The sequence below is a fragment of the Azospirillum canadense genome (assembly GCF_025961225.1).
GTDB classification, from domain to species: Bacteria; Pseudomonadota; Alphaproteobacteria; order Azospirillales; family Azospirillaceae; genus Azospirillum; species Azospirillum canadense.
In genome coordinates, this window is sequence record NZ_JAOQNG010000007.1 from 377,002 (window position 1) to 434,672 (window position 57,671).

General features: G+C 68.2%; 36 protein-coding genes and 2 pseudogenes (2 of these 38 only partly in view). 16 read left to right on the forward strand and 22 right to left on the reverse strand.

The window, feature by feature from the left end; genetic code table 11:
• On the forward strand, positions 1–784 hold the 3' portion of the coding sequence (locus M2351_RS29530) for a quinoprotein dehydrogenase-associated SoxYZ-like carrier (RefSeq protein ID WP_264659602.1). The gene continues 38 nt to the left of window position 1, outside the view; 784 of the gene's 822 nt are visible here — the last part of the coding sequence; the start codon falls outside the window, past its left edge; it ends in the stop codon at positions 782–784.
• A gap of 27 nt (positions 785–811) precedes the next feature.
• Here M2351_RS29530 and M2351_RS29535 read toward each other — a convergent pair whose 3' ends face one another.
• Positions 812–1,153, reverse strand: a complete 342-nt coding sequence (locus tag M2351_RS29535) for a hypothetical protein (protein ID WP_264659603.1) — start codon at positions 1,151–1,153, stop codon at positions 812–814.
• 445 nt (positions 1,154–1,598) lie between these two features.
• On the opposite strand from M2351_RS29535, the gene pqqA reads away from it, so the two are divergent.
• The 3 genes from pqqA (at position 1,599) to M2351_RS29550 (ending at position 4,209) form a co-directional block, all read left to right on the forward strand.
• Positions 1,599–1,712: a pyrroloquinoline quinone precursor peptide PqqA gene (gene pqqA / locus M2351_RS29540; protein ID WP_264659604.1), complete on the forward strand. Its 114-nt coding sequence runs from the start codon at positions 1,599–1,601 to the stop codon at positions 1,710–1,712.
• Between the two features lie 128 nt (positions 1,713–1,840).
• On the forward strand, positions 1,841–2,926 hold the full coding sequence (pqqE, locus tag M2351_RS29545) for a pyrroloquinoline quinone biosynthesis protein PqqE (protein ID WP_264659605.1): 1,086 nt from the start codon (positions 1,841–1,843) through the stop codon (positions 2,924–2,926).
• Positions 2,927–3,021: 95 nt separating this feature from the next.
• Complete coding sequence (locus M2351_RS29550; protein ID WP_264659606.1) at positions 3,022–4,209, forward strand: ABC transporter substrate-binding protein; 1,188 nt, start codon at positions 3,022–3,024, stop codon at positions 4,207–4,209.
• Between the two features lie 15 nt (positions 4,210–4,224).
• Here M2351_RS29550 and M2351_RS29555 read toward each other — a convergent pair whose 3' ends face one another.
• Together M2351_RS29555 and M2351_RS29560 are read right to left on the reverse strand one after the other, a co-directional pair.
• Positions 4,225–5,013 (reverse strand): RibD family protein, encoded by a 789-nt coding sequence (locus M2351_RS29555; RefSeq protein ID WP_264659607.1) that lies wholly within the window; start codon positions 5,011–5,013, stop codon positions 4,225–4,227.
• Between the two features lie 257 nt (positions 5,014–5,270).
• On the reverse strand, positions 5,271–7,451 hold the full coding sequence (locus tag M2351_RS29560) for an Ig-like domain-containing protein (protein WP_264659608.1): 2,181 nt from the start codon (positions 7,449–7,451) through the stop codon (positions 5,271–5,273).
• A gap of 134 nt (positions 7,452–7,585) precedes the next feature.
• Between M2351_RS29560 and M2351_RS29565 the strand changes: the two genes are divergently transcribed.
• Positions 7,586–8,482 (forward strand): hypothetical protein, encoded by an 897-nt coding sequence (locus tag M2351_RS29565; protein WP_264659609.1) that lies wholly within the window; start codon positions 7,586–7,588, stop codon positions 8,480–8,482.
• Between the two features lie 46 nt (positions 8,483–8,528).
• On the opposite strand, the gene M2351_RS29570 is transcribed toward M2351_RS29565, so the two are convergent.
• Together M2351_RS29570 and M2351_RS29575 are read right to left on the reverse strand one after the other, a co-directional pair.
• Positions 8,529–9,203 carry a GntR family transcriptional regulator gene (locus tag M2351_RS29570; protein WP_264659610.1) on the reverse strand — a complete coding sequence of 225 codons (675 nt, stop codon included), beginning with the start codon at positions 9,201–9,203 and terminating at the stop codon, positions 8,529–8,531.
• Entirely contained in the window at positions 9,200–12,142 is a 2,943-nt protein-coding gene (locus M2351_RS29575) for an FAD-binding and (Fe-S)-binding domain-containing protein (RefSeq protein WP_264659611.1), read from the reverse strand. Before M2351_RS29575 ends, M2351_RS29570 begins: the two co-directional genes overlap by 4 nt.
• 292 nt (positions 12,143–12,434) lie before the next feature.
• On the opposite strand from M2351_RS29575, the gene M2351_RS29580 reads away from it, so the two are divergent.
• The 8 genes from M2351_RS29580 (at position 12,435) to M2351_RS29615 (ending at position 20,954) form a co-directional block, all read left to right on the forward strand.
• Positions 12,435–13,628, forward strand: coding sequence for a pyridoxal-phosphate-dependent aminotransferase family protein (locus tag M2351_RS29580; protein ID WP_264659612.1), 1,194 nt, complete (start codon positions 12,435–12,437; stop codon positions 13,626–13,628).
• 73 nt (positions 13,629–13,701) lie between these two features.
• Positions 13,702–14,697, forward strand: a complete 996-nt coding sequence (locus M2351_RS29585) for a TRAP transporter substrate-binding protein (RefSeq protein WP_264659613.1) — start codon at positions 13,702–13,704, stop codon at positions 14,695–14,697.
• Between the two features lie 78 nt (positions 14,698–14,775).
• Positions 14,776–16,074, forward strand: coding sequence for an IS701 family transposase (locus tag M2351_RS29590; protein ID WP_264655659.1), 1,299 nt, complete (start codon positions 14,776–14,778; stop codon positions 16,072–16,074).
• A 166-nt stretch (positions 16,075–16,240) separates the two neighbouring features.
• Positions 16,241–16,822, forward strand: a complete 582-nt coding sequence (locus tag M2351_RS29595) for a TRAP transporter small permease (RefSeq protein ID WP_264659614.1) — start codon at positions 16,241–16,243, stop codon at positions 16,820–16,822.
• Complete coding sequence (locus tag M2351_RS29600; RefSeq protein WP_264659615.1) at positions 16,819–18,099, forward strand: TRAP transporter large permease; 1,281 nt, start codon at positions 16,819–16,821, stop codon at positions 18,097–18,099. The genes M2351_RS29595 and M2351_RS29600 overlap by 4 nt, the downstream gene beginning before the upstream one ends.
• A 53-nt stretch (positions 18,100–18,152) precedes the next feature.
• A complete protein-coding gene (locus M2351_RS29605) occupies positions 18,153–19,370 on the forward strand; it encodes a CaiB/BaiF CoA transferase family protein (RefSeq protein ID WP_264659616.1) in 1,218 nt (405 codons plus the stop codon).
• Positions 19,367–20,185, forward strand: coding sequence for an enoyl-CoA hydratase/isomerase family protein (locus M2351_RS29610; protein WP_264659617.1), 819 nt, complete (start codon positions 19,367–19,369; stop codon positions 20,183–20,185). The genes M2351_RS29605 and M2351_RS29610 overlap by 4 nt, the downstream gene beginning before the upstream one ends.
• 514 nt (positions 20,186–20,699) lie before the next feature.
• Positions 20,700–20,954, forward strand: a complete 255-nt coding sequence (locus M2351_RS29615) for a DUF4167 domain-containing protein (protein WP_264659618.1) — start codon at positions 20,700–20,702, stop codon at positions 20,952–20,954.
• A gap of 445 nt (positions 20,955–21,399) precedes the next feature.
• On the opposite strand, the pseudogene M2351_RS29620 reads toward M2351_RS29615, so the two are convergent.
• Positions 21,400–21,633: pseudogene (locus M2351_RS29620) on the reverse strand (IS701 family transposase); the annotation flags it as partial.
• 229 nt (positions 21,634–21,862) lie between these two features.
• Here M2351_RS29620 and M2351_RS29625 point away from each other — a divergent pair.
• A complete protein-coding gene (locus tag M2351_RS29625) occupies positions 21,863–23,992 on the forward strand; it encodes a recombinase family protein (RefSeq protein WP_264659619.1) in 2,130 nt (709 codons plus the stop codon).
• A gap of 20 nt (positions 23,993–24,012) precedes the next feature.
• Here M2351_RS29625 and M2351_RS29630 read toward each other — a convergent pair.
• The 3 genes and pseudogenes from M2351_RS29630 to M2351_RS29640 all read right to left on the reverse strand — a co-directional run.
• Positions 24,013–25,110 (reverse strand): annotated as a pseudogene (locus M2351_RS29630) (IS701 family transposase); the annotation flags it as partial.
• A 77-nt stretch (positions 25,111–25,187) separates the two neighbouring features.
• Positions 25,188–26,084: a DMT family transporter gene (locus M2351_RS29635; RefSeq protein WP_264659620.1), complete on the reverse strand. Its 897-nt coding sequence runs from the start codon at positions 26,082–26,084 to the stop codon at positions 25,188–25,190.
• 70 nt (positions 26,085–26,154) lie between these two features.
• Positions 26,155–26,979, reverse strand: coding sequence for an IS5 family transposase (locus tag M2351_RS29640; protein ID WP_264659621.1), 825 nt, complete (start codon positions 26,977–26,979; stop codon positions 26,155–26,157).
• A gap of 459 nt (positions 26,980–27,438) precedes the next feature.
• Between M2351_RS29640 and M2351_RS29645 the strand changes: the two genes are divergently transcribed.
• Entirely contained in the window at positions 27,439–28,701 is a 1,263-nt protein-coding gene (locus M2351_RS29645; RefSeq protein WP_264659622.1) for an IS701 family transposase, read from the forward strand.
• 247 nt (positions 28,702–28,948) lie between these two features.
• Here M2351_RS29645 and M2351_RS29650 read toward each other — a convergent pair whose 3' ends face one another.
• The 4 genes from M2351_RS29650 to M2351_RS29665 all read right to left on the reverse strand — a co-directional run bounded on the left by M2351_RS29650 (position 28,949) and on the right by M2351_RS29665 (position 32,800).
• Positions 28,949–29,479 carry an Lrp/AsnC family transcriptional regulator gene (locus M2351_RS29650; RefSeq protein ID WP_264659623.1) on the reverse strand — a complete coding sequence of 177 codons (531 nt, stop codon included), beginning with the start codon at positions 29,477–29,479 and terminating at the stop codon, positions 28,949–28,951.
• A 32-nt stretch (positions 29,480–29,511) separates the two neighbouring features.
• Entirely contained in the window at positions 29,512–30,825 is a 1,314-nt protein-coding gene (locus M2351_RS29655) for an NAD(P)/FAD-dependent oxidoreductase (RefSeq protein WP_264659624.1), read from the reverse strand.
• A gap of 89 nt (positions 30,826–30,914) precedes the next feature.
• The gene (locus M2351_RS29660) at positions 30,915–31,754 is read right to left on the reverse strand and encodes a transporter substrate-binding domain-containing protein (protein ID WP_264659625.1); all 840 of its coding nucleotides are present in this window, start codon (positions 31,752–31,754) and stop codon (positions 30,915–30,917) included.
• A gap of 74 nt (positions 31,755–31,828) precedes the next feature.
• Complete coding sequence (locus M2351_RS29665) at positions 31,829–32,800, reverse strand: amino acid ABC transporter permease (RefSeq protein ID WP_264659626.1); 972 nt, start codon at positions 32,798–32,800, stop codon at positions 31,829–31,831.
• 627 nt (positions 32,801–33,427) lie between these two features.
• On the opposite strand from M2351_RS29665, the gene M2351_RS29670 reads away from it, so the two are divergent.
• Positions 33,428–33,742 (forward strand): hypothetical protein, encoded by a 315-nt coding sequence (locus M2351_RS29670; protein WP_264659627.1) that lies wholly within the window; start codon positions 33,428–33,430, stop codon positions 33,740–33,742.
• Between the two features lie 27 nt (positions 33,743–33,769).
• Here the strand turns inward: M2351_RS29670 and M2351_RS29675 are convergent, their stop codons facing one another.
• The 9 genes from M2351_RS29675 to lipA form a co-directional block, all read right to left on the reverse strand.
• Entirely contained in the window at positions 33,770–34,168 is a 399-nt protein-coding gene (locus M2351_RS29675; protein ID WP_264659628.1) for a hypothetical protein, read from the reverse strand.
• Positions 34,169–34,236: 68 nt separating this feature from the next.
• Positions 34,237–34,431 (reverse strand): hypothetical protein, encoded by a 195-nt coding sequence (locus tag M2351_RS29680; protein ID WP_264659629.1) that lies wholly within the window; start codon positions 34,429–34,431, stop codon positions 34,237–34,239.
• Entirely contained in the window at positions 34,428–34,844 is a 417-nt protein-coding gene (locus M2351_RS29685) for a hypothetical protein (protein ID WP_264659630.1), read from the reverse strand. Before M2351_RS29685 ends, M2351_RS29680 begins: the two co-directional genes overlap by 4 nt.
• A gap of 54 nt (positions 34,845–34,898) precedes the next feature.
• A complete protein-coding gene (locus tag M2351_RS29690; protein WP_264659631.1) occupies positions 34,899–35,645 on the reverse strand; it encodes a CsgG/HfaB family protein in 747 nt (248 codons plus the stop codon).
• Between the two features lie 74 nt (positions 35,646–35,719).
• Positions 35,720–36,124, reverse strand: coding sequence for a hypothetical protein (locus tag M2351_RS29695; RefSeq protein ID WP_264659632.1), 405 nt, complete (start codon positions 36,122–36,124; stop codon positions 35,720–35,722).
• A 641-nt stretch (positions 36,125–36,765) separates the two neighbouring features.
• Positions 36,766–37,491, reverse strand: coding sequence for a SapC family protein (locus M2351_RS29700; protein ID WP_264659633.1), 726 nt, complete (start codon positions 37,489–37,491; stop codon positions 36,766–36,768).
• 76 nt (positions 37,492–37,567) lie between these two features.
• Positions 37,568–54,823 (reverse strand): filamentous hemagglutinin N-terminal domain-containing protein, encoded by a 17,256-nt coding sequence (locus M2351_RS29705; RefSeq protein WP_264659634.1) that lies wholly within the window; start codon positions 54,821–54,823, stop codon positions 37,568–37,570.
• A 21-nt stretch (positions 54,824–54,844) separates the two neighbouring features.
• On the reverse strand, positions 54,845–56,593 hold the full coding sequence (locus M2351_RS29710; protein WP_264659635.1) for a ShlB/FhaC/HecB family hemolysin secretion/activation protein: 1,749 nt from the start codon (positions 56,591–56,593) through the stop codon (positions 54,845–54,847).
• Between the two features lie 403 nt (positions 56,594–56,996).
• A protein-coding gene (gene lipA / locus M2351_RS29715; protein ID WP_264659636.1) for a lipoyl synthase crosses the window boundary here: on the reverse strand, positions 56,997–57,671 show its 3' portion. It continues 297 nt past the right edge of the window; only the last 675 of its 972 coding nucleotides appear in the window; the start codon falls outside the window, past its right edge; it ends in the stop codon at positions 56,997–56,999.

A 57,671-nucleotide genomic window follows, 5' to 3' on the forward strand; every position in this document is an offset into this window, starting at 1 on the left:
CACGGCGCTGGCGGCATGGCTGTGCCTCAGCGCCGGAACGGCGTCGGCGGCCCCTCAGGACGAGCGCTGGGACATGCTGCGCGACATGTATTTCTCCGGACGGGCGGTCGAGGATGCCGGACCGCTCCTCAGCCTGGAGGCGCCGACGCGCGCCAACGACGCGGCGATCGTGCCGATCCGGATCGCGACGGCTCCCGAGTCAGGAGTCCAGGTGAACGCGGTCCACCTGATCGTCGATCAGAATCCGGTGCCACTGGCCGCCACTTTCCGGTTCGCCCAGGGGGGCAGCCCGCAGGCGATCGAAACCCGCGTGCGCGTCAACGCCTACACCAACGTCACCGCCGTCGCCGAAACCAGCGACGGGCGGCTGCTCCGCACCACGCAGTTCGTCAAGGCGTCCGGGGGCTGTTCGGCGCCGGCCCTGAAAAACGCGCAGCTTACCGTCGCCCGCATGGGCAAGATGAAGCTGAACCTGCCCGACGGCATCGTCGCGGGCAGGCCGGTGACCGCACAGCTGCTGATCAGCCATCCCAACTACACGGGGATGCAGTACGACCAGCTCAACTATTATTTCATTCCAGCCCACTACGTGAAAACGATCAACGTCCGCTACAATGGGGCGTCTGTGCTCTCCGTACAGTCGGACATCTCGTTGAGCGAGGATCCCAGCGTCCACTTCTCCCTGGTTCCGGAGGAGCAGGGCACGCTGGAGGTCACGGCCGAGGATTCGAACGGGCGCATCTTCAAGGACAGCTGGCCGATCAAGGCCCTTCCGGGATCGTAGGCGGACAGCCCTGCAAAGACGGGATGCTCAGAAGCACTTCAGGTCGGCGGCGACCTGGACCTGCCGGAACTCGTCCAGCAAATCCTTGACCCACCCCACGCCGCGCATCAAGGAGGCACGCTCTCCGGGCATGTCCTGCAGCGTCCGCGCGGTCTCCACCGCCACATAGCTGTCGTAGGGGAAATGCGCGGCGATCTCGTCAATGCTGCAGGAGCATTTGCGCACGACGTCCGGCCCCTGGCCGTTGGACATCATGCAGCCGAGCACGTAATCGACGCGGGCGTAGGTGGGATAACCATCGTCGGCGCGCGCCGTGCCGACACCAGCGAGAAGCGCAACCAGCGCAACCGGAACGGCAAGTCTCGTCATGGGCCTCGTCATGGAATGAGTCCACGCTGTTCTGCCAATGGGCGTCCGGTCATGGTGTGGCGATCCCGCGTTTCGCCTCAAGCACGCATTCGGAGACGCGCGTTCGGAGACGGCCGCAGGACTACGCTCCGCCGGCGCGTTCCCAAGGAGGAGGAGCAAAGCCCGCGATTCCAAACCCATTTTGCGCTGGACCGTCACCGCCGAAATCGTCGACGATGAACGAAGCACAAGACTAAAACAATCGCTGCATTCGCCCTTGATTCGATATCCATGCCAAATCAACGCCGTGTTTTTTTAATTTTTCCAATTACAAACCCGTGAACGCGCTGTTTTTATTTTTGCATTGCAGCAATTATATCCGTATTTTCCACGCCACTCTCCATAAGTATCATGGTCGCGTCCTGGGCGTGCCGATAGGCTTTCCTCAAGAGGGCCGACACCCCAGATGGTCCTCGCCATCCATCGGAGGGAACGCACCATGAAGACCTGGCGCAAACCGAAAATCCGCGAGATCGCCGTCGGCACCGAAATCAACGCCTACGCCTGCGCCCAGCTGTAACGGCTTTTACGCAAGGACGCACAGGGCGGCGGCGGGATCGAACCGGCCCGCTGCCGCCGCATGCGCCACGCCACGTGCGCCATGCCCCAAGCGTCATGCCACAAGCGTCATGGAGGATCCCAGACGTCATGACGGCGCCTGAACCGCCCTACGCCGTTCTGGCCGAACTGACCCACCGCTGTCCCTTGGCCTGTCCCTACTGCTCCAACCCGCTGGCGCTGGAGGCCAAAGCCGGTGAACTCGACACCGACAGCTGGAAACGGGTGCTGACTGAGGCCGCCGACATCGGGGTCCTGCAAATCCATTTCTCCGGCGGAGAGCCCTGCGCGCGCACCGACCTGGAAGCGCTGGTGGAACACGCCACGCAGGCCGGGCTCTACAGCAACCTCATCACGTCGGCCGTCACGCTCGACCGCCGCCGGCTGGATCGGCTGAAGGCGGCGGGCCTCCAGCATGTGCAGATCAGCTTCCAGGACACGCGACCGGAGGGGAACGACCGCGTCGCCGGCTTCCCCGGCGCTCATGAGCGCAAGCGCCGCGCCGCCCGCGACGTGGTCGCGGCGGGCTTGGCTCTGACGGTGAACGCCGTGGTGCACCGGCACAACATCGACCATGCGGACGAGTTCTTCGACCTCGCCCTCGACCTGGGCGCCGGCCGCATCGAGGTGGCCAACGTGCAGTATTACGGCTGGGGGCTGCTGAACCGCGCGGCGCTCATGCCGACACGCGACCAGCTGCTGCGCATGGATGCCGTGGTCCGCGACCGGATCCCCGGGCTCAAGGGACGGCTGGTCGTCGACTACGTCGTTCCCGACTATTACGCCCACCGGCCCAAGGCCTGCATGGGTGGGTGGGGGCGGCGCTTCATCAACATCACGCCGTCCGGCAAGGTCCTGCCCTGCCACGCCGCCGAGACGATCCCCGGCCTGACGTTCGAGACGGTGCGCGACCGCCCGCTCGGCGCCATCTGGCGGGATTCGCCGGCCTTCGAGCGGTTCCGCGGGACGGGCTGGATGCCGCCGCCCTGCCGGGACTGCGACCGCCGGGAAATCGACTGGGGCGGCTGCCGCTGCCAGGCGCTCGCCCTGTCCGGGGACGCGGCCGCCACCGATCCCGTGTGCGAACTGGCGCCGGACCACGCGCAGGTCGCGGCGCTTGCGGAGCGCGAGGCGGCACAAGGCGACGAGCCTTTTGTGTATCGGCGCCATTCGTAGCGATTCCAAATTCGCTAGGCCAAGATCGCCGCAAGAAAACCGTCGCCGTTTTGGCGTATCATCGCGTCACACCCGGAACGAAGAGGGCGACCGCGATGATCACGCCGACGATGATGAAAGCCGCCGCCCTCGCGCTCGCCTTGTCCGTTTCGGCGGTCGCGCCGGCAACGGCCGATGTGGTCAAGGTCGGGATCATCGGCCCCTTCTCCGGCCCCTACGCACTGTTCGGCCGGAGCTTCCAAGTGGGCATCGGTGCCTACACGGCGGCGCACGGCGACCGCGCCGGCCAACACGAGGTGAAGTTCATCTACCGCGACCTCGACGCGCCCAACCCGGCGCGGGCGAAGGCCATCGCGCAGGAGCTGATCGTCAAGGACGATGTCCGGTATCTGGGTGGTGTGTATTTCACGCCGGACGCCCTGGCCATCGCCCCCCTGCTGGACGAGGCGAAGGTGCCGCTCGTCGTGTTCAACGCCGCGGCGTCGGCGATCACCGAGAAAAGCCCCCACATCGTCCGCACCTCCTTCACGATCTGGCAGAACACGGTGCCGGCCGCGCAGGCCGCCGCCCGGACGCTCGGCGCGCGGAAGGTGGCGATCGTGGTCAGCGACTACGCGCCGGGCCTCGACGCGGAGAAGGCCTTCAAGACCACCTTCGAATCGCTGGGCGGCACGATCGCCGACAGCGTCCGGGTGCCGCTGAGCGCCACCGATTTCGCCCCGGTGATGCAGAGGATCCGCGACTCCGGCGCCGACACGACCTTCGCCTTCCTGCCGAGCGGCCCCGCGACCTTCGCCTTCGTGAAGGCCTTTCACGAGACCGGGCTGAAGGCGCGCGGCGTCAAGTTGCTGACCACGGGCGACGTGGTGCCCGAACCGGACCTGCCGGCGCTGGGCGACGCCAGTCTCGGCGTCTACTCCACCTACCACTACGCCTCGTCGCACGAGTCGGCGGAGAACAAGGATTTCCTGGCGAGCGTCGAGAAGGCCGGCGGGCGGATCGAGGAGGTCACCATGGCCACGGTCGGCGCCTACGACGGGGCACGCCTGATCTACGCCATGATCGAACGCAACGGCGCCACCCACGATCCCGAACAGGCGCTGGCCGCGGTCAAGGGCGCCAGCTGGATCAGCCCGCGCGGTCCGGTCAGCATCGATCCCCAGTCCCGGCACATCCGCCAGACCGTCTATCTGCGGGTCGTCACCAAGGACGGTTCGCGGTACGTCAACAAGGAGCTGGACGCCTATCCGGACCAGCCCGACTACGGCTACGGCCTGCGCTGAGGTTGGGCGCTGAGGTCAGGCGGGCTGCCGCGGCTCGAACCGGGCGAACCACTGGCCCGTGCCGTCCGGCGCGGCGGCGTCGTAATGGAGCGACGACAGGCGCAGGCGGCCGGCATTTCCCAACCCCGGCCCCACCGTCATGGTGTGGAAGCTCTCGCCGCCCAGCAGGCGATGCGCAACGGTGAGGTAGAGCCGCGACAGCACTCCGTCCCGCAGCATGGTCGACAGCATGCGGGGGCCGGCCAGCAGGTACAGGCTGCGAAAGCCGAGGGCGCCAAGCTCCCGGACCAGAGGCGCACCTTCCACCCACGCGCCGTCACCGGCGATGATGACCGGGTAACCGCGCGCCCGCAGCGCCTCGACCCGCTCGGGCGGCGCCTGCCGGCCCGTCGCGATCAGGACCCGCTGCGACGCCCGCGCCAAGGAGTCCGGGATCGGGAAGTCGAGGCTTGCGCTGGCGATCACCACGGCGGGCTGGGGGGCCAGGCCGTTCTCCGCCCGCCAACGCCCCAGGCCGCGGCCCGCGTCCTGTGTCCCGATGTGCAGGACGTCGTCGAGCCGGCCCGCCGCCAGATCGCGCAGGTAACCGCCGTGGGTGATCAGGCAATCGGCCTGCGCCTGCAATTCGAGGAAGAGACGAAAATCGGCCTCGCTGGTGATCTCGACCGGCAGGCTGCTGGTCCCGGACTGCGGATCCCGCAAGGCGATGCGCCCGTCCAGGCTGCCGACGAAGCTTGCGTACACGAAGGGCGCGGCCGGGCTGCCCAGCCTGTGCACGGCGTCCGCCAGGCACAGGCCCGTCAACGCGACCTCTTCCGGCGGTCCGGGGAAGAGCCTCAACACGCTTGCGGCCATCCCCGATGATAACACCGCCGCCCTGGCCACGAAGAGCGCGAAAGGAGCGTGGGGCCTTCCAAAGGACGCGCTAAAGCGGATTGCCATCCGCTTTGGATCGCGCCTGCGGTCCCGGCCAGCAGGCGAGGCCATTTGAATCGAAAGCGAACGGAAGTTCGCTTTAACGGGAAGCGGAACGCTGGTCACGGCGGATGGCCCGCTCCACGTCAGGCAAACCAGCGAGAGACATCGCCGGCCTGACCAACGCCGGCCTGACCAACGCCGGCCTGACCAACGATGGTGACGCTCGCGCCCGGACGCAGATCGATCACGGTGTTGCCGTTTACGACGCGCGCCGAGGCGATCACGCTCTTGAGGTCGAGCGTGGGATCGAACAGCGCCAGCCGGTCGGTGCCGGCGATAAAATCCATCACCATCGCACCACCGGACGAGCCGCCCAGCGCGAAGGTGTCCGCCCCCGCGCCGCCCCACACCGTGTCGGCCCCCTGGTCGAGGAACAGCAGGTCGTCCCCAGCCCCGCCGGACATCACGTCGTCCCCGACGCCGCCGAAGAGCGTGTCGTTGCCGTCCTCGCCGAACAGCGCTTCGTGCCCGGCACCGCCGAACAGGCTGTCGCTGCCGGTCCCGCCAAACAGCGCGTCATCGCCGCCCTCGCCGATCAGGACATCGTTGCCGGCCCCGCCGCCCATGGTGTCCCGGCCGGCGCCGCCGCCCATCAGGTCATTGTCGGCGCCGCCGTCCATCAGGTCGTCGCCGTCACCGCCGTTCATCAGGTCGTCGCCGGCGTCGCCGTACAGCGTGTCGTTGCCGAGCGTGCTGGCCACCGTGTCGTTGCCGCCGCCCGACAACAGGTCGTCGCGGGGGCCCGACAACAGGTCGTCGCCGGGGCCCGACAACAGGTCGTCGCCGGGGCCGAGGATGAGCGACTGGCTGCTGGAGTCGCCATAGACCACGTTGTTGCCCTCGCCGCCGGTCAGCGTCGCCGAACCGATCACCGCGGCGAACTCCACCCGGTCGAGCTGGATGGTCAGCGGCCCGGTGGCGCCGGTGGTGTCCATGACCAGGGCCGTCGGGGTGGTGGTCGCCTGCGTGGCGCCGGTGACGCGGACCGCCGCCCCCGGCGTGCCGGGCGCGGTGAAGGCGAGCGTGCGCAGCAGCAGGGAAGCCTGCTGCGGCAGGGCGTTCAGGAAGCTGGCGCCACCCCCTTCCAGATCGGTGCGCGACGCTGATCCGGCCGCCGTGTGCGCCTCGATCTCACGGATCAGGTCGGCCAGCGTCGGGGACGGCGCCTCGCGGTTCGTCGGGCCGCTCGCCGTCACGCCGACGCCGGTCGGCAGGCCGACCTGCAGCGTGGTCGTCACCACCGGCAGGCCGCTGGTCGGATCGGTCACCGTTTCCTGAAGCAACGGCACATCGGCCAGTCCGGCGTTCGGGGTGCCGGGATCCTCCGCGCGGCCGTCGGTGGTCGCCTGGACCATCACCGTGCTGACGGACTTTCCGTTGGCCTGCCCGGCGGATGTCTGGACCTGGGCACCGTCCACCAGCGTGCCTGCGGCCTTCGTCACGGTCGCCGCCCCGACCGCCGAGGCGTTGCCCGCCGCATCGGTCAGCGTGACCGACAGGGACAGGGTGCCGTCAGCCAAGGCCGAGACGTTGATCCCGCCGACCGTGTCGCTCGCGTTGCCGACCGTTCCCGTCCCCGAAAGAGGGCTGCCGCCGCCCGAGGAGGCGAGCGTCCAGCGGTAGGTCGTCCCGACCTCCGCGCTGGAGAGGACGAAGCCGACGCTGGTCTGCTTGGCGCGGTCGATGGTGCCGCCGGTGAAGGCGACCGACGGCGTCGACGGGGCAACGGTGTCGACGACGACCGACAGGGCGGTGGACACCGAACCGGTGTTGCCCGCCGCGTCGGCCGCCCGCGCGGTGAAGGCGTGGGTGCCGTCCACCAGAGGCGCCGCGCTGAGGTCCACGACCCAGGCCCTCCGGGCGTCGGCGGTGACGGTCGCCACTTCGGTTCCGCCATCGGACAGGACGACGCGGCTGTTGGCCTCGGCGTTGCCGCGGACGTACAGCCGGTTACGGTCGGTGAGCGTCACCGGAAGCGTGCCGGCGTCGGTGCTGGCCGCGGTGATCGTCGGGCTGCCCGGTAGCGTGGTGTCCACCATCGGCAGCGTCAGCGTGCCGGTCGCCGGCGTGGTGGCGCCGTCGCTCACCGTCACCGCGATCGTCGCCGTTGAGGAGGTGCCGCCGGTGATCCGCAAGTTGGCCAGGGTTGCGTTCACGTTGCCGACCGAGCCGGTGATGGTCACGGTGCCGTCGATGGCCGTCGCGACGGTCGCTTGCCCCGCCGCCGTGGTCCCCAGGGCCGCCTGGGTCGGGGCCAGCGTCACCGTCAGCGTGCCGCTGTCGGGATCGGCGCAACCCGACGGCGCGCTTCAACCTGTCGCTGGCGCTGCTCAAAGCGGGGCGGCTGAGCGAGGCCTGGGCCTATTACGAGGCACGTTGGCAGATCGGCGAGTTCCCCGTGCCCAAGGCCCCGGGCCCGCTGTGGAACGGCGAACCGCTGGAGGGCCGCAGCATCCTGCTGCACGCCGAGCAGGGAAACGGCGACGTGCTGCACTTCGTGCGCTACGCTCCCCTGGTGGCGCAGCGCGGCGGCCAAGTCCGCCTGGCCGTGCACAGCGGCTTGCGCCGGTTGATGGAGCGCATTCCCGGATTGCTGTCGGTGCACAACCTGCACGACCCGTTGCCCGTCACCGACCTGCATTGCCCGCTGCTCAGCCTGCCGCGCGCCTTCCGCACGGGGCTCGACAGCATCCCGGCGCACATGCCGTACCTGACCGCCGATCCCGCCGACGTCGAGCGCTGGCGCACCCGGCTGCCCGCCGACGGACGGCTCAGGGTCGGGCTGGTGTGGTCGGGCGATCCACGGCCGCACAGCCCCAAGGCCAACGCGGTCGACCGGCGCCGCAGCCTGACGCTGGACGATTTCGCGCCGCTGGGCGCGATCGACGGGGCTGCCGAGCGCATCGCCTTCGACAGCCTGCAAAAAGGCTCCGCCGCCCAGGCCGAAGACCCGCCAAACGGATTGGCGCTGATTGACCGGATGGACGAGATCGGCGATTTCGCCGACACCGCGGCGCTGATCACCGGGCTCGATTTGGTCACCACGGTGGACACATCCGTCGCGCATCTGGCCGGCGGGTTGGGCAAGCCGGTGTGGGTGCTGTCGCGTTTCGGAGGCTGTTGGCGCTGGCTGACCAATCGCGACGACAGCCCCTGGTACCCGACGCTTCGCCTCTTCCACCAGCCCGAACCCGGCAGCTGGGCGCCCGTGGTTGCGTCCGTGGCAAGGGAGTTGGAGGCGCTGGCGGCCGGGCTGAAGGGCCGTTGCGCTCCGTCGTCCAACGGATCGGCTTGAACCTCCGCGTTCCCGGTTGCACCGCGCCGCAACCGGCGTCGAACGCTCAGGCCGCCGTCGACGTCTCCGGGACATCGTCCGCGGAGCGGGCCATCAGGTCGATCTTTCGCTCCAGATGCTGCCGCAGCAGCACGGCGATGGCCGCCCCATCGCGCCGGGTCAAGGCATCCAGAATCCGCTCGTGCTCGCGCACGGCCTGATCCCACCAGCCATGCGGCATGTCCGCCACGTAGCGGGCGCGGCGGATGCGCAACGCCAGGCCGGCGTGGGTGGCGATCAGCACCGGGTTTCCCGAGGCCATGAGGATCATGTGGTGGATGCGCTCGTTCAGCCGGTAATAGGCCGGCAGGTCACGCCGGGCGTGCTGGGCCAGCATCTCGTAGTGGAGCGCGCGCAATTCGGCGATCTCCTCGTCGGTGATGCGGGCGCAGGCGAGTTCGCCGGACAGAGCCTCCAGGCAGGCCATCACCTTGAAGGTGTTCTCGATGTCGGCGCGGGTCAGCGTGGCGACGCGGGCGCCGCGGTTGGGCAGCAGGACCACCAGCCCCTCGCTGGCCATGACCTTCAGCGCCTCGCGCAGAGGGGTGCGGGAGACGCCGAACCGCTCGCACAGTTCGCGCTCGTTGACGCGCGCCCCGGGGGCCAGCTCGCCGTCGACGATGGCGGCGCGCAGGCGGGAGACGACCTCCGCGTGCAGGCTGCTGCGGTCGATCGGCGTCATCCGGCGCCTCCCACCAACGCCCGCGCCAGAACGACGGCGACATGCACCGCTTCGCGGCCGGCGCCGTCCCGGATCTGGTGCCGGCAACTCGTCCCGTCGGCCACCAGGATGGTGTCCGCATCGGCGGCCCGCACGGCCGGCAGCAGGTCGAGTTCCCCGATCCTCATCGACACCTCGTGGTGTTCCGCCTGATAGCCGAAGGCGCCGGCCATCCCGCAACAGGTGGATTGTACCACCGACACGTCAAGGTCAGGCACAAGCTTCAGCACGCGCTCCACCGGCGGCATCGCGCCCATGGCCTTCTGGTGGCAATGGCCGTGCACCAGGGCCCGGCGCACCGGCAACGGCTTCAGGCGCAGGTCCAGCCGCCCGGCGGCCCGTTCGCGGTCGATGAACTCCTCGAACAGCAGGGCGTGCCCGGCGATCCGCGCGGCGTCGGGACCGGGCAGCACCGCCGTCGACTCGTCGCGCAGCGTCAGGAGACAGGAAGGCTCCAGCCCGATGATGGGACGCCCGCGCTCCACATGGGGCAGCAGCGCCGCGACGAGCCGCCGCTGTTCGGCACGGGCCTCCTCCACAAGGCCGGCGGCCAGGAAGGTCCGGCCGCAGCACAGCGGACGGCCGCCATCGGCGGCTTGCGCATCGGCCGGGGCCGCGACGTGGACCGCATAGCCCGCCGCCTCCAGCACGCGGACCGCCGCGCGGGCGTTGTCCGCCTCGAACCAGCGGTTGAAGGTGTCGGCGAACAGCACGACCTCCCCCACCCGCCCCGCCGCCTTTCGTCCCGTCTCCCGGAACGGGCGTGCGTGCCAGAGCGGCAAGGGGCGATGCCGGCTGAAGCCCAAAAGCCGTTCCGTCAGCGCGGGCAGTCCGGGGATGCGGCTCTGCAGGTTCAGCAGCGGCCCCAGGCGCGACGCCAGCGGGGCGTAGCGCGGCAGCCACGCGATCAGCCGCTCCCGCAGAGGCAGGGGCATGCGTTTGCGGCGTTGCGCCAGCACCTCGATCTTCATCCGGGCCATGTCCACGCCGGTCGGGCATTCGCGCTTGCAGCCCTTGCAGCCGACGCAGAGGTCCAGCGCCTCCATCACCCCGTCGGAGGTCAGGGCGTCGGGGCCGAGTTGTCCGGTCACCGCCAGCCTCAGCGTGTTGGCGCGCCCGCGGGTGACGTGCTGCTCGTCCTGCGTCGCGCGGAAGGAGGGGCACATCACGCCGGGGTCGGATTTCCGGCAGGCGCCGTTGTTGTTGCACATCTCCACCGCACCAAGGAACCCGTTCCACTCCGACCAGTCGAGGGCGGTGTCGATGGACACGCCGGCGTAGCCGGGCTTGAAACGGAACAGGCTGCGGTCGTCCATGCGCGGCGGATCGACGATCTTGCCGGGGTTGAACAGGCCGGCGGGGTCGAACAGGGTCTTCACCTCGCGGAAGGCGTTCACCAGGCGCGTGCCGTACATGGCCTCGTGGAATTCGGAGCGGACGAGCCCGTCGCCATGCTCGCCGGAATGGGATCCTTTGTATTCCCGCACCAAGGCGAAGGCCTCCTCCGCGATGGCGCGCATCTTCCGGACATCAAGCTCCTGCTTCAGGTTCAGAACGGGGCGGACGTGCAGGCAGCCTTCCGACGCGTGGGCGTACCAGGTGCCGGTGGTGCCGTGCTTGTGGAAGACCGTGGTCAGCCGTTCCGTGTAGTCGGCCAAACGCTCCAGCGGCACAGCGCAGTCCTCGATGAAGGACACCGGCTTGCCCTCGGTCTTCATCGACATCATGATGTTCAGGCCGGCCTTGCGCACCTCCCAGATGGCCGACTGGAAGGCCGGATCGATCGCCTCCACAACCGCGTCCGGCAGGCCCAGGTCGCCCATCAGTTCGACCAGCCGCTTCAGGTTGGCGATCTCCTCCTCGCGATCCTCGCCGGCGAACTCCACCAGCAGCAGGGCGTCCGGCTCACCCTTGATGAAGCGGTCCATGGTCGCGCGGAACAGGGGGATGTCGCGGCCGAGCGCGATCATAGTGCGGTCCACCAGTTCCACCGCAGCGGGTTTCAGCGCGACGATGTCCCTTGCCGACTCCATGGCCTTGCGGAAGGTCGGGAAGTGGCAGACGCCCAGCACCTTGTGCCGGGGCAGCGGCGCCAACGCCAATTCGATTTTCTGGAAGAAGGCCAGCGTGCCTTCCGATCCGACCAGCAGCTTGGCAAGGTTCGGGTGTGCGCCCCCCAGCCGCTCGATGTTGTAGCCGCCGACCTTGCGCTGGACGGCGGGAAAGCGGGCGGCGATCTCGTCGGCCTCGCGGGCGTGCAGCGCCTTCAGCGCGTCCTCAAGCTCCCGATGGCGCCCGGGCGCCGGGGGCGTGGCGTCGAAGCGGACCGGCGTCCCGTCGGGCAGCACCGCCTCGATGGCGCGGACATTGTGCACCATGTTGCCGTAGCGCAGCGAGCGCGTGCCGCAGCTGTTGTTGCCGGTCATGCCGCCGATGGTCGCCTGCGCCGAGGTCGAGACATCGACCGGGAACCACAGGCCGAGCGGCTTCAGCGCCTTGTTCAGGTGGTCCAGCACGATGCCCGGCTCCACCACCGCGGTCCGGGCACCGGCGTCCACTGCCAGGATGCGGTTCAGGTGGCGGGAGCAGTCCAGGGCCAGCGCCTCGTTCACCGTCTGCCCGCATTGCGAGGTGCCGCCGCCGCGCGGCAGGACCGGCACGCCTTCCTCCACCGCGATCGCGACCGCCGCGGCCACATCCTCCGCGTCGCGCGGGATAACCACGCCCACCGGCTCGATCTGGTAGATCGACGCGTCGGTGCTGTAGCGCCCGCGCGAGAAGCGGTCGAACAGCACGTCTCCCTTCAGGGCACGGCGCAATCGCCCGGCCAGGGCGCCATCGCCGACGGGCACGCGCTTGCGGGACGGGGCGGCCGGAGCGGTGCGGTGGTCCAGCGGCATGGGGCGTGTCCTCCGGCTCAAATTGTATTCAAAATTCAGCCTCGGCGTGGAGTGGGCCGTCGTGTTCCATCGAAGCGCCCACTGTTGGCAAATCCACGCAAAATCCTTACGGATCCCGGGCACTCCTGTCGAGAGACGGCGGGGCCATACGCCCTTTGTGGATCGCACCACCCCGAAAGCGCCAACCGTGGTTGTGCAATTGCTGTTTGCGCAAAGCGCATTTTGCATGCAAAACTTGTTTGCCATACGAACAAAACAGCGAACGCCGGAAAGGCGGGAGGGAAACGCCGTCATGGCCCATCGCAGCGGACGCCACTTCCTTCAGATCCCGGGGCCGACCAACGTGCCCGACCGCATCCTGCGGGCCATGGACCGCCCGACCATCGACCACCGCGGGCCGGAGTTCGCCGCGCTGGGACGGGAGGTCCTGGCCGGCATCAAAACCATCTTCCGGACCGAGCAGCCGGTGGTGATCTACCCGGCCTCCGGCACCGGCGCGTGGGAGGCGGCCATCGTCAACACGCTGTCGCCGGGTGACCGGGTCCTGATGTTCGAGACCGGGCACTTCGCGACGCTGTGGCGCAATCTGGCCGACCGCTTCGGCATCCGATGCGACTTCGTGCCCGGCGACTGGCGACACGGCGTCGATCCGGACGCGGTCGAGGCGCGCCTGTCCGAAGACCGGGAACACGCCATCAAAGCGGTCATGGTCGTGCACAACGAGACATCGACCGGAGTCACCAGCCGCATCCCGCTGGTGCGCCGCGCCATCGACCGCGCCGGGCACCCCGCCCTGCTGCTGGTCGACACCATCTCGTCGCTGGCCTCCATCGACTACCGCCACGACGAATGGGGCGTGGACGTCACGGTCAGCGGCTCGCAGAAGGGGCTGATGCTTCCACCGGGGCTGAGCTTCAACGCCGTGTCCGAAAAGGCGCAGGCCGCCAGCCGCGCCAACTGCATGCCCCGCTCCTATTGGGACTGGGCGGAGATGCTGAAGCCCAACCAGGCCGGCTTCTTTCCCTACACGCCCGCCACCAACCTGCTCTACGGCCTGCGCGAAGCCGTCGCGATGCTGCATGAGGAGGGGCTGGCCAACGTCTTCGCGCGCCACGACCGCCACGCGGAGGCCACCCGCCGCGCCGTCGAGGCCTGGGGTCTGGAGCTTCTGGCGCTCGATCCGTCCGAATATTCCAGTGCCCTGACCGCCGTGCTGCTGCCGGACGGGCAGGACGCCGACCGGCTGCGCCGCATCATCCTGGACCGCTTCGACCTATCGCTGGGCGCCGGGCTCGGCAAGGTGGCCGGCACGGTGTTCCGCATCGGGCATCTCGGCGACTTCAACGACCTCACGCTGACCGGCACGCTGACCGGCGTCGAAATGGGACTGGAGCTTGCCGGCGTTCCCCACCGCAAGGGCGGCGTCGACGCCGCGATGCGGTTCCTGCAGACGGCCGCGGCCGGACAGGAGGCCGCCACGGCCTGAGAGCCTATCGTCCGACAACTCCAACGACACAAAAGCGGCCAACAAAAACGGCACGCACGAGGGAGGGACCAAGATGAGCTGCATGATGAGCCACACCAGGGCGCTGGTCGCGTCGGTGCTGTTCGCGGGCTCTTTGCTGGCGTCCGCGGCGCAGGCGCAGACCGAAATCAAGCTGGGCCATGTGGGCGAGCCGGGATCGCTGTTCGAGCAGTCGGCCAAGATCTTCGCCGAGAAGGTCAACGCCAAGCTGGGCGACAAGGCCAAGGTCGTCATCTACGGGTCCAGCCAGCTCGGCGGCGACTCCGACATGCTGAAGAAGCTGAAGCTGGGCACCATCGACCTGTCGCTGCCCTCCACCGTCATGTCGTCGGTGGCGCCGGTCTTCGGCCTGTTCGAGATGCCGTATCTCGTCAAGGACCGCGAGCACATGAAGCGGATCCGCGACGAGATCGTCATGCCCGTCCTCGCCCCCGCGGGCGAGAAGGAGGGCTACCGCATCCTGGCGGTGTGGGAGAATGGCTTCCGCCACATCACCAACAACCGCCAACCCATCGTCAAGCCCGACGACCTCAAGGGCATCAAGCTGCGCGTGCCGCAAGGGACGTGGCGCGTGAAGATGTTCCAGGCCTATGGCGCCAACCCCAGCCCGCTCGCCTTTTCCGAGGTGTTCGTGGCGCTGCAGACCGGCGTCATGGACGGGCAGGAGAACCCGCTGTCGCAGATCTACCCGGCGCGCTTCCAGGAGGTGCAGAAGTACCTGTCGCTGACCGGGCACGTCTACACCCCGGCCTACCTCACCGCCGGCCGCAGCTGGAGCAAGTTCTCGCCCGAAATCCAGAAGGCGCTGACCGAGGCCGCCCGCGAAACCGAACCGGAGGTCTACCGCATCGCCGCGCAGCTCGACGACGACCTGCTGAAGAAGCTGAAGGACGCCGGAATGCAGGTGAACGAGGCGGACAAGGACGCCTTCATCAAGGCCAGCGCCCCGATCTACGACGAGTTCGCCAAGGAAGTTCCCGACGGCAAGGCGCTGATCGACCGCGCGCTGTCGCTGGCAAATAAGTCCTAATACTACAGCGGGGATTATCCGAAGGTGAGTTTGAGCGGCGCCGACTGTTAAGCGTGGATCAGTAGGGAGGGTCCACGGATGACGACCATTGCTGAAGCGGAACGATGGGCGAGCGCGCTGGAGCATCTGGTGGAGCAGCTTGCGCCCCGCTTTCGTCGCCTGGAGGCGCGTCAGCGGGCACTGACGTATTTGCGCGGTCTTCTGGCCCCTCTGGAGCGCAAGAACGGCTGGCATCTGGCGGAAGCCGCCGGCGATCGCACGCCGGACGCCCTGCACGACTTCCTTGGTCGCGCCCGCTGGGACGCCGAGGCGGTGCGCGATGACCTGCAAGCTTATGTGGTTGAGCACCTGGGGGATGCCGACGCTGTCCTGGTGCTCGACGAGACCGGTTTTCTCAAGAAGGGCACCCGCTCGGTCGGCGTCAAACGCCAGTACTGCGGCACCGCCGGGCGTACCGAGAACTGTCAGGTCGCCGTGTTCCTGAGCTATGCCAGCCGCCGCGGCCGGGCGTTGATTGATCGCGCGCTGTACTTGCCGGAGGAGTGGACGGCGGATGCCGAACGCCGGCGTCTGGCCGGGGTGCCGGAGGAGGTGGGCTTTGCCACCAAACCGAAGCAGGGCCGGGCGATGCTGGAGCGCGCCGTTGCGGCGGGGGTGCCCTGCGCCTGGGTGACGGCCGACAGCGTGTACGGCGGCGACTACGCGCTGCGGCTGTGGTTGGAACGGCAACCGATTGGCTATGTCCTGGCGGTCACCAGCAAACAACGGGCGCCGCTCGGTTTTGATACGGTCAAGGAGCGGGCCGTCGCCCGCGTAGGGGCTTGCGACTGGCAGCGACTGAGCGCCGGCGATGGGGCCAAGGGCCCGCGGCTCTACGACTGGGCGTACAAGAGCTATCCGTCACTGCGCGCGGGCTGGAGCCGTGGCCTGCTGGTGCGCCGCTCGATCGCGGAACCGGACAAGCTGACCTACTATTTGACCTTTGCGCCGGAGGGCACGCCGTTGCTGACACTGGTGCGGATCGCGGGCACACGCTGGACGGTGGAGGCGTGTTTCGAAGCCGCCAAGGGCGAGGTGGGGCTGGACCAGTACGAGGTGCGCACCTGGACGGCGTGGCACCGCCACGTCACGCTGGCCATGTTCGCCTTGGCCTTTCTCACCGTCGCCCGAGCGGCGGCTATCGGGGGGCGAGGAGCGCGTCGATCTGTCGGCCGATTTGCTGCCCCTCACCGTGCCGGAAATCCGCCGCCTGCTTGCATCCTGGATCGGCCTGCCGCGGCCCGAACCCACCGTCGTTATCGCTTGGTCCGTCTGGCGGCGCCAACACCAGCAACGCGCACGCCAGTTCCATTGGAGGCGCCGTACCCAAACCGGTAAATCCCCGCTGTAGTACTAAGCAGGATTTCCGAACTCCGCCCACACAGGGGCGGGCTCGCAAATCCTGCAAATCCATAGAGTCCGCAGGTTCGCCCGGGCCGGGCCATTTCTGGCCCGATCCGGGCAAACCTGCTTGGCCCCGGCCCTCCTGCCTGGAACACGCCGCATGGACACCATCCGCACTGGATTCGAACGGCTTTTGGAAGTCGTCGTCGTTCTCCTCGTCGTCGGCCTGTCGCTGATCGTCTGCGCCGGCTTTCTCTTCCGCGCCGCCGGCCAATCGCTCGTCTGGTACGACGAGGTGGCGAGCATCGGCCTGTGCTGGCTTACCTACTACGGCTCCGCGCTGGCGGCCCTGAAGGGCGCGCACATCGGCTGCCCGGAGGTGGTCAACCTGATGCCGCCGCGCTGGCGGGTCGTCGCCACCGTCGTTGCCGAGCTGTGCGTCTTCGCCTTCTTCGGCACCCTCGCCTGGACCGGCATGGAGGTGCTGGCGATCCTGGAGAACGACCGCATGGTCAGCTTGCCCTGGGTCCCGCTGCGCGTCACGCAGTCGGTCATCCCCGTCGGGGCGGCGCTGGTGATCCTGGCCGAGGCGTTGCGGCTGCCCCAGGCCCTTGCCGAGGCCCGCGGGGCCGGCTTTGCCGACGCCGAGACCAAGGAGGCGCAGATGCACGCGGCCAACGCCAACCGCACGGCCACCACCTCAACGGCGCCGGGCGCCCTGGGCGGGAGTGCGCCGCGATGACCATGGGCTTCATGCTCTCCGGGATGCTGGCGCTGGTGCTGCTGAACGTCCCGATCGCCGTGGCGCTGGGCTTGGTGGCGACCGTCACCATCCTGATCGCCCAGGGGCCGGACATGCTGCCCAACGTGGCGCTGGTCATGTTCGAGGGGGCCACCAACTTCCCCCTGCTGGCGGTGCCGCTGTTCATCCTGGCCGGCGCCATCATGAACGCGTCCAGCATCTCGCGCCGGCTGGTGGCCTTCGCCACGGCGCTGGTCGGCTTCGTGCGCGGCGGCCTGTCCATGGTTTCCATCGGCGCCTCGCTGTTCTTCGCCGAAATCTCCGGCTCGGCGGTGGCGGACATCGCGGCGCTGGGCAGCATCCTGATCCCGGCCATGAAGCGGCGCGGCTATTCCAAGGAGTATGCGGCGGCGGTCTGCTCCTCCTCCGCCAGCCTGGCCGTCATCATTCCGCCGTCCATCCCGATGATCCTCTACGCGGTGATGTCCGGCACCTCGGTCGTCAAGCTGTTCGTCGCGGGCATCGTGCCCGGCCTGCTCGGCGCCGTGGGGTTGGCCGGCACCGCCTATTACCTTGCGGTGCGCAACGGCTTCCCGGTGGAGGAGCGCTTCCAGGTGAAGCGCGTGGTCGAAACCTTCAAGGACGCGATCTGGGCGTTCCTGCTGCCGCTGATCATCCTCGGCGGCATCTTCGGCGGCTTCGTCACCGCCACCGAAGGGGCGGCGCTGGCCGTGCTGGCGGCGCTGTTCGTCGGCGTCGTCATCTACCGCGAGCTGAACCTGCGCGAACTGTACCGCGCCTGCATCGAGGGTGGCATCCAGACAGCGGTGGTGATGCTGCTGGTCGCCGCCTCGGCGCTGATCAGCACCTTTTTGACCGAGGCGCAGCTGCCGCAGGCTCTGGCCCACGCCATCACCGGACTGACGACCAACACCTACGCGGTGCTGGCGCTGCTGAACGTGGCCTTCCTGATCCTCGGCATGTTCCTGCACTCGGCCGCGGCGATCATCCTGGTCGTGCCCATCGTCATGCCGCTGGTGGTCCAGTCCGGAATCGACCCGATCCACTTCGGCCTGATCGTCACGCTGAACCTCGCCATTGGCCAGCAGACGCCCCCGGTCGCCAGCGTGCTGATGGCCGCCTGCTCCATCGCCCGGGCGGACATCTGGTCCACGACCCGCGTGAACCTGTGGTTCATCGGCGTCCTGGTGCTGGTCCTTCTGCTGTGCACGTACGTGCCGGCGCTGTCGCTGGGGCTGGTCAACCTGTTCTATTGAGACGCATTCACCGGACCGTCGCCCCCCTTCCGACATCCCAAGGACACGCTTTCATGCTGCACACAGACGGCAAACCGGTGGGCGGACCGCTCGCCGGCATCAAGGTGGTGGAACTGGCGCACATCATGGCCGGGCCGGTCTGCGGGCTGATGCTGGCGGACATGGGAGCCGACGTGGTGAAGGTGGAGAAGATCCCCGGCGGCGACGACAGCCGCCGCATGGTCCCGCCGGCCATCGACGGGGAATCCGCCGCCTACATGATGATGAACCGCAACAAGCGCGGCGTGGCGCTCGACCTGAAGGCCGCGGAGGGCAAGGAGGTGCTGCGGCGCCTGATCGCCGGGGCCGACGTGGTGATCGAGAACTACCGGCGCGGCACCATGGAGAAGCTGGGCTTCGGCTATGAGGCCATGCGCGCCATCAACCCGGGCATCGTGTTCTGCGAAATCTCCGGCTTCGGCCGCAGCGGTCCGCTCGCCGACCAGGGAGGCTTCGACCTGATCGCCCAAGGAATGAGCGGGCTGATGAGCATCACCGGCGAGGGGCCCGGTCGCCCGCCCGTGAAGGTCGGTGCCCCCGTGACCGACATCACCGCCGGCCTGCTGGGCGCCATGGGCGTCATGGCGGCGCTGGTCGAGCGGCAGCGGACCGGCCAGGGGCAGCGGGTGGACACCTCCCTGTTCGAGGCCGGCATCATCCACACCTATTGGCAGTCGGCCATCCGCTTCGCCACCGGCGTCAGCCCGGGGCCGATGGGGTCCGCACACCCGCTGAACGGCCCGTACCAGGCCTTTCCGACCGCCGACGGCTGGATCAACATCGGCGCCGCGAACCAGACCAACTGGCTGCGCCTAACCGAGGCGCTGGAGGCACGCCACCTCCAGGACGACCCGCGCTTCGCCGACAACGCGCACCGCATGAGCCACCTCGGCGAACTGGAAGCCCTGCTGTCCGACATCCTGCGCCACCGCACGACCGCCGACTGGCTGTGCGCGTTGGAGAAGGCCGGCGTCCCCGCCGGCCCCGTGCTGAGCATCGCCGAGATGCACGAGCATCCGCACACCACGGCCCGCGGCATGGTGGTGGAGGTGGAACACAGCCGGGCCGGTCCCGTGCAGGCGATCGGCCTGCCCATCAAGTTCTCCCGCACCCCCGGCGGCGTGCGCAGCGCCGCCCCCACGTTCGGAGAGCACAGCCGCGTCATCCTCGCCGAGTTGGGCTACGACGCGGCCGCCATCGACGCCCTCGCCGACGCCAAGGTGGTGGCATGAACACGACCAGCAATCCAATGGGCGATGAGCTGCTGTTCGAGGTGCGCGACGGCATCGCGCGCGTCACCTTCAACCGGCCGCAGGCGCGCAACGCCCTGACCTTCGCCATGTACGAACGGCTCGCCGACATCTGCGCGGAGGTCGACGCCTCCCCGACGGTTCGGGTGATGCTGCTGACCGGGTCGGGCGACAAGGCCTTTGCCGCCGGCACCGACATTTCCCAGTTCCGTGCCTTCGAAACGCCCGAGGACGCGCTCGCTTACGAGGCGCGCATCGACCGCGTGTTGTCTGCGTTGGAGCGGTGCCGGGTGCCGACCATCGCCGCCATCGCCGGGGCCTGCACCGGCGGTGGGGCCGGCATCGCCGCGGTCTGCGACCTGCGGATCGGGGCGGCGAACGCGAAGTTCGGCTTTCCCATCGCCCGGACGCTCGGCAACTGCCTGTCGATGGCGAACTACGCGCGCCTGTCCGCCTTGATCGGTCCCGCCCGCGTGAAGGACCTGATTTTCACGGCAAGGCTGATCGAGGCCGAGGAGGCCAAGGCCATCGGCCTGCTGGGCGAGGTCGTTCCCGACACCGCCGACCTGCTTCCCCGCGCGGAGGATCTCGCGCGCACGGTGGCCGCCCACGCCCCGCTGACCCTGCGCGCGACCAAGGAAGCCCTGCGCCGCCTGCAGGCCGGGGCCTCCACCGGCAGCGGCGCCGGCGTTGACGCCGGCGAAGACCTCATCCTGATGTGCTACATGAGCGAAGACTTTCGGGAAGGAATGGATGCGTTCCTCAACAAGCGTCTCCCGCATTGGAAAGGAACCTGACGGACGCGTTGATCCGGCTTTACGGTATAATGGAATGGGCGTTTCGGCTTGTCGCGACGGGCGCGACTAGCCACTTTTTCTGACGCGGATTGGTGGAAACCTGATAGGTTGAGCGTGAGTGTGACCGGTAACCGGGTGTTTTGGATGCCGCTGACGGAACGGACCGCCCAAGGCGAGCAATATGTTCTTCCGGGTGCGGAGCGCCGGACTGTGCCCGGACGCCCCTACGCCGCCGAACCTGATGGGCAACTCGCGCTCCACTTTTACGAACCTCCGCGCGCGGACGAACGGGACGGTGGCAAAACGCCTCCCCCGCCCCGTGGTCTACCCCGGCCCACGCCGATTGCCGAGGGTCCGCTTGTCGGTCGGGTTGCGTTCTTCCCGCAGGTCATGAATGATGTGGCCGACGCGTTCCGGGCCTTCTCCGGCGTGACGCGCGAGAGCCAGGATTAGGCCTTCGAGAATGGTTCATTGCTCCTGATCGCGGCCTGCCGACCACCCAAGGACAGCATTCATGCCTTTTGACAACCCGGCAAGCGGTCGAGCCCGTCGGCAGCCGCGATTCGGCAAAGCAGCCCCGCAGCAGGCCGCACATGGAGCCCCGGCGCGAGCCCACCCAAAGGTGAATGGTTCGGCCGAGCAAAAGCACGCGCAATGGCTTGCCCGCGCCGCCGATGCCGAGCGAGCCGGCGATGCCGTCGAAGCCGAAACGTGCCGCCAACACGCCGAACATTGGTTTCGCGTCGCCCATGGCCGCAACGATCCTTAAAGCCGATTGCAATCCACTTTGGACTGCGACCGCAGTCCCGGCCGCCAGCCTTTTGTTCAGACATTGGCGGCCGAAGTCCTGCCTCTCGCGGGAACTTCGTTCCCGCTGGCGGCAGGCGGATGCCACAGGCATCCGCTGAGAGCCGGCAAATGAGGCCATGTGGATCTAAAGCAGATGGAAATCTGCTTTAGCAGTGTGCGGAAAAAGTCTTGTCGGAGGCCAAGAGCCACAATATGCGGTGTTCGCCTTGGCAATCAGGCCGCAACATAAAGGGCCTCTACCTCCTTTGCCCGACTTTTTCCGCAGCCTGTTAGTACTACTGTGTCATAAGCTGCGTTTCTGAAGAGGACAGGTCTGAAGGCAGCACGGGCATCTTGGCAGCCGGCGGGCCAAGCGGACGGCGATCTGGCGCCGGATGGAGGCGATGGAGGTTGGCACGTGGCGTTCAGGACGCACGAGCCCCTCGGGGCTTGTACTCCGCGGGAACGGCAGGTGCCGGGCGCGGCCCGGGCTGGAAGCGGTGCTCAGGGGGGAAAAGACACCGCTCGGTGACCAGAAAGCCGTAGGCGGCGATGCACAGGCTGGCGTGATGATGAAAGCCGCGCCAGCCCCGCCCCTCGAAGTGGCCGAGCCCGACCTCCTGCTTGAGTTCGCGATAATCGCGTTCAACCTGCCACCGCTAATACCTCTGTAAGTTTGACTGCTTCGGAACCGGCGCCCAGAGTGGGCTGCGACGCATTGCTGTCGCTGGCACGATGGTTGGCAGGTCGCCATGAGCGATCAACGGCTGGCGAACCCGGAGATCTGGCCGACCGTTCCAACGGATCGGAAAACCCACCTGATCCGCCTCCTCGCCGGCATGGCCTGCCGCCCTTTGGCGGTGCCCGAACCGTCGACGGAGGCGCCTCATGAGCACGGTCACGGCTGTGGTTGCCGGACGCGACGGCGGCAAGCTGACAGCGGATCACCTGACCCGGTCGGCCGTCGTCTATGTCCGGCAATCGACCCTCCAGCAGGTTGAGCGGCACCAGGAATCCACCCGCCTGCAATACGCACTGGTCGAGCGCGCCGTGGCGCTGGGATGGGCGCGCCGCCAAATCCTCGTGATCGACGACGACCTGGGCCGCTCCGCAAGCTCGGCCGAAGGCCGGCCTGGGTTCCAGCACATGGTGGCCGAGGTTGGCCTGGGCCATGTCGGCATCGTGCTGGGCATCGAGATGTCGCGGCTCGCCCGGTCCTGCCGCGATTGGCACCAGCTGCTTGAGATCTGCGCGATCTTCGGGACGTTGCTCGGCGACACCGAAGGCATTTACGACGCGAAGAACTTCAACGACCGACTCCTTCTGGGCCTAAAGGGCACCATGAGCGAGGCGGAACTGCACATTCTGAAGACGCGCATGCTGCACGGTAAGCAGGCCAAGGCCGACCGGGGCGACCTCCATCTCTGCCTCCCGCGCGGCTATGTCCGACAGCCCGACGGAACTGTCATCCAGGATCCCGACGAGCAGGCGCGCGCCGTTGTCGCCCTGCTCTTCGACCTCTTCGACCGCCACCGGACGCTGAGCGGCGTCCTGCGCTACCTAGTCGAGCACGGGATCGAGCTGCCGGACCGGACCGGGGGCCGGCCCGGCGAGCCGCTCGCCTGGCACCGTCCGAACCGGGCCACGTTGAGCAACCTCTTCCACAACCCGATCTACGCCGGCGCCTACGCCTACGGCCGGCGACCGACCGATCCACGCCGTCAGAAGGCCGGGCGGCCCGGGACCGGCCGCCGGGTGGCCGCTCTGGGCGACTGGGCGGTGCTGCTCAAGGACCGCTTCCCCGCCTACATCACTTGGGAGCACTATGAGGCCAATCTTCGCCAACTCGAGGCCAATATGGCGCAGGCCACGGGGGTGAGCCGCGGCGGGACGGCGCTGCTGTCGGGCTTGGTGGTCTGCGGCCGCTGCGGCCAGCGAATGACCACCCAGTACAAGAGCAACGGCCACGCCGCGCGCTACGTCTGCAACCGGGCGGCATCCAGCTACGCCGCGCCGCTGTGCCAATCCCTGGTCGCCGCGACCGTGGACGAGGCGATCTCAGCCCTGGTGCTGCGCGCGCTGCAACCGGCTGCCCTCGAGGTCAGCCTGCGCGCCGCCGAGGACCTCGCCGCCGAACGCGCCGCACTGCACCGGCACTGGGCGCAGCGGCTGGAGCGGGCTCATTACGAGGCCCAGCGCGCGTTCCGGCAGTACAACGCGGTCGAGCCGGAGAACCGCTTGGTCGCCCGCACGCTGGAACAGCAATGGGAGGCGACGCTGGTGGCCGAGGCCGACGTGCGGGCCGAGTACGAGCAGTTCCTGGCACATCAGCCCGCCGCCCTAAGTGCCGAGGAACAGGCGGAGATCCGCCGCCTGGCCGTGGACCTGCCGGCGCTCTGGCACGCTCCGACGACGACCATGGCCGACCGGCAGGCGGTTGTCCGTCAGATCCTCGACCGGGTGGTGATCAGCGTCGAGAACAACAGCGAGACCGTCACGCTGGACTGTCGGTGGGCAGGCGGCCACAGCACTCGCACGACGCTGGCCCGACCGGTCGCCCGCCTCGAGCAACTGAGCACCTACCCGGCGTTGCTGGAGCGGGTCGCCGCCTTGCATGCCGACGGCCGGACGGCGTCGGCGATCGCCGACACGCTGAACGCGGAGGGCTGGGTCCCGCCCAAGCGCCGTGGTCCCTTCTCGGCGGCTACGGTCCGGGGCCTGCTCTACCGGCAGGGGCTGAAACGTTGGCCCAACGAGCGGGCCCGGCGTGCCATGACGGCATCCCCGCACGATTGGACACTGGAGGCCCTGGCCCGCCACCTGAACATCCCCAAGCCGACCCTCTACGCATGGCTGCGCAAGGGCGCAATCACTGGCCACCTGGTCACCGGGGTGGGCAAGTCAGTCTGGATGATCCAGGCCGACGACGTGGAACTGACCCGGCTGCGGGCTCTGCACGCGGCACCACGAGTGTGGGAACCGGGTTCCCCAGGCTCCGTCGAGGACGATTCCATGTAATTATGGAGGCATCATGTCTGGTCGATCTCGATGCGCCACCGCCCCTTGGCGGCGGCCACCAACTCAGTCCGCGTGGTCCTCTTGGGCAGGGTGGACAGCCAATACTTGGTCGGCTCTTTTTCCCCCTTGGGCCATTCGATCAGCAGCCATTCCTCGGCGTGCGGTTCGCTTCTCCAGTCGTCCCGATGCGCCGGCCGGACGCGCACCGCGGCAAAGCGCGAGGCCAAAGGCGCGTTCGTGCCCTCGCGCCAGGTGATCGCGCGCCATGCCTGAGCCGAGAGGCTCTTGGCCAGCTCCAGGGCCGAAACGGGTTTGTGCTCCTCATCCCGGCGCCTCAGCTTGGGAGGCCGGCCCACCCCACTCCAGGGCTTCGGAGGCAGCGGCTCCTGGCCAGGGGGCCACAGGCTGATCGAGGATTGGACACCGACGACATAACGCAGACCAAGCTCAGTGAGCCCCGTGCGGAAGCCCGTGTCGATGCCGTAGCCGGCATCGCTCAGCACGAGCCCACGGGACACGCCCTTGGCCAGAGCCGCACGCACTTGGCCAAGCGCGATCTGCGGTTTGGTTTCGAACCCGATCGCCTCGGGCACGCCAGCGGTGCGCCGCCGCTCCAGATCGTCCGCCCAGCTCTGCGGCAAGTAAAGGCGGTACGCAATCGGCAAGCTGGCCTGCTCGTTGGCGACCGACAGCGTCACGGCGACCTGACAGTTGTCCTGCTTGCCCAATTGGCCGCAGTACTGCCGGGCCACGCCGACCGAGAGCTTGCCCTTCTTCGGCACGCCGGTGTCGTCGATGATCCAGTGTCGGATCGGACCGTGGCGCTCGATGGGGGGCAGCACGCGCTCGCGCACGGCGTCCAAAATCGCCTCGTCGTTCCACTCGGCCTTGGCGACAAAGTGATGCAGCGACTGATGGGCCGCCTGCACACGTTGCGGGGCGACGCGCGCGGCCATCGGTTCCACGCTCTTGCGCGGTCCGGGGAGCAGAAGCCCCGTGCAGTAGTCGTGCATCGGGGCGCGTCGATCCGCATGCCCGAGCACGCTTCCGATCGCCTCCAGATACTCCTCAAACCGACGCTCCGCCGCGTCCTGCCGATCCAAACTCGTCTGTGCCATAGACCCTATATGGGACGACACTTATGACACAGTAGTATTAGAGCTCTGCTGAACCGCTTGATGGCCGAAAAGCCGGGTCAGGCGGTCTTCCAGAGCGTGATGATCATGACGCCGGCCACCGTCAGGGCCGCACCGGCCAATTGCAGCCAGCCCATCGGCTCCGCCAGCACCAGATAGCCGAAGACCGCGGCGGCGACCGGGCCGATGGCGCCGCTCAGCGCCACCAGATTGGGCCCGACCCGCCGCAGCGCCTCCGCCGTCATCAGAACCGGCAATACGGTGCAGACCACCGCCATCACCGCCGACAGGCCATAGACCGGCATCGGCAGATCCAGGGCCGAAAGCGGCCGCAGCACAACGAATTGCAGGATGCAGCACAGGCAGGCCGCCGTCATCGCGTAGGCGGTGAAGCGCATGGAGCCGATCCGTTGCACCACCCGGCTGCTGCCGACCAGATAGATCGAATAGAGGAACGCCCCCAAGAAGACCAGCCCGGCGCCGGCCATGAAGTTCGGATGGCCGGTCCCGACCTCCGACCACACCACCAGCGCGACGCCGGCGTAAGAGACGACCAGCGCCACCACCTCGCGCAGGCCGATCCGTTTGCCGAGGAACAGGGCCGACAGAACCACCACGATGGTCGGGTAGAGGAACAGCAGCAACCGCCCCATCCCGGCCGAGACATAGCGCAGCCCCAGGAAATCGCAGAAGCTGGCGGCGTAGTAGCCGGTGATGCCCAGCCCGACGGTCAGCGCCAGATCACGGCCCGCTATGGGCGCCCGCTCCCCCCGCGCGCCCGACCACAGGGCCATGCCCAGGAAGAAGGGCAGCGCGAAGACCATGCGCAGCATGATCAGCGTCACCGGATCGACATTGTAGCGGTAGGCCAGCTTGATGATGACCGGCCGCAGCGAAAAGGCCACCACCCCCGCCACCGCAAGCCCCAGCCCGACCAGTGTCTGGACCGGCGGCATCACAGGAGCGGCGGCGGCGGCATCGGAAGACAGGCTGCTTTGTGACGCGCTGCTTTGAGAGCCGGTTTGACTATGCCGCGGCGGCGATTTCTCGGCTGTACAGGCGTAGCAGGCGTTGGAAGTTTGCGAGTTCGAAGGCATCCTCGGCAGCGGCGTCGTCCTGCTCGAGGTTTCTGGTCAAGCGGCGGTAGCGATTTGACTGGATTCCGAAGGTCGCCTCGATGCGCCAGCGGACGGGTAGCGGAGTAAAGCCATCGGCCTGTGGATCGCGGCTGGAAACCTGAACATCCAAGCCATGCCGCGCGGCCGCGGCATCCATCCGCGCGCCGATGTAGATCCCGTCAACCTTGAGCCGCGCCAAGTGCCAGCCGTCCTCGGCGGCACGGTCGAGCAGCAGGCCCGCGGCTTTGGTGTCGTGGACGTTGGCCGCTGTGACCAGGACCGCGAGCGCGAAGCCGAGCGAACAGGTCAGCACGTGCCGCTTGATGCCCTTGATCTTCTTGTTGCCATCGACGCCGCGCTCACCCGGCTGCGGCCCTGACACGACGCTCTGTGAATCCACGATCCCAGTGGACGGCTCCGCCGCACGCCCTTTGTGCTGGCGCACGGCGCGCGTCAAGAGTGCGGCCGCTTGCGCCCAAATCCCGTCAGCGCGGAAACGGTCATGCCACGTGCGAACCGTCGGCCATGGGCCGAAGTCCTTCGGCAGATAGCGCCATTGGCAGCCGGTCTTCTGCAAATAGAAGCAGGCGTTCACCATCTCCCGCAGGTCGACCGTTAACGTCTCGTAGCCAACGAACAACGGGCGAATAGTCTCCCACTCCGTATCCGTCAGATCGCTTGGATAGCGTCGGTCGTCGTACTTGTACTTCTCCCGGTGCTCGTCGGTCCACATCACCACATCCTCCTGTCCACCCCAACAGTGCAGGAGGAATTCAGGTCAAACCGGCTCTGAGACAAGACGGCGAATCCGGTGTCGCGGGAAGGAACGCCATTCAAGCAGCCCTACGCCGGTTTGGCTCGCACCAAGGCGACCATGGCCATGCCCAACGCTACACCCAGGATTGCACGGCCCGCGGTGCTGACGGTAAAGCCGAACCGTGGATGATACGGCCGGCGCATGAACAGTTCCATGAACGGCCGGCCGTATGCCCCTTTCGCACATGGCTGCGCCATGTGCTGTCGGGTTTGACCGAAGGCGTTTGATGGAAGCCACTGAACTTTCTAGGGGACGAGGTCGTCTGCGACGCGCCAGCGGCAGCGGTGCCGCACGATAAAGGGTAAGTCGGTGTAGACGCTGTCGGGAGACGTCCAGGTATCTGGGTGCTACTCCACCCGGTGCTTGGAGGCTCCGATGAGCCCAGGACCTGGAAGCGTCTTCCCGGCGACACTGAAGACATGGCTGAATGATCTCGTCGCTTCAATCCCGTCGCGAGGTTCGGGGACGCTACTTGAGCTGTTGCTGGGAACGATGTTGACGCCGCGCGGGATGATCAGCCAAGCGCTTCTGGCGATCCCCCCGCGCCGGGGCTGGCAAGCCTACTATTGGTTCGTGGAGCACGCTCGGTTCCCGTGGATTTCCCTAGTCCGCGCTCTGTGCGCCATCGTCCAGCGCGAGTTTCCGGAAGCCCGCCGCTCTCTGATCATCGACGACACCCTGCTCTTCCGCAGTTCGAAGAAAGCCCCCGACGCCGCGCTTCGATTCGACCATGTCAAGCGCGCCAATCGCCTGCGTGTCGTGCTCTGCCAGCAGATCGTCACCCTCTCGGCCAGCATCGTCGACGAGACGGGCCGGTTCCGCGCCGTCCCGCTCCTCTCGCTCATGGTGAAAGCTGACGGCCATCCCGGCCGGCTCTCGCTTGCCAATGCCCTACTCGGCGCCGTGGCCCGCCAGTTCCCCGCGGTTGGCGTCGTCATGGACCTGTGGTTCATTAAGGGGCCTTTGGTCCTCTGGGCCGCGCAGCGCGGCATCACCGTCATCGGGCGGGTTCGGCACGACAGCGCGCTGTTCCGCTTTCCGGCGCCGGCCGCGCCGGGCAAACGCGGGCCGCCCAAGAAGTACGGAAGCCAGATCACCCGGGAGGACTGGAACGCTTTGCCGGCACGGGAAGCCGTCCTGGCGGCGTATGGCGGTGTGCGAGCACGCTGGTGCGGGATTACCTGCCGCCCTCGCATCCTCCGTGGCGTTCCGGCCCGCATCGTCCGGGTGTCGATGTACGACACGGTCAAACACAACTGGTCTCCCAACCGCTTGCTGCTGTCCACCGACACCGCGTTGTCCGATGAGGCGATCCTCATCAACTCTTCCCGGAGGTCCGCAACCGAGCCGCTGTTCCGCGATCTGAAAGACACGGAAGGCTTCCAGGAACTGTGGATGCAGACCCGCAAACCCCTGCTGCGCTGGCTCCATATCGTGCAGACCGGTGCGGCTCTCGTGATCATGCAGTCGGCCCGGGCCGACCCGCAACTCAATGCCTTGGCGCACATCGGCGGATGGCGGAAGGAAAAACGCCCCTCCACCCCAGGTTTAGTCAAGGCCGCGCTGCTCGGCGCTTTCCGCTATCACGCGCCTTTGCCGCTGCTCGGCGCCGACAGGCAACCGGCTCGAAAAAGCTGACCGCTGAACCCGACCGGACCGCCTGTCGACATTCCGGCGGCCTGATCCGGCTGCCCAACCCTATTCCCCGCCCAAATCCACGCCCACAAACCCGCCTGTGCGAGTTCGTGACGTTCAGCCCGGACTTCTCCTGACTGGAAACTCCAGTGGAAGCCATCAAACGCCTTCGGTATGAGAGGGTAAGGCAATGCCCACCGCAGCGCGCCACCTCGCTTCACCTCGCCTTCGGTATCTCCGGCGGCGATCCTCACTCCCCCGATGCCATGTGGTCGTCGGCTTCCTGAAGCAAATTCGGGCCGGTCCTGCCCATGAAGGCGAGCCGGCGGTCGAACTTCGTTTCCATGACGATGCAAGACGTGGTGCGAACGACGCCCTTGATCATGTTGATGCGGGTCAGCTCGGCGTTCAGCTTCTCCAGCGTCTCCGTCGCGACGTGGATGACGAAGTCCCAGTCGCCGGAAATGGCGTAGACGGCCTGAACCGAGTCCATCGTCCGCAGGTGCGCGATGACGTCCGAATAGGTTTTGTTGTTGCAGACCGCCAGCGTGAAGCAGTTGACCGTGTAGATCAGCTTGCTCTGGTTGACGCGGACCGAATAGCCGTCGATCACGCCGGCGCTTTCCAGCCGCTGGATGCGTTCCTGCAAGGCGGTCCGCGAGACGCCGAGCTTGCGGGCGAGCGAGGAGGTCGGCTCCCGCGCGTTCTTTTGCAGCAGGGCGAGGAGTTGCTTGTCCTTCTCCGTCAGACGGAAACCTTGCTCATGGACCGACCCGGACATGCCGTCATACCCTCGCAACAATGGCCGGCCCTTCAAGCGCTTCGCCGCCGGGACCGCGATTCCTGCCAGAAATCCATCAGACGCAGTCCCGCATAGACCAAATCCGCGGCAGGGGCGCCGAAGATACCGCCATTCCAGGTCAAACGGTAAGGGGCGAAAAGACGAATCCGGTCGCTTTCCCCGGTGATCGCTTCCGCAATGACCCGCCCACCGATGGGCGCGCTGTTCATGCCATGACCGCCGAAAGACGAAGAGGTCCACAGGCCTTTTTCAACTTGCGCAATGTGCGGCATCTTGTGACGCGCGTAGCCCATCAGCCCCGACCATGCTTTTTCGATCCGCACGTTGGAAAGGCCGGGGAAGACCTCGCTCATGTCCCCGCGCAGCAGGGCGGCCAGACGCGTTTCGTCCTGCTCGTCGCGGGTTGTGATGCGCCCACCCCACAGCAGCCGGTCGCCATCGACGATGCGATAATAGTCGGAGGAGCGGCGATCGTCGCCAACCGCGTCGGTGGTCGCGACACAGTCCGAGAGCCGGTCGCCGAGCCGCTCCGTCAGCACGACATAGGTGGCGATCGGCAGGAAAGCGCGGTGCAAAGGGCCGAACTCGCGCCCACCATAACCGCCGCAGCACATGACCACGTCGCGGCACGCCACGGAGCCGTCCGCCGTGTCCACGCGCCAGCGCGCGCCCTCGCCGGGCGCGCCGTTTCGATGGATGCCGGTCATGGCTGTGCCTTCGAACAGGCGACCACCCGCCCCCTCGATCAGGCCGGCCAGCCCCAGACAGTAATTCAGCGGATGAAAATGGAAACCGGCCGGGTCGCGCAGGGCTTGGGAATAAATGTCGCTTTTCAGCAGTCCGCGCAGAGTCGGCCGATCGATGTAGGTGAAGTCGTAGCCGTAGTTTCGCGCCATGTGGTCGCGGTGCCGTTGCAACTGGTCGGCGGCCTCGTAGCGGGTGACGCTGAGCTTTCCGGTGGTCGGGTTGCAGCCGGGCACGGCGTGCGTGGCGATGGTGTCGCGGACAATGTCCACCCCCTCCACCGAAAGGCCGAACAGCGCGCGGGCGTGGTCCAGGCCGCACCGCTTCTCGATGTTCCGCAGCCCTTCCGACCAGCCCTGCAGGACGAATCCGCCGTTGCGGCCCGACGCACCCCAGCCGACCCTCTGCGCCTCCAGCAACACGACCGATCGGCCGCGCCGGATCAGCTCCCAGGCCGCGGACAGGCCGGCCAACCCGCCGCCGATCACGCAGACATCGGCCGTCGCCGCGCCGCGCAAGGGGGGGCGATTGGGCGCCGGAACGCGGGTGGCGCTGTAATAGGTGTTCGGGTAGTCACGCATGCCCGGAAGGCCCCGTTTGCCGGATCGGATTCTTGCTTGAGGGAGGTTTCTCCACCAAGGGCGCCATGGTGGAGAAACCTCCCGTTCCTTTACTTGGCGACGGTGTAGTCGATCCCGTACCACTTCACGGACAGGGACTTCAGCGTGCCGTCGGCCTTCATGGCGTTCACGACCTCGGCCAGCTTGGCCTTCAGTTCCGCGTCGCCCTTGTCGATGGCGATGGCCAGCGGCTCGTGATAGGCCGGCTTGTCGTTGATGGCGCGGATCGGATAGCCGCGCTTCACCGCCGCTTCGACGGTCGGCAGGGCGGAGACGATGGCGTCCACCCGCACGCCGTCGCCCAGCCGCAGGTCGTCCAGCGGACCGACGCTGTCGCCGTAGGTCTTGACCTCGCCCGGCTTCACGTCGACCATGAAGTCGGGCACGCCCACGGCGTCGATCTTCAGCTTGCCGTTGATGTAATCCTCGGACGTCGTGCCGCCCTCGACCCCGATGGTCTTGCCGTTCAGCGCCGCCCGGCTGTCCAGCTTGGACGTCTTGTGCACGGCGAAGACATAGGGCGTGTAGTAATAGATCGCCGGGAAGTCGAGCACGCGGGTCCGCCCGGTCGTCGGCGTCATGGAACCGACGGAGATGTCCCAGCGGCCGTTCCAGTTGCCGGCGGTGATGATGCCCCATTCCGGCGTGATGAACTTGGCCGTGGCACCCAGCCGCTTGGCGATGTCCTTGGCCACCTCCACGTCGAAGCCGTCGAGCTGGTTGTCCTTGTTCATGAAGGACTGGGGCGGCCAGTTGGCGGCGGTCGCGACCACCATTTCCTTCTTCTGCGTGATGCGGTCCAGCGTGGCGCCCGCGTCGGCGACGCCGGTGGAGAGGGCGAGCGCGCCAAGGGCGGCCGCGCCGAGGCACAAGGACTTGAGCGGAGTCATGCATCGTCTCCTGACGTGAGGGGAAGCCTTAAGGGTTTTGAATGCGTGGGTTTTTTGGCGCGCACAGGCGCGCGTCAGTGGCGGTAGCCGCGCGCCAGGCGGCGTTCCAGCCGGGCCTGCACCCGCTCCAGAACGATGGAGAGCAACCAGTAGAGGGCGGCGGCGGTGATCAGCATCTCCAGGTGCCGGAACTCTTCGCGTCCCTGGGTGCGGGCCAGGAACATCAGCTCCCACACGCCGATCACCGAGACAAGCGAGCTGTCCTTCAGCATGGCGATGAATTGGTTGCCGGTCGGCGGGATGATCAGGCGCAACGACTGCGGCAGGATGATCAGCCCCAGCGTGTGCATCGGCCCGAGGCCGAGGGAGCGCGCGGCCTCCCATTGCCCCCGGGGGATGCTCATGATGCCGGCGCGGAAGATCTCCGTCATGTAGGCGCCGTAGCAGAGCGACAACGCCGCCACGCCCGCCGGGATCGCCCCGATGACGTAGCCGAGCTGCGGGATGCCGAGATAGATCAGGTAAATCTGGATCAGCAGCGGCACGCCGCGGAAAAAGGACGTGTAAAAGGACGCGATGGCGACGGCAAAGCCATTGTCCGACAGCTTTGCGATGGCACCGATCATCGCCAGCACGAAGGCGATGGCGATGGACATCGCCGAGATGTACAGGGTCGTGACGACGCCCTGGGTGACCAGGAAGGCCAGCTTGCCCAGGATGAAGCTGTAGGACAGGTCGAAGCTGTAGAAGAACAGCAGGAACAGGCCGAACACCTCCAGCCAGACGGCGGCGATCTGCAACCGCATGCCGAGCCGGCCGAGGAGATAGACGTTCAGCGTCAGGAACAGCGCAAGGCCAAGGGCGACCCAGACGTTCACGAAACCCTCGCCGCCCGGCAGGATCGCGGCAATCGGCGCAACCAACGCGCCGAGGCCGGTGTGTCCGACGCCGCCCATGACGCCGGCCGCCATGATGACAAGCGCCAGCACGCCCAGGAACCACGCCTTGCTCGTCAGTTTGTCTCGGCGCACATGGTCATGGTACATGCCCGCGGCTTCCCTTTCCGTCCGTTTGTCCCGCTTTCCGTTTGTCAGCCTGAACCGGCCGTGCGACGGGCGGTATCCGGCAATCCGCCGGCTTGTCCGGAAAGTTGCGGAAATCCGCCGGGTGGGAACCTGCGAAACGGCGGGTGGAAGCCGCCACCTTGCAACGGCGTGTCCAGCCTTGCTCGGCGGTCGAAGACGCCTGTCGGTTCGGCAGCGTCTTGTCCTGTGGTCGGTCCGGTTCGCTCAAAGCCCCAAGCGCGGTCGTCGGCGTCACCGTCGATGCGCTGTGGCGGGCTGTCCATTGCACGGACCCTCGGGATCAATGCTCAGACACGGCGATATCACCCGATCCGATCCCGGACGGGCGTCCAAACTTGCAACAGAATTGGGCGATGGGGAACCGGGCGATGGGGAACCGGCCGATGGGGAACCGGCCGATGGGGAACCGGGCAACGGCTTTCTCTGGGAGTAAGCTCTTTTCCGCTCGTCAATTTTTGTAGAATTCGCCCCATACTGGATAGGACCTTTCGCTGGAGTGCACCCATGCGTCCTATGCTGGTTCTGGCACACTCTGTTCTGGTCCTCGGGAGCCTGGTTCATTCTGCTAAGGCCGGAGATGTCATTTTGGTGCCCGCCCAACCGAAGGCTGTCGTCATCGCGCCGCCGAACACGCGCGTGATCGCCCTTCCCTCGCGTTTGCAGAACCGGTCCCTCAACATTCCGCTGTCCGTCGTCGTGCCGCAGGTCAGCACCACGCTCGTCTTGCGCAACGGCGCGACGGCCAACCCGCAAGCCGGCTGGGGCAGCACGGACTGGACCTTCGTGGCGGGGCCGCGCACGGTGACGTCCCCATCACTGATCACGGCTGGCGCGGTCTATCCCACACACGGCGGCGTCTACGGAGGCACCGGCTTCTACAGCCCGCGCTACTACAGCGACTGACCCAGTGAACAAACCCTGTGCCGTCCCTCACTTCCGGGCTGGTTTCGCGGCGCCGGCGTGCGAGGGTGCGGCCGTGGCGAGCGCCTCGTACTCCTTGGCAATGTCCTTGAGCAGGGCGGGCGCGAACTGGCAGTTGACGTTGCCGGCGTTTTTGATGCCCTCGACGTAACTGACGCGCACCAGCTCAACGAGCGCGTCCGGAGCTTTCTTCGCCTTCAGCGAGGTGAGGAGCGGCCGAAGCTCCAAGGCCGGCTGCTTCTTTTGAAAGCAACGGTCTTGGATGCCATAGATTTTGGCTTGGGCCGTCACTTGGCGCGAGAATTGTTCGACACGTGCCGTGGCGTCCTGGGCGGCGGCCCACGCCGGCAGCGGCGCCAGCAACGTGAGGACGATGGCAACCGCGGGAAAGCAGCGAGAGAGCAGCATCGGGGGGATATCCTGCAGCGGATGGGGGGAGGCGATGCCTCCCCCGCAGCCTGATTGCGCACGCCTGTTCAGGGCGCGACGGCGCCCATGATGGTGGAAACGCTCGACTTGATCTGGCCGGTGTTCACCGCGCCGGCGACCGTTGTCTTCAGGTCGGTGCCGGCGATGGCGTTGGTCGCACCGATCTTGATGTCGCCGTACAGGTTGGCGTTGTTGACGGCAAAGGCGGTCAGGTTGGGCAGGGCGCCGCCGCCGTTGTTCACGAAATGCCGGCGAGTTGCAGGTTGCCCTGGAGATTGCCCTGCAGGCCGAGGCTCTGCGACAGCTCGCCGGCGGTGTTGGAGCCGGTGTTCGTGCCGGTGTTGGTGCCCGTCTGGGTGATCAGCGCGCCGGCGCCCAGGTTGACCAAGAAGGTGGAGTCGATCTTGCCGTCGTTGACCGCGCCGACCACCTGGGTGGCCGCCTTCAACTGCTCGGTGATGCCGTTGGTGCCCATCACCTGGATGCCGCCGAAGAGGTCGGCGTTGTTCTCGGCCCAGACGCTCCAATAACCCTTGTAGAACTGGCCCGACTGCTTGAATTGGTCGAACTGGATTTCCGGCGTGTAGCTGCCCGCCTGGGCGGCACCGGCGCACAGAGCCAGGACGGCGAACGAAGCCAAAGCAATTTTGCGCATGTTATCCTCGTGAAATTGAATGATCCGCCCGTCTGCCTAGGGTGCGGACTTTGTTTACGGGGAGGGCAGCCCCGCCACGTCGGGGCGCGCCGGCTCTGTGGTGAGCGGTGTGGCGACCCGATCGAGTTCATGGCGGCAAGCGTCGCCGCCGAAAAGCTTCGACAACAATTCGTACGTCGCGTAGTAGAGCATGCCGCGCAGGGCGAACTGCAGCGCCTCGCGCTGTTGCGACGACGAATCGATCTGAACCAGGGTTTCGCCGAAGAAGCGGCCGACATTGAAGCCGACCTCATCGGCGAAGATTTGTTTGTTGATGGCGGAGACCGCCTCGACTTCGCTGGTCGCGGCCTTGGTGAGGGCGAGATCCAGGCCGACCAGGGCGCGGTACTGGCGGTAGCGCGGGCCGATGCCGCCCACGTTGATTTCCGCAGACGCTCCCGGCAGGAAGTCCAAGGTGTTGATGCTGCCGGTGATGAAGTAGTCCGTCGGCGCGATGTTGGACGGCGCGCGGATGCCCCACTGCATCTCGGTGATGAGGACGCGCGGGTCGCGCCGGTTGACCACCCGCACCGCTCCGAATTTCACCAAAGCGGTCTGCACCATATCGCCGGCCCCTTGCGTGATGTATTTGCCCTGGCCGCCGTCGGAGATCGAGTCCTTGCCGGTGCTGTCGGCGATCTCGCCGACGCTGATGGTCACCGGCGTCCGCGCCAGGCCGCCGAGGCAGGCCACCGCCCGGTCGTAGGGCGTGACCACATCCTGGACCGGCGGGCCGGCCACCAGCGGGGCGTGGCGGTCCATCGGACCGACGGCGTTGGCGCACCCGCCGAGAGCAACGGTGAGAGCGATCAGGAGCGACCGGACACGGGGCATGGTCAGGGCCCTCCGCAGGCTTTGCCGGAATTGGTGGTCGGGCTGTTGTTCTGCGCCAAGCCGATCGAGGCGTCGCCGCACCCCGTGTTCTGCGCCGAGGCGTTCAGACTCACGCCCGAGACGTTGTTTCCGACGCTGACCTGGTTCCAGGAACCGATCGACGTGGTGCTCATGTTGTAATTGTTGACGTAGTAATTCGGCGACATGTTCGAGTAATAGCCGCCTTGAGCCTTCTTCTGGAGATCGGCGCGGCTGATGTCGACCGCGCGGTCCGTGCTCGACCGAAACTGCCGGTTCCCGTTCCAATCCTGGCTTGCGCTCTGCGCAAACGCAGGGTGGGAGCCGTTTGAAAAGGTGACAAACATGCCGATGGAGGCGTACAGCAGCACTCTGCGAGTGGCAGCCATGATGATGACCTCACCTATAAAAACAGATTTTATGCTATGAGATTATTGTGCAGAGCCGGTTTCGTTCTTGGCTTGCGAGAACTACGTCGCACAAATTTGTTCGTGTTTTCTACAATCGTTTGGCGATGAGCGCTTGGCCCCGTAACCACTTTAAAGGCTAATTCGCTCAAAAATTGAACCAATTTGGTTGCCATAGGCCGAAAGGGCCGTTCCTAGTTTCAAAGTTGATGGCGTGCCTTGTGCCTAAGGTGAGGCACGGACGGCGTGGCCGCGCGTTGAAATTATGGCCGCAGTATTTCGGGAGCGAAATAAATCCGCCGAACCGCGTCGATAACGGGCGCGCCATTTTACGGCCTGATGGTCACCAGGCACACCGAAGTACTAGGCGATGGAGTTGGTTGTCGGCATCGATAATCGCCGACCGGGCGCGCTTTCCTTCCGCGCGGGGCACTTGTCCGGACGTCTTTGCAACGCGCCGGAGGGCAACTGGTGGCTTCCAGACTGGCGCCGGGACCGGCCGGGGTCCGACGTGCCCCCGGCCAAGTCCAACCCGTGCGTCGCCGGCCGGCCGCCGCCCCCGGTTCACGGAAACCCGAGCGCGCCGGGTCTCCTCCCCCGAGTGTGCGGCGGCTTCCGCTGGATCAGGCGCGCTTGGCGAGCCTGTCGATCAGCCCGGTCCAGCTGCTGACCGAGATCAGATGCGCGTAGACCAGGGCAAGCCAGCCCCGCGCACGCCACGCGAGCACCACGTCCGCGGGCAGCTGGTTGAACAACTCCTCGTCGATGACCTTGAAGCCGGCAAGGCTCAGCCGCTCGCCGTTGACCAGCGTCACGTCCGCACGCTTGTCGACCAGCAGGTTCGCGGCGACCACCGCGTCGGTGAATTCCGCGGTGAAGGCGCTCTGCGCCTGGAATTCCTTGGCGAAGGCCAGGGCGTTGTCGGTCAGGGCGGAGGGCTTGCCGTCCACGAAGAACGGGTTGTCGGTGCCCTCGACCACCGACTCCGCGTCCTCGTCGATGCAGAGCGTGAATTCCGACTTGTCCGCGTTTTCCATGAAGATGAACGGATAGCGGCGGATGTAGGCGGGAACGTAGGCCCCCTCCTCCCACACGCCCTCCGCGTCGACGAACAGGTTGTCCCCCGTGCGCAGGCCTAGGAGGGCCACTGGCTGCACCACGGCGCCATCGGTGAACAGGATGGGGACGTGCTTGCACGCCGCCACGAACTCCGCCGCCATCAGGGGAACGGAGTTGGTGCCGGCGGTGAAGCCATGGCCGGCGTCCGTCCGCAGCGACCAGGCGCCATGACGGTCGGCCTGCAGCGGACGGGGATTGGCGTAGAACAAGGGAAGCGTCTGGTCGGTCATAATCAAGCGATCCAATTAAAACTGCGAGCTGGCCAAAACTGCGGGCTGGCGGAGCGGCGTGGGGCTGAGGCGCCCCTTACCGCGCCTCCTCCTTCTTGTCTCCTTCGGTCTTGCCGCTCGGGGCCGTCCCGGTGGACAGGACCGACGGCTGGGCGCCGGTCCCGATCAGGTTCGGGGTGGTGCCCGAGGTGGTCAGGACCTGCGGCGAGGCGAAGGCGTCCAGCGCGTTCGGGGTGAGGCCGGCGCTGGTCATGGTGCCGGTGAACAGGCTGGTGACGCCCGGTGTGCTGGGCACGGGGACTTCGACGACGATCGTGGCGACGACGCGGCTGACGGTCTGCGTCGGCCCCCACGGGGTGTTGTTGATGAAGTAGGGCGCCGAGCGCAGCGGGCTGTCGATCAGGCTGGCCGCCAGGGCGTCCGCCTTGCCGGCGATGCTGCCGAACATCTTGGCCGAACCGGCGGTGGGGACCGTCAGGCCCGCCAGGTTGATCTTCTGCAACGCGCTTCCGCCCTCCAGGCCGATGGCCATCGCCCCGCCGGAGCCGGACGCCATGGTCAGCGTGGTGGTCGCCCCCTGCAGCCCCGCCATGGTGATGGAGCCGTCGGTGGTGATCGTCGCCTTCCCGTTCGGCAGGGTCGCCACCGCGCCGAGCGTGATGGGGCCCCGCGTCACGACAACGCTGCCGGGAAGAACAATGCCCGATCCGCCCGCTTGGGTAAAGCCGGTGGCGGTGACAAGGTTGGCGCCCTCGGCAAAGGTCACCGTGCCGGCCACGTCGCTGTTGGTGATGGACAGGCTGCCGGCGCTGGCGGTCACCGGCGCGTCGAAGGTGAAGCCGGCGCCGGTCAACTGGATGCCGTCGGTGCCGTCCACAGTCACGGCGCCGGCGAAGCGGGTCGTCCCTCCGGCCGCGGTCTGCCGCAGCGAGCGGGCCGCCACCGACCCGTTGAACAGGGTGGCGTTGCCGGCCTGGAGCGTCATGCCGCCGATCAGTCCGGTCCCGCCGACGTTGCCCGCCACGCGGACGGAGCCGCCGGCCGCCAGCGTCAGCGACGACCGGTTGGCCGCGTCGAGTGTGCTGCCGAAGACGAGGTCGCCGCCGCCGCTGGTCAGCACCGTGTCACCGCCCAGCACCGTCGCCCCGCCGTAGCTCTGGGTTCCGGCGGTGGTGATGCCGCCGTTCAGACGCGCCGTTCCGGTGACGGAGACGGACCGCAGGCTGCGGGCCGACCCGAAGGCGCCGGTCAGGACAGCATCGCCGTTAACGGTCAGCCCCGGCGTCCCGGCGGTGGCGGCGTCGCCGCCGCCCAGCAGGGACACCGTGCCGCCGGTCAGGATCGCATCGGCCCCCAGCGTGACGGCCCCGCCGTAGGTCTGGGCCGCGGTGGTGGTGACCGTGCCGCCGTTCAGGGTGCTGCGGCCGCTGATCGACAGGCTGCGCAGCGCCTGGCTTCCGCCGACGGCGCCGTTGAGCACGGCGTCGCCGGTGACCGTGAGGCTCTGCGCCCCAGCGGTCTTGGCGTCCGCCCCGGCGGCCAGCGTGACGCCGGTGCCGGTCAGCACCGTGTCGGCGCCGAGCACGGCGCGCTCGCCGTAGCTCTGCGCACCGGTGGTGTCGACCGAGCCGCCGTCGAGCGCCAGCGTGCCCGCCGCGTCGGTGGTGACCGAGGCGGCCTTGACCGCCCCGGCAAAGCCGGTCTGCCCGCCGCTGTTCACCGACAGCGCGCCCAGGCGGCTGGTCGAGCCGATCGCCCCACCGAAGGTGACGTCGCCCGTGCCGCTGCTCAGCGTCAGGCCCTGGCCGCCGTCCAGCGTTGCGGCGAAGGCGATGCCGCCGGTGCCGCTGGTCAGCGTCTCCGCCGCGCCGGCCAGCAGGACCGCGCCGCCGAAGCTCTGCGCGCCCGTGGTGACGACGCTGCCGCCGTTCAGGGTGGTGATGCCACTGACGCTCAGGCTCTTCAACGCGCGGGCCGTGCCGAAGCCGCCGGTCAGCGCCGCGTTGCTGGCGATGGTCAGGCCCTGCCCGCCCACCGTGGCCGCGTCGGCCCCACCGGCCAGCGTCACCGTGCTGCCGGTCAGCACCGTGTCCGCGCCCAGCACCACCGCATCGCCGTAGCTCTGCGCAGCCGTCGTGTCCACGCCGCCGCCGTTCAGCACCGTGGCACCGCCGGCGTCGGTGGTGACCGACGCCGCCTTGACCGCGCCGGCCAGCGTCGTGGTCCCGCTTCCGGTCACCGAGACCGCGCCGAGGCGGGTCGCGCCGCCGACGGCGCCGCCCAGCGTGACGACGCCGGTGCCGCCGTTCAGCGTCAGCGCCTGCGCGCCGTCGATGGTCGAGGCGAAGCCGATCCCCGTCGCGGTGACGGTGCTGCCGCCGGCCAGGGTCACCGGACCGGAAGCGGTGAAGGTGCCGGCGGTGTAGGTGCCGTTCAGCGTGGTCGCCTCGCCGTAGCTCTGCGCGCCGGTGGTGGTCACCGACTTCAGGCCCAGCGTGCCGCCGGCGTTGGTGGTCAGGCTGCTCAGCGCCGTCGTGCCGCCGACAACCCCGTTGAACTGCGTGGCCCCCGTGCTGTTGACGGTCAGCGCCTGGGCGCCGTCCACCGCCCCGCCGAAGGTCACGGGGCCGCTGCCGGCGTTCACCACCACGTCCCCGGCCAAAGTGACCGGGCCGGCGATGGTGACGGCGGCGTTGCCGGCGGTGTAGGTGCCGGTCAGGCTGGCCTCTCCGCCGTAGCTCTGCGCGCCCGTGGTGGTGACGTTGGTCAGGCTGGTGTAGCCGGTGCCAGTGGTCAGGCTGGTCAGCGCCGTCGTGCCGCCGACCGACGCGTTGAGCAGCATCGCGCCGGTGGAGTTGGCCGTCAGCGCCTTGGCGCCGTCGACCGCCCCGTTGAAGGTGATGGTCCCGAAGCCGGCGTTGACGGTTGTGTCCCCGGCCAGGGTGACCGGGCCGCCGAAGGTGACGGCGGCGTTGCCGGCGGTGAAGGTGCCGCCAATCGTCGCGGCCTCGCCGTAGCTCTGCGCGCCGGTGGTGGTGACGTTCCACAGGCCGACGGTGCCGCCGGCGTCCGTGGTCAGGCTGACCAGCGCCGTCGTGCCGCCCACGGTGCCGTCGAACAGCGTGGTGCCGGTGCTGTTGACGGTCAGCGCCTTGGCGCCGTCCACCGTGCCGGAGAAGGTGACGTTGCCGCTGCCCGAATTCACCACCGTGTCGCCGGCCAGCGTCACCGGCCCGGCGAAAGCCAGGGTCGCGTTGCCGGTCGTGTAGGTGCCGTTCAGCGTGGCGGCCTCGCCGTAGCTCTGCGCGCCCGTGGTGGTCACGGACAGCAGGCTGACGGTGCCGCCGGCGTTGGTCGTCAGGCTGGTCAGCGCCGTCGTGCCGCCAACCGCGCCGAGGAAGCCGGTCGCGCCGCTGCTGTTGACGGTCAGCGCCTTGGCACCGTCCACCGCGCCGCCGAAGGTGACGGCGCCGTTGCCGGCGTTCACCACCACATCCGCCCCCAGCGTCGTGGCGCCGGTGACAATGACCGACTTCAGCGCCGTGGTGCCGCCCAGCGAACCGCCCAGGGTCAGGGCGCCGGTGACCGTGAGGCCCTGCGTCCCGGCCGTCTTGGCGTCCGCCCCGGCGGCCAGCGTGACCGTGGTGCCGGTCAGGACGGTGTCGGCGCCGAGCACGGCGCGCTCGCCATAGCCCTGCGCACCCGTGGTGTCGACCAGCCCGCCGTCGAGCGCCAGCGTGCCCGCCGCGTCGGTGGTGACCGAGGCGGCCTTGACCGACCCGGCAAAGCGGGTCTGCCCGCCGCTGTTCACCGACAGCGCGCCCAGGCGGCTGGTCGAGCCGATCGCCCCACCGAAGGTGACGTCGCCCGTGCCGCTGCTCAGCGTCAGGCCCTGGCCGCCGTCCAGCGTTGCGGCGAAGGCGATGCCGCCCGTGCCGCTGGTCAGCGTCTCCGCCGCCCCGGCCAGCAGGACCGCGCCGCCGAAGCTCTGCGCCCCGCTGGTCGCGACGTTGCCGCCGTTCAGGGTGGTGGCGCCGCTGACGCTCAGGCTCTTCAGCGCGCGGGCCGCGCCGAAGCCGCCGGTCAGCGCCGCGTTGCCGGCGATGGTCAGGCCCTGGGTGCCCACGGTCGCCGCGTCGGCCCCACCGGCCAGCGTGACCGTGCTGCCGGTCAGCACCGTGTCCGCGCCCAGCGTCACCGCGTCGCCGTAGCTCTGCGCCCCCGTCGTGTCCACGGCCCCGCCGTTCAGCACGGTGCTACCACCGGCGTCGGTGGTGACCGACGCCGCCTTGACCGCGCTGCCCAGCGTCGTGGTCCCGCTGCCGGTCACCGAGACCGCGCCGAGGCGGGTCGCGCCGCCGACGGCGCCGCCCACCATGACGGCGCCGGTGCCGCCGTTCAGCGTCAGCGCCTGCGCGCCGTCGATGGTCGAGGCGAAGCCGATCCCCGTCGCCGTGACGGTGCTGTCGCCGGCTAGGGTGACCGGGCCGGAGGCGGTGAAGGTGCCGGCGCTGTAGGTGCCGTTCAGCGTGGCCGCCTCGCCGTAGCTCTGCGCGCCCGTGGTGGTCACCGACTTCAGGCCCAGCGTGCCGCCGGCGTTGGTGGTCAGGCTGCTCAGCGCCGTCGTGCCGCCGACGACCCCGTTGAACTGCGTGGCACCGGTGCTGTTGACGGTCAGCGCCTGGGCGCCGTTCACCGTCCCGCCGAAGGTCACGGCGCCGCTGCCGGCGTTCACCACCGTGTCACCGGCCAGGGTCGCCGCCCCACCGACCGAGAAGGCGCCGTTGGTGGTCGCGTAGGTGCCGTTCAGGGTGGTCGCGTCGCCGTAGCCCTGCGCCCCCATGGTCGTCACCGACAGCAGGCTGGTGGTCCCGCCGGCGTCGGTGGTCAGGCTGGTCAGCGCGGTGCTGCCGCCGACCGCGCCGTTGAACTGCGTGGCGCCGGTGCTATTGACGGTCAGCGCCTTGGCCCCGTTCACCGTGCCCGTGAAGGTGACGTTGCCGCTGCCGCTGTTCACCACCACGTCGCCGGCCAAGGTGACGGCCCCACCGAAGCTCACCGCGGCGTTGCTGGTCACGTAGGTGCCGTTCAGCGTCGCGGCCTCGCCATAGCTCTGGGCGCCCGTGGTGGTCACCGACTTCAGGCTGAGCGTGCCGCCCGCGTTGGTGGTCAGGCTGGCCAGCGCGGTGCTGCCGCCAACGGCACCGTTGAACTGCGTGGCGCCGGTGCTGTTGACGGTCAGCGCCTTGGCCCCGTTCACCGTGCCCGTGAAGGTGACAGCGCCGCTGCCGGTGCTCACCACCGTGTCACCGGCCAGGGTGGAGGTCCCGTCGATGCTGAAGGCGCCGTTGCCGGTGGTGTAGGTGCCGTCCAGCGTGGCGCTGGTGTCGCCGTAGCTCTGCGCGCCCGTGGTGGTCACCGACTTCGCGGTGAGGGTGCCGCCGGCGTTGGTGGTCAGGCTGGCCAGCGCAGTGGTGCCGCCGACGACGCCGTTGAACTGCGTGGCGGCGGTGCTGTTGACGGTCAGCGCCTGGGCGCCGTCCACCGTGCCGCTGAACAGCGCGGCGTTGGCGCCCGTGCTGACCGTGGTCGCCCCGTCCAGGGTCGTGGCGCCGTTGGCGCTGAAGACGCCGGTCGTCGTCGTGTAGGTGCCGTCCAGGTGGATGGCGCCGGTGTAGGACTGGATGCCGGTCGAGGTCACGCTCTTCAGGTTGATGGTCCCGGCCGTGACGTTCAGCGTGCTCAGGCCGCTCGCCGCCCCGCCCAGCGTCACGGTGCCCGTGCCGGCGGTCAGGGTGGCCGCGTTGCTGCCGCCGGCCAGCGTGCCAGTGATGGAGATGTTGCCGTTGGCGGCACTGGTGCTCAGCGTGCGGGCGCCGCCGGCCAGCGTGGCGTTGCCGGTGATGGTGATGGCCTTGCCGGTCAGGTTCCCGTTCAGGGTCGTGGCGCCGGTGTAGCTCTGCGTGCCGGCGCTGGTGACGGTGCCCAGGCTGACGGAGGTGCCCTGCACGGTCACGCTGGACCGGCTGCCGTCCCCGCCGGTGGTGGTCGCCGGTTTGGACAGGCTGACGGCACCGCCCGTGGAGATCACGCTGATGGTGCCACCGCTTCCGGCGGTGATGCCGTTGACGGTGTTGGCGTCGGAGATGGCGCCGGTCGTGGTGACGGCGATGTCGCCGTTGGCGGTCGTCAGGTCGCCCAGCGTGAAGCTGGTCCCCGACAGGTAAATGCCGCCGGTCCCCGTAACCTTGGCCGCGATGTTGGCGATGGAGCTGGTGAACGGGTTGAGCGCCGTGCCGACACCGGTGAAGGTCGTCAGGTCGAGGCTGTTGCCGGTGAGGGAGGATCCCACGCCCGACAGGATGCTGCCCGCCGCGGCCGACAGCACGATCGAGCCGGTGGCGCCGGCGTTGATCGCGCCGACCGTCAGGTCGCCCGTGGTGGTGGTCAGGCGGACGGTGCGGCCGGTGCCGCTCGCCGTCGCCGCGCTGACCGTCATGGCGGTGCTGTTGGTGGCGGTGATGTCGCCGTTCGCCGCCAGCGTCGCCGTCAGCGCGCCGGTGTTGTTGACCGTCAGGTTCTTCGAGGTGCCGGTCAGCGTGGCGTTGAGGGTGCCAACGGTGGTGTTCAGCGTCGTGTTGCCGCCCGCCGAGCCGCTGGAGAAGGTCAGCGAGCCGGCGGTGACCGACAGCGAACGCGGCGTGGCGCCGCTGGCGATCACGTCCGTCGTGCCCTTCAGCGTCAGCGCGCCGCTGCCCAGGTTGATCGCGGCGGTCGGCAGGGTCAGCGTGCCGCCCGACTGCAGCAGCAGGTTGCCGTTGGTCAGGGTGATGCCGGCGCTGGCGTCCAGGTCGCCGGCCGTCTTGATGTAGGCGGACCCGCCGGCGCCCAGCGTGACGAGGTTGTTGGTCAGCGACAGCGCGGCGGTGTTGCTGTTGTCGACCGAGATGACCGGCGTCGTGCCCGTCGCGGTCAGCCCGAGGATCTGTGCGACGTTCAGCTTGATCGGCGTGCCGGCGCCGGTGGCGGCGTCGGTCACCGCGCCGATGCTGCCGCCGGTGGCGGTCAGCGTGGCGGACTTCGCCGTCACGTGCGGGCCGGCGCCGGTGCCGAGGATCGACCCGGCCGCAGTCAGGCTGACGGCACCGCTGCTGGTGTTGGCCGACACCGTCCCGACGGTCATCGTGCCGGCGGAGCTGACGGTGACCGGGCCGCTCGTCGCGGTGGCGCTGGCCAGGGTGACGCCGTTCGTGTTGCCATCGCTGACGAAGATGCCGGTGCCGCCGACGCCGCTGCTCGACAGGGTCAGGCTGCTCGCCGTGGTCTGCATGGCCGTCGCGGCGATGCCGACGCCGTTCGCGCCGGAGAGGCTGACCGCCCCGCCGGTGATGCGCGTGGCTGACGCGCCGTCGTCGATGACCGCGCCCGCGCCGGACGTGAGGCTGACCGCGCCCGTGCCGGCGTTGATCGTGCCGGCGATGATGTCGGCGCCGGTCGCGGTGGAGGCGATGGTGATCGCGCCGCCGCTGGTCGTGGCGTTGACCACCGACAGCTTGTCGCCGGCCAGCACGTCGATCTTGCCGGTGCCCGACGCGGCGTAGCCGAGCGACGTGGCGCCCGTCGTCTTCAGGTAGATGTCGGTGTTGCTGCTGGTCGCCTGCACCAGGTCGCCGTTGACGCCGAGCCGGGCCGCCGAGGACCCGATGCCGCCCGCGCCGTTCAGCGTGATGGTGCTGCCACTGACCGCGGAGGTGCCCGACGCCGCCAGGATCTTGCCGCTTCCGGACAGCGTGGTCAGCGACACCTTGCCGGCCGTCGCCCCCGCCGTCACCGTGTCGACGGTGATGTCGCCGAGCGAGGTGGTGACGGAGATGTCGTTGCCCGCGGCGTCGGTGGTGATGCCGACGTTGTTCAGGACCAGGTTGGCGTTGCCGGTGATGGCGATGGGGCCGTTGGCGGCCGTGGCCGTCACGCCGCCGCTCAGGTAGCTGCTGATGTCGAGATAGAGCCCGCCCGTGCCGGTGACGGTGGCGGTCAGCGGCGATACGCTGCCCGCCGTGACCTTCAGCGGCGCGTTGACCGTGCCGATGCCCGCTCCGGCGGTCAGGACGCCGCTGCCGGACAGGTACAGGGACGCCCCCGTGCCGCTGACGATCCGGCCCGTTGTCGCGGTCAGGATCAGCGCCTTGCCGGTCCCATAGCTGAGGCCGCTGATGGTCAGGTCGCCGGTGCTGGCCGTCGCCGACAGATCACCACTGGTGCTGACGGAGTTGAGGCTGAGCGCACCCGCGTTCTTGATGTAGAGGCCGCCGGTGCCGCTGCTGGCCGTCAGGCTGCCGGTGTTGAGGCCAAGCGCCGTGCCGCTGGAGCCGATGGCGCTGCCGGTGCCGCTGGCCGACAGGGTGACCGAGCCCGCCGTGATGGTCGAGCTGGAGTTGACGGCCGTGATGTTGCCGTTGCCCGAACTCGGCGACGCCTGGAGGACGACGCTGCCGGAGTTCCCGGCGTTGATCGTGCCGACGACGATCGACCCCATGGCCTTGTAGGAGAAGTTCAGGCCGGTCGTGTCGGTCAGGTTGGTGAAGGTGGTGGTGTTGCTGGCGTCGGTGACGTTCCAGGTCAGGTTGAGCGCGCTGAGGTTCAGCGTGCCGCTGCTGGTCGTGCCGCTGGTCGGGCTGCGGTCGATCGTCAGCTTCGCCAAGTCGAGCGTATCGGCGACATAGACGTTGGCGGAGGACTTCAGCGTCAGGTCGGTTGTCGCCACGTTGAGGTTTGTGCCCGAGGCGCCGATGCTGCCGGACCCGGTGGACACCGACACGCTGCCGCCGGTCACCAGGTTGCTGCCATTGTTGCCGACGATGCTGTTCCCGCTGCTGGTCAGCGACACCGCCCCGGTGGTGGAGATCGTCCCGACCGAGAAGGTGTAGCCGCCGCTGCTGGAGCCGCCGGACAGCGTGATGTTGCCGCCGCCGCTGCTCACCACGCTGGAGGCGTTCAGCTTGTAGCCTTCCGTGACCGCGATGCTGCCGGCCGCGCTGGCCGTCAGGGTGGTGGTGCCGCCGTTGTTCGCCGAGGTGGTAATGGCGCTGCTGTTGCCGATCGACCCGGTCGCGGTCAGCGACACCGTCGTGGTGTTGCTGATCCCGCCGCTGAGGATCGAGCCGCCGTTGTTGGTGATCGAGACGGCGCCGCCGCCGGCGTCGATGGTGCCGAGCGCGATGTCGCCCGTGGTGTTGGTCAGGGTCAGCGGGCCGCCGAGCGTCATCGACGCGATCTTCGTCGCCCCCTGAAGGGCGAGATTCGCACCGTTGTTCGCCGCGACGGTCAGGCCTCCGGTGGTGACCTCGATGCCGTTGCCGGCGCCGCTGGTACCCACGGCGCCCGACGAGGCCGACAGGGTGACCGCGCCGGCGTTGATCTTGGTGGTCGTGTTGCCGTCGCCGTCGATGTTCCCGCTGTTTGCCGACAGGGTGACCGAACCGACCGTTCCGGCCTCCAGGCTGCCCACGACCATCCCGCGGTCGCTGGTGAAGGAGAAGATCTGGCCCGTGCTGTCGGCCAGGGTGGTCAGCGTCGTCTGCGTGCCGTTGTCCGTCGCCAGCAGGTTGGCAACCCCGCCCGTCAGGCCGACCGAATCGATGGCGTAGGTCCGGGCGGCGTTGGACGTGTGGGTGCTGGCGATGCCCAGCTGCTCGATGTGGGTGTCGGACTCGACGATGAGGTCGCCGGTGACGTTGAAGGTCGCCACGGGCGCCGACAGGTGGATCTTGTTGGAGGTCGAGCCGATGTTCCCGCCGGCCGAGGTCAGCGTCACGGACCCGGCCGTGATCCGGTTCGCCGTGCCGTTCGCCGCCGCCGACGCGGTGCCGGTGATGTTGCCGGCGCTGGTCAGCGCGACCTTGCCCCAGGCCTTGGCGTCGATGGTGCCGATCGACTGGGCGTGCTGGGTGTCGAGCGTGATGTCGATGCCCGTCGCGTCGGTCAGCGTGCCGACCGTCGTCGTCGTCCCGTCGTCGGTCAGCGTGAAGGCGAGCTGGGGCGCCGTGATCTCGTAGGTGGCGGACCCGCTGCTCTGCTTGCTGGTCAGCGACAGCTTGGCCAGATCCAGGGCGTTGTCGACGAACACGTTGCCGCCGGTGGTCAGCGTCAGGCTGTCGGCGACGGTCTGGATGTGGTTCGCGGAACTGCCGGCGGCACCGATCGATCCGGTCGCGGTCAGCGTCACCGACCCGGCGGTGAGCAGCGAGGAGCCGGTGCTGGTGATGTTTGCGTTCGTGCCGGTGGTCGTGATGCTCAGCTTGTGGCCGGGCTGCGCCTTCACCGTGCCAAGCGCGATGGCGACGTCGCCGCTGAAGGTGAAGTCGAGGCCTGTGGCGTCGACGAGGTTGGACAGCGTGTACTGGCTGCCCGTGACGGTGTCGGTCAGCGCGAAGCTCAGCCCGGTCGCCTGGATGTCGAAGTTGCTCTTCGTCGTGGGCGTCGCGTGGGTGGCGGTCAGGTCCAGGGAGAACAGGTCGCCGGCGTTGGTCAGGTAGACGTTCTTGCCCGAGGACAGGGTGAGCTGCTGCGCGGCGGTCAGCAGCGGCGTGCCGGACGCCCCGATGGAACCGCCGGTCGCCGACAGCTTCACGATGTTCGCGGTGAGCGGGACCGCGCCGCTCTGCAGGATGGAACCGTTGTTGGTGGCCGTGATCTCGGCGCTGGTGGACCCACCGACCGAGGTCGGCTTCATCGTCACGCCCTTCAGCGTCAGCGTCCCGTCGTTGACGAGGCGCAGGCTGCTCTGCCCGTTGACGGTCAGCGTCCCGACCTTGGTGTAGAACTTCTCGTTGCTGCTGGTGGACGTGTTGCCGATCGACGAGGCGTTCATGGTCAGGCTGCCGGCCGTCAGCACGGTGCTCGTCTTGGTGGCGTTCAGCGAGCTGTTGCCCGTGCTGCCCGCCGTCAGGGTGACGGCGCCGGCGCCGACGTCGACGTTGGTCACCGTCATCGACTTGTCGGCGGTGACCGACAGGTTCAGGCCGGACTGGATGATGTTGGTGAGGTTGAAGCCGTTGCTGCCCGACGTGTTGTCGGTGACGGAGAAGGTCAGCCCGGTCGAGGTGATCGAGTAGGTCTTGGAGCCGCTGCTGCTGTGCCGGGCGTCCAGCGTCAGGTCGGTCAGCGTGGCGCTGTTGGCCACCGACACGTTGCCGCCCGACGTGATCGCCAGCTTGCCCGTGCTGGTCGACAGCTGGCTGGTGCCGCCGATGTTGCTGTTACTTCCCGTGGCGAACAGCGACACGGAGCCGGCGGTGATCGTCCCGTTGTCCTTGTTGATCGACGCCGCGACCACCGTGCCGGTGCTGCCGCCGGTGGAGGTCAGCGCGATGGAGCCGGTCGTGCTGGTGCCGGCGTCCATGGTGCCGGTCTCGATCGCCCGGTCGGTGCTGTAGGCGAAATTCATGGTGCCGCTGCCGCTCGACAGCGCGAGCGTCTGCACGCCGCCGCTGTCGGACACGGAGAAGCTGCGCCCGGACCCGATGTTGCTGAACTGGTAGCTGTTCGTGGTGGACGCCGACGTGGACTTGTGGGCCGACGTCACGTCCAGCGTGGTCAGCGCCGTGTTGTTGTTGTTGACGTAGATGTTGCCGTTGTTGGTGATCTTCAGCGACGGCGTGCTCAGGCTCAGCGCCAGCGTGTTCGTCCCGATGGAGCCGCTGCCGGCCACCGTGCCGGTCGCCGCCAGGATCACCGAGTTCGCGGTGATGCGGCCGCCGGAGCTGACGCTGGTGATGCTGGAGTTGGCGCCGCCGCCGGCGGTGGTCAGCGACACGGTTCCGGTCGCGACGATCTCGCTGACCTCGATGGCCTTGACGTTGGTGAAGCTGAAATCGCCGATGCCGCTGCCCGCGACGTCGAGCGTCTGCTTGGTGCCGGCGTCGGTGATCGTGATGGCCTGGGCCCCGGTGCCGGCGATGGAGAAGAGGCTCTTGGTCGCGTCGGCGGTGGTGAAGTTGGTGCTGGTGATCGACAGGCTGCTCAGCGCCCGGCCGTTGTTGTTGACGGCGAAGTCCTGCCCGGCCGACAGGATCAGGTTGGCCGTGTCCAGGCTGATCGCGCCGCCGGTGGCGGTGGAGCCGACCGACGCCGAGGATCCGGCGGTCAGAGACACCGTGCCCGCGGTGATCTTCGACCCGCTGTTGCCGTCGTTGGTGATGGCGCCGCTGGAGGAGGTGCTGGCGACCGTGACGCTGCCGCCGCTGCCGACGTTGATCGTGCCGATCTTGACAGTGCGGCCGGCGCTGTAGCTGAAGTTCAGCGGGGTGGTGCTGGTGACCGTCTGCAGGGTGGACTGGCTGCTGCTGTCCGACAGCGCGAAGCTCTGCCCCACAACCGTGCTGATGGAAATGGAGCCGGACGGCGAGGACGCCCGCGTCAGCGACAGATCGGTCAGGGCCACCGTGTCGGTGATGCTGACCCCGCCGGAGGTGGTCAGCGACAGGTACGGCGTCGTCAGGTTCAGGCCGCCGCCGCCGTTGATGCTGCCGTTCACCGCGCTCAGCAGCACCTTGCCCGCGGCGATGACGGTGGAGCTGTTGTTGTCGCCCTGGATCGAGCCGGAGCTGGAGTTGAGGCTGACCGTGCCGGTGCCGGCGTTGGCCTGGATCGCGCCGACCGAGAGCGAGCCGGAGGTCTGGGAGACGGTGACATCGTTGCCGGCGGTCAGGCTGGTCAGCATCGTGCTGCCGCTGGCGTTGAGCCACATCGAGGTGCCGGCCGTCGCCGTGACCGCGCTGCCGCCCACGTTCAGCGCCTTGTCGGCGGTGCCCAGCGCCTGGCCCGCGGTCAACGTGATGTTGCCGGCGCCCGCCGACAGGCTGTACCCGTTCGGGTTCAGGATCGACCCGGTGGCCGCCGCCAGGGTGATGGCGCCGCTGCCGGACGTGCTGACGTTGGTGCCAAGCGTGATGTCGCCCTGCTCCGCCCTTACCCAGATCGGACCGTTGCTGGCGTTGAAAGTGCTGCTGCCCAGCGTCACCGCGCTCAGGGTGTTGCTGGTGCCGGTCGGCATCGGCACGTCGATGTAGATGCCGCCGTTCGACGCCTTGGCGTCGATGGTGCCGGCGACGATGTCGAGGTAGTCGGTCCCGGTGCCGCTGCCGATCGCACCGCTGGCCTTCAGCGTGATGGTGTTGGCGAGCGCGCTGGTGACCTTCGACCCGTCGTCGAGGATCGAGCCGTTGGTCGTCTCCAGCGTCGCGCTGCTGGCGTAGGTCACGTCCAGCTTGCCCAGGCGGATGTCGCGGTCGCCCTTGAAGCTGACGGTCAGGCCGGTGGCGTCCGTCAGGGTGTTCAGGCTGTAGCCGTTGGTGGTGCTGTCCGTGAGGTTGAGCACGAACTCCGGCGCGGTGATCGTGTAGGTGTTGGTGACGGTGGCGTCGGTGTGGCCGCTGGTGATGGTCAGCGACGACAGGTCGGCGATGTCGGCGACGTGCAGGTTCCCCTTGGTCGTCAGATCCAGAACGCTGCCGTTGAGGCCGAGCGGGGTGCCGGCGGCGCCGATGCTGCCGTTGGCCGCGGATAGGGCGATCGACCCGCCGTTGACCCGCGTGTTGGCGTTGCCGTCGTCCAGGATGTCGCCGTTGAGCGACTTCAGCGTGACCGTGCCGCCGAGGTTCTGGGTACGGATCTCCCCGACCGTCAGCGACTTGTCGCTGGTGTAGCTGAGGGCGCTGAGCGCCGCGCCGCTGATCTCGGAGAGCGTCGTCTTCTGCCCGTCGTCGCTGGCCGTGAAGGTGAAGTTGCCGGAGGTCAGCTGCAGCGTGTTGGGCGTGGTGCCGCTGTGGCTGTTGGCGACGGTCAGCGAGGTCAGCTGGGTCTTGGTGTTGTCGATGTAGAGGTCGCCGCCGCTGGCCAGCGCCAGGGTTCCGGCGTCGGTGCGCAGGTGCGTGGAACCGGTGCCGATCGCGCCGCTCGCCGACATCGTCACGTTGTTGGACGTGACGAGATTCCCCGCGTCCTTGCCCAGGATGGAACCGGCCGTCGCCGTCAGCGTCACGGAATAGCCCAGGCCGGGCATGGGGCCGACCACCGACTGCACCGGGTTCGGGGTGGTGATGGTGCCGACGGTGATGTCGCCGGACGCGTTGGTCACCGTGACGGCGCCGCCGGCAGTGATCACGCTGTCGAGGATCACGCTGCCGTACTGCGAGACCGAGATGACGGAGCCGCCCGTGACGGTCAGCCGGTTTGCGGCGGTGTTGACCGACACCAGGCTGCTGCTGCCTGACGCCGTCAGCGTGACGTTGTTGCCGGTGATGCGGTTGGAGCCGCCGCTGATGATGTTGCCGGAACTGGTCAGGTTGACGTTGCCCGACGTCCCGGCGTTCAGCGTGCCGACGGTGATGGACCCGCCCGCCGTGAGCACCACGTCGCTCGTGCCGTTGGCGCTGGTCAGCGAGGTGACGGACGTGTCGCCGTTGGTGGTGATCGCGACCTTACCGTTCGTCGACAGGATGGTGCCGAGCGTGGCGCCGCCGGCCGCGGTCAGGTAGATGCCGCCGTTGGTGGAGGTGGCGTTGATCGTGCTGGCGTTGGTGGTCAGCGACGTGCCGGCCGTGCCCACGCTGCCGCCGGCGCTCAGCCACAGGGTGCCGGCCTTGATCGTCGCGTTGGGATCGCTGCTCTTCAGCACGTCGCCGTTGAAGGAATTCAGGGTCATCGCGCCGCTGGTCAGCGACACCGCCCCGACCGTCAGGGTGCCGGTGGCGGACACCGCGGACGCGCCGGCGGCGGACAGGCTGGCGAGGTTCAGCGCGCCGGTGTTGATGACGTTGACGCCGCCGGTGCCCGCCGTGGCCGTCAGGCTGGACGCCTCGGTGCGGAGCAGGCTGGAAGAGGTGCCGACGGAGCCGTTCGTGCCCGACGAGCCCTTCGCCGTCAGGGTCAGCGCCCCGCCGGTGATCAGGCTGGAGGGGGTGCCGGTGATGTTCCCGGCGGTGCTGGTCAGCGCCACCGCGCCGGTGCCGGCGTTCACCGTGCCGACCTGGAGGTCGCGGTCACCGGCGAAGCTGAGGCTGTTCAGCCCGCCGGTCTGGTTGATGGTGGTCAGCGCGTAGCCCGACGGCCCGTCGGTGACCGAGAAGGCCAGGCCGGTCGAGGTCAGCTGGAACTGGTTGGTGGCGCCCGGCTGAAGGTGGGTGCTGGTGATCGACAGGTCGGTCAGCGTGCGGTCGTTCGTGACGTAGAAGCTGCCGCCCGTTTCCAGCGTCAGCTGGCTGGTGCTGGTGGCGACCGCCGCGCCGGACGCGCCGATGCCGCCGGCTGCGGACAGAGTCGTGGCGCCGCCGGTGATCTTGGCGCCGTCGAGCGCGCTGATGGCGCCGCTCTGCGACCGCACGGTGACGGCGCCCGCGGCACCGCTGGCCGGGGTGGTGTCGATGACGTTGGCGAGCTGGATGCCGGCGTTGGCGGTGAGGTTCACGGCGCCGCCGCGGGTGGTCAGCTTGCCGATGTTGGTCAGCGTGCTGCCGACGCCCTGCGCCTCCAGCGTGATCGAGCCGCCGTTGGTGCTGATCTCGAAGGACTTGTCGGTGAAGGCGATCCCGCCGCTTCCGGTGGATCGCAGGGTGAAGCCGTTGCTGACGCCCGTCTGCAGGGCGAGGCTGGTCTCCACCGTGATCTGGCCGGTCGATTCCAGCACGATGTTGGCGTTGCCGGCGATCCCCTCCAGCACGCTCTTCGACACGGTGTTGACGTTGTTGCCGCTGCCTTGGTCCGCGCCGCCGGCGGCGATGGTGCCGCCCGCCGCCGCACCGTTCTGGCTGCCGCCGGAGCCCGCGATGATGCGGAGCGTCGCCGGGTCGAGCAGGAAGGTGCCTGCCCTGCCCTTGGCCGCCGACAGGTCGATGTTGCCGGTCAGCGAAATGTCCTTGCGGCTGGACACCTCGGCGAAGCCGCCGTCGCCGCCCTCCGCACCGCCGCGGGCGGTGATGGAACCGGCGTGCTTGGTGGTCTTCTCCGACAGGACGGTGACGCTGCCGCCCTTGCCGGTCTTCAACGCGTCGGCGGACAGCCGGGCGCCCGTCTTGACGGTGACCTTGTCCGACCAGGATCCTGCACGGTCCGGCCCGCTGCCGATGGCGATGGTGCCGCCGCCGGCGTTGCCGGAGGCGTTGACCACCGCGTTCTTCGCCACGGTGATCTTCTCGCCGGTGGCGACCACGGTGCCGCCGGTCTGGCCGGTCTGGCCCTGACCCTGGCCGACACCGCCGGCATCGACGGTGCCGCCGATGACGACCTTGCCGTTGTCGCCGCCGGACAGGACGATCTTGCCGTTGCTGCTGCCGACCGAGGTCGCCTTGATGACGCCCTTGGTGTTGATGACGTTGTCGATCACGCCCTTCACGGCGCGGGCCGACAGGGTGACCGTGCCACCCTCCGCCGCGATCTCGCCGGAGTTGACGACCAGCGCCTTGACGGGCTTGCCGTCGGCATCCTTGGCGACCGTGGTGACGGCGGAGCCGGCGTCGAAGCTGATCAGCCCGTCGCCGTGGAAGTCCAGCGTGAAGGTCTGTGCGCCGCCCAGCGCCACCTTGCCGAGCTTGGCGTTGATGACGCCGGAATTGCGGACGTGCGGGGCGACCAGGGCGGCGAGGCCCGTGTCCTTGACGGTGATGGTGCCCTCGTTCACCACCGACGCGTCGGGCTTTGGCGACGCCTTGTCGAAGGCGTAGTTGCCGGCCATGAAGTTGGCGTCGGAGATGTTGGCGGTGGTGGCGACCAGCCCGCCCACGTCGACCTTCGCCCCCTTGCCGATCACCACGCCGTTGGGGTTGACCAGCATGACCGTGCCGTTGGCCGACAGGCTGCCCATGATCGCGGACGGATCGGTGCCGGTCACCCGGTTCAGGATCACGCTGCTGGAGGAGGGCTGCTGGATGCGCACCGATTCATCGGCGCCGACGCTGAAGGACTTCCAGTTGATGATGGCCTTGTCGCTGGTCTGGGTCACCTCCAGCGACTTCGGCGTCACCTCCTTGATGCTGGCCGCACCGGCGGTCACGGTGCCGCCCTGCGGGTTGGCGTAGGAGGCGCCGGCGAACAGGGTGGACAGGGCGACGGCGATCACCGCGCGCAGCGCCATGGCGCCGAAGTCCACGCGGCGCGCCTTGGCGGCGCGGCGCAGCCGACGCGACGCCAGCCGGACCATGCCACCCGCCGACGCCAGCAGCCCGGTCGCCGAGGCCAACAGCCGCTGGCGCAGTGACGGCGGTGCCGTCCGCAGGCCGGCGAGATCGGTGCCGTGGGGAGTGTTGCCGGAAATGATCTTGCCCATGACCGTGCCCATGTCTGCTCGCCCCTGACCCGCTTAGTATTGCGCCGTGATGTTGAAGAAGAACCGCGTGTCCTTGTCGCCTTCAGTGGCCACACGGCGGTTCAGCGGCTTGTCGACTTCGAATGTCGCGAAGAGATGATCCAGAAGGCTGGCGCGCACGCCACCGCCGACCGACAGCAGCGACGACCGGCTGTTCTGCTCGAAGCCGGAGTGGGCCCAGACCTGCCCGCCGTCCACGAAGGTGTAAAGTTGCAGGCCCTTCAGCACGGTGTTTTCCGGCAGCACCGGCGTGTAGCGCAGCTCCAGCGACCCGGCCCAGCCGCTGTCGTTGGCGATCTCGCCCTCATCGTAGGCGCGCCCATAGCTGGGGCCGCCCAGCGCGATCTGCTCGCTGGCCAGCAGGGGCGTGCTCGCCGCCTGCGCGGTGGCCGTCGCCATCACGCTGAAGTTCCCCGGCAGTTGCTGCACGCGCGTCACGTCGGCCGTGAACTTGGTGAAGTCGCTGCGGCCGCGCTCGCGCGACGCCAGTGTCGAGCCGAGCGGGGTGGCATCCAGGATGTCCAGGCCCTGGTGCACCAGGGCGCGCACCGCGGTGATGCCGTCCCAGGTGTCGGTGCGGTCGTAGCTGACGCCGCCGCGCAGGATGCGCAGCTTGTCGCGGTTGAACTTGTCATTGGCCAAGTCGGTGGCCACGTCCCGGTATTCGAACTCGCCGACCACCCGCAGATTTTCCAGGCGGGAGCGGATGACCGGGTAGGTCAGGGTTCCGGTGCCGGACGCCACCCAGCTCTTCACATCCAGCGGATCGAGCGTCAGGCCCGGCTTGGACCGGGAGTAGGAGCCGTTCGCGCTGAAGGTCAGGCCGTCCCCGGTGAGCAGCGCCTGGTAGCCGGCGCCGACGGCCCAGGCCCGCTTGAGCGGCGCGGAGAGCCGGGCGCTGAGGTTCACCGTGTCCGCGTTCGCGCCGAAGGAATTGAGCGACGTCGAGGCGATGAACTGGTTGGTGCCGAGATAGCGCGAGTTGCGGTTGTTGACCGACGCCAGGGCGTCCAGCGCCTTGCGCTCCGTCTTCACCACGACCACCGAGGCGCCGAGCGTGGTCGGCGACGGCTCCAGGCTCGCGCGCACGGTCAGGCCGGCGAGGTCGTTCGCCAGAAGAAGGCGGCGCTCGACGTCCGCGACGTTGATCGGGGTCACGCCCCGCAGCGGGTCGACGAGGCGCTTCACCGCCGCGAGCGCCGGCCCGATGTCGTCGGGGTATGTGATCTCCGACACGAAGCCCTCGACCACCTGGAGGCGGAAGACGCCATCCTCGATGGTCTGGGCCGGCACGATGACCCGGCTGGTGATGTAGCCGTCGTTGCGGTAGCGGAGTTCGATGTCGTTCGCGACCTTGAACAGGTCGGCCACCGAGACCTCGCGGCCGATCAGATCCTGGTAGCTCGACCGCAGCGCGTCCTGGCCGTAGGCGGTGGCACCCTCGATGGTCACGCCCTTCAGGGTCAGCCGGTAGTTCTCCGCCCCGGCCGGAGCCTCCACCGCCGACGCCTTGGGAACCACGATCGCGCCGCCGGGCACGGCGGGCAGCGGCATCACCGGGCGGGGCGTTTCCAGCCGCGGCTCCGCACCGGTCGGGAGCTGCCTCGGTTCCTGCTGGGCCAAGGCCGGGCCAGCCATGGCGCCCACCATCAGGACTGCCACGAGCGCCGACCCTCGCGACCGGTACGACGATGCGTTCGGGAACTTGCGGTTGCGGCGGCGGGCGTTCTTGGCGGTCAGCATGATGAACGGAAAATCCCCAGGCAGTATGCTGTTATTAGCATTCCCTTAACGAATTGGTTGTGTTTTCACCCCCTAATTCGCCGGATATTTCTATCATCGGTTACCCACAAAGGGGTAGAACTCGGTTTGCCTAAATTCAAAATTTATTTTGTTGACCGCGGTGAAATGCGCCAAATGGCCTAATGCACGGCAATATTTTTCGATTTCCGACAAAATGAGTCAGCGGCGACATTGGCGTTGGCGCATCCAACGCAAAAATTCCCGCACTGAGTGTGGGTGAATTCGGCGAATGGCTCCCGCCACGACGTTGGCGCGAAAATTGATCGGAGGCTGGCAGTCGGTGGATTGCCGGCGATCGCTGGTCCAAATGTCCGGGCCCAGAGATCGCAATCCGCTTTGAGGATCAGTATTGGCTTCGGTCGGCGCGCCGCAGCCGCCGCAGCCTCTCGAAATCCGCGCCCGCGTGGTAGGACGAGCGGGTCAGCGGCGTCGAGGCCACCATCAGGAAACCCTTGCCGCGGCCAAGTGTTGCGTAGCTCTCGAATTCGTCGGGAGTCACGAACCGGTCCACCGCCGCGTGCTTGGGCGTTGGCTGGAGGTACTGTCCGATCGTCATAAAGTCAACGTCGGCGGCGCGCAGATCGTCCATGACTTGGCCGACCTCCTCCTTCGTCTCGCCCAATCCGACCATGACGCCGGACTTGGTGAAGATCGTCGGATCCAACTCCTTCACCCGCGACAGCAGCTGCAGCGAGGTGAAATAGCGCGCACCCGGGCGGATCGTCGGGTAGAGCCGCGGCGCCGTTTCCAGATTGTGGTTGAAGACGTCGGGCTTGGCCTCGACCACGACCTCAAGCGCGCCCTTCTTCTTCTGGAAGTCGGGGGTGAGGATCTCGATGGTCGTGCCCGGCGACGCCGCGCGGATGGCGCGGATCGTGCGCGCGAAGTGCTCGGCCCCGCCGTCCGCGAGGTCGTCGCGGTCGACGGAGGTCACCACGACGTGGCTGAGCTTCAGCTGGGCGACCGCCTCGCCGACGTTGTCGGGCTCGTGCGGGTCCAGCTGGTCCGGCCGGCCGGT

What these genes read in the sequence shown, in the direction of transcription:
- M2351_RS29655 (WP_264659624.1), bottom strand. Translation starts at nt 30,825, where the DNA reads ATGCGTGACTACCCGAACACCTATTACAGCGCCACCCGCGTTCCGGCG.
- M2351_RS29685 (WP_264659630.1), bottom strand. Translation starts at nt 34,844, where the DNA reads ATGCGCAAAATTGCTTTGGCTTCGTTCGCCGTCCTGGCTCTGTGCGCC.
- M2351_RS29550 (WP_264659606.1), top strand. Translation starts at nt 3,022, where the DNA reads ATGATCACGCCGACGATGATGAAAGCCGCCGCCCTCGCGCTCGCCTTG.
- M2351_RS29665 (WP_264659626.1), bottom strand. Translation starts at nt 32,800, where the DNA reads ATGTACCATGACCATGTGCGCCGAGACAAACTGACGAGCAAGGCGTGG.
- M2351_RS29580 (WP_264659612.1), top strand. Translation starts at nt 12,435, where the DNA reads ATGGCCCATCGCAGCGGACGCCACTTCCTTCAGATCCCGGGGCCGACC.
- M2351_RS29695 (WP_264659632.1), bottom strand. Translation starts at nt 36,124, where the DNA reads ATGGCTGCCACTCGCAGAGTGCTGCTGTACGCCTCCATCGGCATGTTT.
- M2351_RS29675 (WP_264659628.1), bottom strand. Translation starts at nt 34,168, where the DNA reads ATGCTGCTCTCTCGCTGCTTTCCCGCGGTTGCCATCGTCCTCACGTTG.
- pqqA (WP_264659604.1), top strand. Translation starts at nt 1,599, where the DNA reads ATGGTCCTCGCCATCCATCGGAGGGAACGCACCATGAAGACCTGGCGC.
- M2351_RS29575 (WP_264659611.1), bottom strand. Translation starts at nt 12,142, where the DNA reads ATGCCGCTGGACCACCGCACCGCTCCGGCCGCCCCGTCCCGCAAGCGC.
- M2351_RS29600 (WP_264659615.1), top strand. Translation starts at nt 16,819, where the DNA reads ATGACCATGGGCTTCATGCTCTCCGGGATGCTGGCGCTGGTGCTGCTG.
- M2351_RS29690 (WP_264659631.1), bottom strand. Translation starts at nt 35,645, where the DNA reads ATGGACCGCCACGCCCCGCTGGTGGCCGGCCCGCCGGTCCAGGATGTG.
- M2351_RS29590 (WP_264655659.1), top strand. Translation starts at nt 14,776, where the DNA reads ATGACGACCATTGCTGAAGCGGAACGATGGGCGAGCGCGCTGGAGCAT.
- M2351_RS29705 (WP_264659634.1), bottom strand. Translation starts at nt 54,823, where the DNA reads ATGGGCACGGTCATGGGCAAGATCATTTCCGGCAACACTCCCCACGGC.
- M2351_RS29625 (WP_264659619.1), top strand. Translation starts at nt 21,863, where the DNA reads ATGAGCACGGTCACGGCTGTGGTTGCCGGACGCGACGGCGGCAAGCTG.
- M2351_RS29595 (WP_264659614.1), top strand. Translation starts at nt 16,241, where the DNA reads ATGGACACCATCCGCACTGGATTCGAACGGCTTTTGGAAGTCGTCGTC.
- M2351_RS29645 (WP_264659622.1), top strand. Translation starts at nt 27,439, where the DNA reads ATGAGCCCAGGACCTGGAAGCGTCTTCCCGGCGACACTGAAGACATGG.
- M2351_RS29710 (WP_264659635.1), bottom strand. Translation starts at nt 56,593, where the DNA reads ATGCTGACCGCCAAGAACGCCCGCCGCCGCAACCGCAAGTTCCCGAAC.
- M2351_RS29640 (WP_264659621.1), bottom strand. Translation starts at nt 26,979, where the DNA reads ATGTGGACCGACGAGCACCGGGAGAAGTACAAGTACGACGACCGACGC.
- M2351_RS29535 (WP_264659603.1), bottom strand. Translation starts at nt 1,153, where the DNA reads ATGACGAGACTTGCCGTTCCGGTTGCGCTGGTTGCGCTTCTCGCTGGT.
- M2351_RS29635 (WP_264659620.1), bottom strand. Translation starts at nt 26,084, where the DNA reads ATGCCGCCGGTCCAGACACTGGTCGGGCTGGGGCTTGCGGTGGCGGGG.
- M2351_RS29605 (WP_264659616.1), top strand. Translation starts at nt 18,153, where the DNA reads ATGCTGCACACAGACGGCAAACCGGTGGGCGGACCGCTCGCCGGCATC.
- M2351_RS29585 (WP_264659613.1), top strand. Translation starts at nt 13,702, where the DNA reads ATGAGCTGCATGATGAGCCACACCAGGGCGCTGGTCGCGTCGGTGCTG.
- M2351_RS29610 (WP_264659617.1), top strand. Translation starts at nt 19,367, where the DNA reads ATGAACACGACCAGCAATCCAATGGGCGATGAGCTGCTGTTCGAGGTG.
- pqqE (WP_264659605.1), top strand. Translation starts at nt 1,841, where the DNA reads ATGACGGCGCCTGAACCGCCCTACGCCGTTCTGGCCGAACTGACCCAC.
- M2351_RS29660 (WP_264659625.1), bottom strand. Translation starts at nt 31,754, where the DNA reads ATGACTCCGCTCAAGTCCTTGTGCCTCGGCGCGGCCGCCCTTGGCGCG.
- M2351_RS29650 (WP_264659623.1), bottom strand. Translation starts at nt 29,479, where the DNA reads ATGTCCGGGTCGGTCCATGAGCAAGGTTTCCGTCTGACGGAGAAGGAC.
- M2351_RS29570 (WP_264659610.1), bottom strand. Translation starts at nt 9,203, where the DNA reads ATGACGCCGATCGACCGCAGCAGCCTGCACGCGGAGGTCGTCTCCCGC.
- M2351_RS29700 (WP_264659633.1), bottom strand. Translation starts at nt 37,491, where the DNA reads ATGACCGACCAGACGCTTCCCTTGTTCTACGCCAATCCCCGTCCGCTG.
- M2351_RS29615 (WP_264659618.1), top strand. Translation starts at nt 20,700, where the DNA reads ATGCCTTTTGACAACCCGGCAAGCGGTCGAGCCCGTCGGCAGCCGCGA.